This is a genomic window from Streptomyces sp. NPDC020681 (genome assembly GCF_044334895.1).
GTDB lineage: Bacteria > Actinomycetota > Actinomycetes > Streptomycetales > Streptomycetaceae > Streptomyces.
Window position 1 is genome coordinate 571002 of record NZ_JBIRTX010000001.1, and the last position, 55375, is coordinate 626376.

Genomic DNA, 55375 nt, shown 5'->3' on the forward strand with positions numbered 1-55375 from the left:
CTGCTGGGCGTCGAGCAGAGCCCGGAAGCCCGCTCGCACCAGCAGCTGGTCATCGGCGAGCACTACGCGGATCACATCGTCTCCTTCGGCTGCACGGGAAGGTCGGCGCGGACCCGGAAACCACCGTCCGGCCGTGGGCCCGCCTCGATCGTGCCACCCAGGGCGGCGGCCCGCTCCCGCATCCCGGCAAGGCCGTTGCCGCTGCCGCCGGCGTCCGAGCCGGTGGCCGGTCCTTCGTCGTCGATCCGCAGATCGAGCCGGCCGGGCCGGTAGGCGATCCGCACCTGAGCGGTGCGCGAACCCGAGTGCCGCACCACATTCGTGAGGGCCTCCTGGACGATCCGGAAGGCAGCGAGGTCGGTGCCGGGCGGCAGCGCGCGGCGCTCGCCGTCCGTCTCGATCTCGACGCGCAGACCGGCGCTCGCGGCCTGCTCGACGAGTTCCGGCAGCCGGTCGAGGCCCGGGGCCGGCGCGCGCGGCGCGTCGCCGGGCGCACGGAGCGTGTCGAGGACTTGGCGCACCTCGCCAAGCGCCTCCTTGCTCGCCGCCTTGATGGTGGTGAGCGCGGTGCGGGCCTGCTCCGGGTTGCTGTCGAGGAGCGCGAGGCCCACGCCCGCCTGGACGTTGATGACGGAGATGGAGTGCGCGAGTACGTCGTGGAGTTCGCGGGCGATCCGCAGCCGCTCCTCGTCGGCGCGGCGCTTCTCGGCGGCGGCTCGCTCCATGCGCTCGCGGGCCCACACCTCGCGCCGCGTGCGGACGAGCTCGGAGGCCGCAAGGATGGCCACCACCCAGGCGGCGATGACCAGTTCCTGCCCCCAGGGTGCGGCATCGTCGCCGCCCGGTGGCAGATGTGCGTACAGCCAGTGTGCGATCAGCAGATGGCCGGCCCACAGCCCGCCGACGGCCCACCAGGCGGCGAACCGGTGCCCGGAGACGACCGCGGCGAACGCGCCCACGGCGACGGTGAGGAAGATCGGCCCGTACGGATAGCCCGCGCCGAAGTAGACGAGCGCCGTCGCGCAGACGCCGAAGACGGAGACCACCGGCCACCTGTTGCGCAGCAGCAGAAAGGCCGGGCCGATGACCAGCAGCACCCGTGCGAAGGCATCGAGCGCCTCGCGTTCCGGCTGGCCTTCGGCAGCGAAGCGCGAGCCCACCATCACGAACACGGCCACCGCGATCGTCGACGGCCACGGCACCCTGCCGGCGCTGCGCCGTGCCTCCCAAAGACGCAACGGCGGCGGTGGTCCGCCGGCCCGTGACCAGGGGGGACCACCGCAGAAGCGGGTGTGCTGCTCATCCATACGGCCACGCTAGACCGGGCGGGGCGGCCCGGGCGTCCGCCGGGCGTGGCGATCACACGTACTCCCTGTGCAGTACGGGACCGGAGGCCGGGGCCTTCGTGCGCGGCGTGCCGCTGTGGAACGGGGGCTGCGTCAGGAACCGGCCCTGGTGCCGGGATGCGTGCCTGCGGCATCCGGGTCTGCGGCATGCGGGCCACACAGTCCGACCTCATGCGCGAGGCGGGCCGCGGCCTGCGCGAAGAACAGGTCCCGCTCCTCCACGATCCGGTTGAACTGGCCGAAGAGCTCGAACGAGATCAGGCCGAAGAGCTGCGACCAGGCGGCCACCAGCGCGACGACCACGGCAGGAGGCAGATCGGGTGCGACGTCGGCGGTGAGCCGGTGGGCCTCCGGGCGAAGCTCCTCGGCGAGCGGCGGAAGCGCGATGCCATGGGCGCGGTGGGCGTCACGCGCGACGGAGATCAGCGCCCGGCCGACCCGGGAGGCGGGCTCGACAGTGTCCATCGGCGCGGTGTAGCCGGGGACCGGGGAGCCGAAGATAAGGGCGTACTCGTGCGGGTGGGCGAGGGCCCACGCGCGCACGGCCGAGCAGATCGCGGTCCAGCGGGCCGGATGGTCATCGGGGTCGGGGGCCGCGGCGAGTGCGGACTCGGCGGCGGCGCCGACGGCGTCGTAGGCGTCGACGATCAGCGCAGTCAGCAGATCGTCGCGGCTGGGGAAATAGCGGTAGAGGGCGGAGGAGACCATGCCGAGCTCGCGGGCGACAGCGCGCAGCGAGAGCTTGGCGGCGCCTTCGGCCGCGAGCTGTTGTCGAGCCTCGTCCTTGATGGCTGCGGTGACTTCGATACGGGCCCGTTCCCTGGCCCCACGGAGCTTGGTCATGGAGCGCAGTCTTCCACGTTTCGGAGCACTGACCAATAACGAGAGCGGTGCTCTTGCTTTGGATCACCAATCCGGTGCACACTGCTCATAAGCGAGAGCACTGCTCTCTCAACCAGTGGAGATCACCATGTCGCAGGCGCATTACGTCAAGCCCGGCCGCTTCGACAACATCGTCAACGGCACCGTCGCCTGGCTGGCCCGGCACGGCATCAGCCTGATGGGCACGGCCGAGCTGTCCGTCCGCGGCCGCACCAGCGGCGAATGGCGGCGCCTCCCCGTCAATCCGCTCCCGTACGAGGGCGGCCCGTATCTGGTCTCCGCCCGCGGCCACTCCCAGTGGGTCCGCAATATGCGCGCCGCCGGCGGCGGACGGCTCCAAGTCGGCCGCAAGACCAAGGAGTTCACCGCAGTCGAGCTGACGGACGCGGAGAAGCCCGTAGTGCTGCGCACCTACCTCGAGCGCTGGGGCTGGGAGGTCGGACGGTTCTTCGGCGACGTCAACGCCAAGTCCACGGACGAGGAGCTGCTCGCCGCGGCGCACAAGCACCCGGTCTTCCGCATCACCGTCAAGTGAGCCGCGGGCCCGCAAGACCGGGCCGGTCCACCCGCCGAAGTCCGGGCCGGGCCACCCGTCCAGGCCAGGCGCGCACAGGCCACGGCACGCTCGGCCCGCTCGACCCGGCTGCGCGCAGGCCCCGGCCTCAGCCCGCCCCGGTCCGGTCCGCTCAGGCGCGCCGGTCCATCGCCTCCAGCGCGCGCCGCGCCATACCGTGCGTCCGCACCAGCCCCGCCAGCGTCGTCGAACCGCGGGCGATGTCGGCGAACGCCTTCCACGCGGGCCTGAAACCGGTGATCGCCGCGTGGAGCAGCCCCGGACGGCGCTCGAAGATGGCGAGCATCCGCCGCCCGACGCCCATCTCGACGCCCAGCCCCGCCTTGATCGCGAACGCGTAGTTCAGCGCCTGACGGCGCGCGTCCACGGCGTCGTGGGCCTCCGAGATCCGGACCGCCCACTCCCCCGCCAGCCGGCCCGAGCGCAGGGCGAAGGAGATCCCCTCCCGGGTCCACGGCTCCAGGAGCCCGGCCGCGTCCCCGCACACCAGGACCCGGCCGCGCGACAGCGGTGAGTCGTCGCTGCGGCACCGGGTCAGATGCCCCGACGAGATCGCCGGCTCGAACCCGGCGAGCCCGAGGCGCGCGATGAAGTCCTCCAGATACCGCTTGGTCGCGGCCCCCTCGCCGCGCGCCGAGATCACTCCGACCGTCAGCGTCTGCCCCTTGGGGAAGACCCAGCCGTAACTGCCCGGCATCGGGCCCCAGTCGATGAGCACCCGGCCCGCCCAGTCCTCCGCCACCGTTTCCGGCACCGGGATCTCGGCCTCGAGACCGAGATCCACCTGGTCGAGCTTCACGCCGACATGTGCCCCTATCCGGCTCGCGCTGCCGTCCGCGCCGACGACGGCACGGGCCAGCACGGTCTCGCCGTCGGCCAGCACCACGGCGACCGTGCGCCGGTCCGGCACGGCGGGTCCGTGCTGCTCCACCCGGGAGACGGTCACGCCGGTACGCAGCACGGCGCCGGCCTTCTGCGCCTGCTCGACCAGTCCGGCGTCGAACTCCGGCCGGTTGATCAGCCCGAAGAGCATCCGCTTGGAGCGGCGCGTACGCGCCAGCTTTCCGTTCAGCGAGAAGGTGACCGCGTGCACCCGGTCGCGCAGCGGCAGCTCGAAGCCCGGTGGAAGGCTGTCGCGCGAGGGCCCGATGATGCCTCCGCCACAGGTTTTGTAGCGCGGCAGTTCGGCCTTCTCCAGCAGCAGCACCTGACGGCCCGCCACCGCCGCCGCATAGGCCGCCGAGGCTCCCGCGGGCCCGGCGCCGACCACGACGACGTCCCACACCGGCTCGCCGTGCTCACCTACGGCGTCTGCGTTCTCGCTGCTCACGATGTGCTTCTGCTCCCGATTTGACGCGTGACCCATGCTCTCGACGGCATCCTACGGCGCGGTCACTTCCTGCCCGTGGCAGGATCAACCGCACATTCGCCGTGCACACAATGCACAACGTCGCACCCACAAGGAGCGTGCCCATGACCGCCCGTCCGATCACCGAGACCATTGGTTCCCTGATGCCCCGCGCCCAGGCGGAGCTGGCGGAACTGGTGGCCTTCCAGTCGGTCGCGGACGAGGCGGTGGCACCGAGGAGCGAGTGCGAGGCCGCGGCGAACTGGGTGGCCGACGCCCTGCGCGCCGAGGGATTCGAGGATGTCGCGCTGCTGGACACCCCGGACGGTTCCCAGTCGGTGTACGGCCTGCTGCCCGGCCCTGAAGGTGCGCGGACCGTCCTGCTGTACGCGCACTACGACGTGCAGCCGAAGCTGGACGAGTCCGCGTGGATCAGCCCGCCGTTCGAGCTGACCGAGCGGGACGGCCGCTGGTACGGGCGCGGTGCGGCCGACTGCAAGGGCGGCTTCATCATGCATCTGCTGGCTCTGCGCGCCCTCAAGGCGAACGGCGGCGTCCCCGTCTCCGTGAAGGTGATCGTCGAGGGCTCCGAGGAGCAGGGCACGGGCGGTCTCGAGCAGTACGCCGAGGCGCACCCGGAGCTGCTGACTGCCGACGCGATCGTGATCGGCGACACCGGGAACTTCCGCGTGGGCCTGCCGACGGTGACCGCAACCCTGCGCGGCATGACCATGATCCGCGTCCAGGTCGACACCCTCGAGGGCAATCTCCACTCGGGCCAGTTCGGCGGCGCCGCACCCGACGCGCTGGCCGCGCTCATCCGCGTACTCGACTCGCTGCGCGCCGAGGACGGCTCGACGGTGATCGACGGGCTCCCGACGCAGGCGCAGTGGGACGGTCTGCAGTACCCGGAGGACGACTTCCGCAAGGACGCCAAGGTGCTCACGGGTGTCGGCCTGACCGGCAACGGCACGGTGGCCGACCGGATCTGGGCGCGCCCCTCCGTCACCGTCGTCGGCATCGACTGCCACCCGGTGGCGGGAGCGACTCCGTCCATCCCGGCGAGCGCCCGGGCGCAGATCAGCCTGCGGGTGCCGCCGGGCCAGGACGCGGCCGAGGCGACGAAGCTGCTGTTCGCGCACATCGAGAAGCACACTCCGTGGAACGCCCGGGTCACCCTGGAGCAGGTCGGCCAGGGCCAGCCCTTCAAGGCGGACATCACCAGCCCCGCGTACACCTCGATGGCCGAGGCGATGCGTCTCGCCTACCCGGGCGAGGAGATGCAGGCGTCCGGCATGGGCGGCTCGATCCCGCTGTGCAACACGCTCGCGGCGCTCTACCCCGACGCGGAGATCCTGCTGATCGGCCTGAGTGAGCCCGAGGCACAGATCCACGCGGTGAACGAGTCGGTCTCGCCCGAGGAACTGGAACGGCTGTCGGTCGCGGAGGCGCTGTTCCTGCGGAACTACGCCGCGAGCTGATCCTCGTTCGCCCGCGCTGAGGGCCCTCGCCGGACGGCGAGGGCCCTTTCCAGTCCGCTTCCTGTCCGCTGTACCCGCGCCATGTCGGCACCCTGGCACGCCCGGCCGAGGCACACGGTCCTCAGACCGGGACGCCCGCCTCCAGATTGAGCACCGCTCCCCGCTCCCGCGCCCGAAGCGCCCACCGCAGGCGCTCGTACCGCACCGGCGGCAGCAGTTCCGCCGCCTCCTCCTCGGCGACGAAACGCCAGGCCCGCAGTTCCGGGCCCGGCAGCTGCACGCGGCCGGCCTCGCGGCTGTGCAGGCGGCCGCCGTCGAAGAGCAGTCGCAGGCCGCCGAATCTCGGCGGCAGTGGCGGCTCCCAGTCGACGACCAGCAGCCTCGGCACCTGGTCGAGCTCCAGGCCGAGTTCCTCCGCGACCTCGCGCATCCCGGCCCGCGCCGGAGGCTCGCCGCGCTCCACCACCCCGCCGGGGAACTCCCAGCCCGGCTTGTAGGTCGGGTCGACGAGCAGCACCCGGTCTTCCTCGTCGAAGAGCAGCACTCCCGCGGCCAGGGTCTCGGCGGTCGGCTCGGGGGTCTGCACGATCTCGCAGACGGTGGCCTCGCCTGTCCGCACCGCCGCGGCGATCCGCCGCGCCGCCTCCAGGGGGTCGATCCGGCTGGTGTCGACGACATGCGCGTCCGTGGTGAGCCAGTCCAGCGCCGCGAGGTACGGATCGAAGTGGTCGGACGCCCACTGCCGGGCGCGCTGGTCGGCATCGGATGTCTCCGGCTCCCCGCGGGCGGCTATTCGCTCGCGCAGGATCGTTTCGTCCGGGCGAAGCAGCACATGCCGTACGGGAATCCGGCGGGCGGCGAGACCACCGAAGATCTCGTCGCGGTACTCCTGGCGCAGCAAGGTCATGGGGACCACCAGCACCCCGCCGAGTTCGGCGAGCAGTGCCGCCGCCGTGTCCACCACGAGCCGTCGCCAGATCGGCAGATCCTGGTAGTCGGTGACCTCGGCGAGCCGCTTGGGCGGCAGCAGGCGGCGCAGTTCGCCACCGATGAGTTCGGGGTCGTACAGCGTGCAGTTCGGGATCAGATCGATCAGTTCGCGCGCGGTGGTTGTCTTGCCCGCTCCGAACGCACCGTTGATCCAGACGATCACGGTTCCCCCTCTTCCGTAGCCCTCAGTGGATTGCCCGCAACACCCTGCCACGGAAACCCGTGACGGCAACCGGCCGATTGATCGCGGAGCCGGTCGCGGACTCAACTGTGTCCGTGCTGTTGCCGGTTCGCGGCCACCACGTGTCGGCGCGCGGCGTCTCACCGTACGTACCGGCCGCTCCGCCCGAGCCGTGACACCCGTGGGCGGAGCGTCGTTGGAGCTCGAAAGACATGAGGGGGTGCGGGATGCGCCGTACGGTTTTGGAGAGGTTTCCCGCCGGGGGCCCGCGCGGCAGCTGGCCTGCCGAGGAGTTCGCGCGGGCGCGCCGCGACGAGGGTCTGGCAGCGGAGGTCGTGATGGACCTCGAGTCGGACGCGTTCCTGGTCGTCGTGTCGCTGCGGACGGTGGACGCGGTCGGTTGACCGCGCTCGTGCCCCGTCCCGGGCGGGACGGGGCACGACGGATCGGGCACGACGTTTCGTGCACGACGCACGGGCACGGGCGGGCCCGGTGGCTCAGCCCTTGGTGGAGCCGAGCGTGAGGCCCGCGATGAAGTGCCGCTGCAGCAGCAGGAAGACGATCAGCGTCGGCAGCGCCACGATCACCGAGCCGGCGGCCAGCAGGTTGTAGTCGGTGAAGAACTGACCGCGCAGATTGTTCAGCGCCGAGGTGACCGGGAGTTTGTCGCCGTCGGAGATGAAGACCAGGGCCCAGAGGAAGTCGTTGTACATCCAGGTGAACTGGAGCGTGCCGAGCGCCGCGAGAGCCGGCCGGCACAACGGCAGCGTGATCCGCCAGTACTGCGTCCACACGCCCGCGCCGTCCACGATCGCCGCCTCGAGGATCTCCACCGGCAGCGTGCGCATGAAGTTGGCGAGCACGAAGACGCAGAAGCCGATCTGGAAGCCGACCTGCACGGAGATGACGGCCCAGAACGAGTCGAACATCGTCATCGAGTCGGACATCCAGTACGGCAGCGGGATGCGGTTGAACAGGACGTACAGCGGAGTGACGATCACCTGCTGAGGCAGCAGATTGCCGGCCGTGAACAGCATCAGCAGCAGGATCGAGCCGCGCATCTTCAGCCGCGCCACGGCGAAGGCCACGAACGAGGCGAAGAAGAGCGTGATCAGCACCCCGGGAACGGCGATGATCATCGTGTTGACGAAGTACTTCGTCATGCCCGAGTCGGTGAAGGCCTGCCGGTAGTAGTCGAAGGAGAGATTCCGCGGCAGCGAGAAGTACCCGTGCTCGGAGGTCTCGTCGTACGGCCTGAGCGAGGCGTACACCGCGAGCAGCAGCGGGGCGAGGAAGGCCAGCGAGACGGTCATCAGGAAGGCGTGGACGCCGAGCCGTCCGGGGCGGACACGGCGCTTGCGGGGCGGCGCGGGCGCCGGCGGAGCAACGCTGGGCGGGGGCGCGGTGTCGAGCGTCATCGGTTCTTCTCCCCACGGATCTCCTGGACCAGATACGTCACGACGAATCCCATGGAGACGGCGAGCAGGACCACGGCGATGGCCGAGCCGAATCCGATCCGGCTGGCCTCGCCGATGATGTTGTCGGTGACGAGTACCGAGAGCAGCTCCAGGCCGTTTCTGCCCTTGTTGACGGCGTAGACGATGTCGAAGGCGCGCAGCGCCTCGATCACGGTGATCACGCCGACGATGACATTGACCGGCCGCAGGGTCGGGAAGACGACGCGGAAGAACGTCTGCGCCTCGCTCGCCCCGTCGATGGCCGCGGCTTCCTTCAGCGAGGTGTCGACGGCCTTGAGCCCGGCCAAGTAGAGGATCATCACATAGCCGGTGTGCCGCCAGGCCGCGGCCAGCAGGATCATCCAGAGGTTCAGATCGGGGTCGCCGAGCCAGTCGGTGGGGTTGTCGGTGTTGCCGAGGATCGCGTTGAGCGCGCCCTGGTCGCGGGAGAAGATCAGCTGCGCGATGAAGCCGACGACCGCGAGCGAGAGCACGACCGGCATGTACAGCGTGGACTGGTAGAAGCGGCTGAACCGCACGCCCCGGTCGATCAGTACGGCCAGCAGCAGCCCGAACGGTGTGGCGACCAGACCGAGGAAGGCCAGCCAGAGCAGGTTGTGGCGGGCGGCGGGCCAGAACGTCGGGTAATTCGTGAAGAGGTTCTTGTAGTTCTCCGTGCCGACCCAGGAAATGTCTCCGATGCCGTCCCAACTGGTGAAGGAGAGCACGACGGAGGCGAGGGTCGGTCCCCACACGATGAATATGTCGAGCAGGATCGGTATGCCGAGAAACACGCCGATGACGGCGAGGTCGCGGCGGGTGAACCGCCGTGGACCTCGCCGTGCGGCGCGCCGCGGGATGCCCACTTTCGATCGCCCCCCGGAGTCGTTCACGGTGCCCCGGGCGGCGGCCTTCGGCTTTGGCCCGGGGTCCGGGGGTTGTCCCCCGGGAGATTGCAGCAGCGGCACGGCTGGTGGCTCCAAGTCGATGTCGTACGAGGTCGGTTCAGCCTTCGGAGGCGAAGATGGTCTTCTTCTGCCTCTCGATGCTGTTGACCAATCCGTCCACGTCCTTCGGCTTGTTGATGAAGGTCTGAATGGCCGGGATCATCACCGTCGACGAGAAGTCGGGCCTGGTGTCACGGTCGAGGAACTGCGAGATCTGCTTGGCGCCGGAGACGAGTTCGACGGCCTTCTTCTGCAGTTCGGTGTACTTCGAGGTGTCGGCCTGGTCGCTGACGGCGATGTTGTTGGGGTCGCTGGCCAGATAGATGTCCTCGGCCTTGCCCGTGGCGAGCCACTTGAGCAGGTCCTTGGCGCTCTCCATGTTCGCGTCCTGCTTCAGGGACTTCGACTTCTTCGCCAGCAGGAAGCCGTCGATGGGCGCTTCGACGGCGTCCTGGCCGTGCTCCGGGTTGATCTCCGGGAACGGGAAGAAATCGATGTCGGCCTGCTCGCCCTTGGGGAACTGGGCGCCGGGGTGCGGGAGTCCGAAGACCGCCATGCCGGCCTGCTTCTTCTGCAGGCTGGTCGCGGCCTCCTGCCAGGTGCGGCCGTTGGCCCCGGGCTGGCAGTACGGGAGAAGGCTGCGCCAGGTGTCGAAGACGTCCTTGACGCGCTTGTCGGTCCAGGCCTCCTGGCCGGCCATGAGGTTCTTGTGGAACTCGTAGCCGTTCGTCCGCATGTTGATGTAGTCGAAGGTGCCCATCGCGGGCCAGCCGTCCTTGTCGCAGAACGCGATCGGGACGAGCTTGTCCTTCTGCATCTGCTTGGCGAGGGCTATGTACTCGTCGAGCGTCTTCGGCGCCTGGTAGCCGAACTGCTGGAAGACGCTCTTCCGGTGGAAGACGGCCCACGGGTAGTAGTAATACGGCGTGAGGTACTGCTTGCCGTCCTCACCGGTCGACTGGGCCTTCAGCGCGGCGGAGAAGCCCTGGTAGCCCTGCCAGTTGTCGCTGACGTCGTGCAGCAGGCCCTTCTTCGCGAAGAACTGCATGCGGTAGCCCGCGAACCACATGAAGACATCGTCCGGCTTGCCCTGCAGATACCGGTTGATGTTCTCCTGGAAGGTGTTGTGGTCAACGGTGTTGACCTTGACCTTCCGGCCGTCCTTGGACTGCTTCTCGTACGCGGCGAACGCGTCGGCGAACGCCTTCTTCGGCACCGGGTCGGACGAGTTGGAGCCCATCGTGATGGTCTTGCCGTCCCCGCCGGGGCCGCTGCCGCAGGCCGCGAGCAGCGAGGGAAGCGCGATCGCACCCGCACCCGCCGCCGCGCCGCGCAGCAGATTTCGCCGGGACATCCGATGTCCTGCCACGCTCCCGGGCGCTGCAGAACCGTTGAACGATGACTGCGCCATGTCCCCTCCTCCGAGGTGCAACCCAACATAACCCAACGCGAGGATTGGATCTCACCGCCAGAAAGGGGTGCCGTCAAGGGTTTTGGCGAGACATCGAACAACCGTTACCGCATCTCTTCCAACAGACTCCAACACGGCCTACCGTAAACGCTCGTCACTGACGCGTACATGACGTCGTACAAAATAGGCGCGAGTATGGAGGAACGTTACGATGCGTCACCTTCCCACCCGCAATACCCGCCGAAGAGTCGTCGGAGCGCTGACCGCCGCGCTGCTCTGTGCCTTCGGGCTCGGAGCTCCGGCCTTCGCCGCCGGCGAGCCGTCCGGAGCGACCGAACCCGCATCGGCCGCTCCACAGCTCGACGACGGACTCGCACTCACCCCGCCCATGGGGTTCAACAACTGGAACACCACCCATTGCAGAGCCGAGTTCAACGAGGCGATGGTCAAGGGAATCGCCGACATCTTCGTCGAACGAGGCCTCAAGGACGCCGGATACCGCTACGTCAACCTCGACGACTGCTGGGCCCTTCCGCAGCGCGACGCCGACGGCAAGCTGGTGCCCGACCCGGTGCGCTTCCCGAACGGCATCAAGGCCGTTGCCGACTATATCCACTCCAAGGGGCTGAAGTTCGGCATCTACACCAGCGCCGGAACCAAGACCTGCGACAGCGCGGGCTTCCCCGGCGGTCTGGGCCATGAGTACAGCGACGCGCGGCAGTTCGCGGACTGGGGCGTCGACTACCTCAAGTACGACAACTGCAACAACCAGGGCGTGGACGCCAAGCTCCGCTACAACACCATGCGTGACGCGCTCCGGGCGACCGGCCGGCCCATCGTCTACAGCATCTGCGAATGGGGCCAGAACAAGCCGTGGGAGTGGGCCGCGGACGTCGGCCATCTGTGGCGTACGACGGGAGACATCAGCGACAACTGGGGCTCCATGGTGTCGATCATGAAGCGGAACCTGCCGCTCGCCCAGCACGCCGGCCCGGGCCGCTGGAACGACCCCGACATGCTGGAGGTCGGCAACGGCGGGATGACGGACACGGAGTACCGCACCCACTTCTCCATGTGGTCGATCATGGCGGCCCCGCTGCTGATCGGCTCGGACCTGCGCAAGGCGCCCCCGTCGGCCTTCGAGATCCTCGGCAACCGCGAGGTCATCGCCGTCGACCAGGACCCGCTGGGCAAGCAGGGCACGGTGGTCAGCTCCGAGGCCGGCCGCTGGGTGGTCGCCAAGGAGATGGCGGACGGCAGCCGCGCGGTCGCGCTGTTCAACGAGAGCGGCAGTCCGCAGCGGATCTCCACGACCGCAGAGGCCGTCGGCCTGCCGAAGGCCGACGCGTACACCCAGCGCGACCTGTGGCAGCACAGGTCCTACAACACGGCGGGCACCGTCTCGGCAACCGTCCCGGCGCACGGCACCGTGCTGCTGCGCATCACGGCGGACCACAACTGGCCCCTGCACCCGCCCGCCGTCGAACTCGGCCTGGAGGGCGGCCTGTTCACCGAGGCCGGACAGACCGGCAAGCTGACGACCAAGGTGACCAACCTCGGCCGTACGCCGGCGATCGCGGTCTCCGCGGCGCTGACCGGACCGGCCGGCTGGACGGTGAAGGCCACCTCTCCGACGAAGGCTCTCGTGCTGCCGCCGGGCCGTTCCCTGTCCACCGTCTGGTCGGTGGCCGCGCCCGCCGGAACCCCGCCCGGCGCGCACGACCTCACGCTCAGGACGGCCCACCGAGCACCCCAGGGCACGCGGGCCGACTCCGCTCTGCCGTTCCAGGCGCGCGTCGCGGTGGCGCCGCCGGCCGGGGTCTCGTACGCCAGCGATCTGACCTGGCTGTCGGCGAGCAACGGCTGGGGCCCGGTGGAGAAGGACACCAGCAACGGTGAGAGCCGGGCGGGCGACGGCAATCCGCTCACCATCAACGGGACCGTGTTCGCGAAGGGACTCGGCGTCCACGCGGACAGCACGGTCGAGTACTACGCGGGCGGCCGGTGCACGGCCGTCACGGCGCAGGTCGGCGTGGACGACGAAGAAGGCGCGGAGGGATCGGTCGCCTTCGAGATCTGGGCCGACGCCAAGAAGGCTGCCTCCACCGGCACGCTCACCAACGCCGGTGCCGCGCAGGCGGTCTCGGCGGATGTGACGGGGGCGCAGGTGGTCCGGCTGGTGGTCACGGACGGCGGTGACGGGGTCACCTCCGACCACGGCGACTGGGCGGACATCAAGCTCAGCTGCGGCACCTGATGCTCGCCGGGCAGGCCCCGGCCCCCCAGCGGCCGGGGCCTGCCCGGGCACTTGAGCAGGGACCGGCCTGCTCAACGGCTGACCGGCAGCACCGTCCCGCTCGGCTCCACGAGCGGGGCGGCGGCCGCCGCCGCTCCCAGCAGACCCGCGTCCGTGCCCGTGAGCGCGGGAGCGACCGTCAGCCGCTGGACGAAAGAGAGCGTCGCGTAGTCCTTGAGCGAGCGCCGCAGCGGCGCGAACAGCACCTCGCCGGCGCCCGCGACTCCCCCGCCGATCACGGCTATCTCGATCTCGACGAGCGTCGCGGTCGCCGCGATCCCAGCGGCGAGGGCCTGCGCGGCCCGCTCGAAGGAGGCGACGGCGACCGGATCTCCCGCGCGGGCCGCCGCGGACACGGCCGCGGCCGAGGTGTCGCCGTCGGGGCCCGGCTGCCAGCCGCCCTCCAGCGCCCGCCGCGCGATGTTCGGGCCGCTGGCGATCCGCTCGACACAGCCGCGCGCGCCGCAGGGGCAGAGGTCGCCGTCCAGGTCGACGCTGATGTGGCCGATGTGCCCGGCGTTGCCGGTCGGTCCGGGATGGAGCTTGCCGCCGAGTACGAGCCCGCCGCCGACACCGGTCGAGACGACCATGCACAGCGCGTTGTCATAGCCGCGGGCCGCGCCCTGCCAGTGCTCGGCGGCCGTCATCGCGACACCGTCGCCGACCAGCTCGACGGGCAGCCCGCCGGCCGACCGGCGGACCCGGGAGACCAGCGGGAAGGCACGCCATCCGGGCACGTTCACCGGGCTGACCGTGCCGGCGGAGGCGTCCACGGGACCCGCGCTGCCGATGCCGACGGCCGCCGCGCGTGACCAGAGCGGAGAGAGCGCCAGCTCGGCGAGGACGGCGTCGACGGCGGCCATCACCGTCTCGGCGTCCTCCTTGGCGGGTGTGGGACGCTGGGCCCGCTGCAGAATTCTGCCGCTGCCGTCCACCAACGCGCCGGCGATCTTGGTGCCGCCGATGTCGAGCGCGGCGACGAGGTCGGTATGCATCGGTGTGGGTTCCCCCGGGGACTGTTCGGACCTGCGGATTCGGTACTAGTCTCCATTCCCCTGACAACGTTGTCCAGGCCCTATGCTCAAGGCTGAAGCTTCGCATACACCGTACGACGACAGGACACCGCACTGTGGCCGAAACCGACCGCCCCTCGCAGTCGCCCGGGCGCCCCCGCCGCCCCGAGCCCCGCTACGGCAATCGGCCCACCATGAAAGACGTCGCAGCGCGGGCAGGAGTGGGCCTCAAGACCGTCTCCCGCGTGGTCAACGGCGAGGCCGGAGTCACACCCGACACCGAGCGCCGGGTGCAGGAGGCCATCGAACACCTGGGCTTCCGGCGCAACGACAGCGCGCGGGTGCTGCGCAAGGGACGTACGGCCTCCATCGGGCTGGTGCTCGAGGATCTCGCCGACCCCTTCTACGGCCCGCTGAGCCGTGCCGTGGAGGAGGTCGCCCGCGCCCACGGCGCACTGCTCATCAACGGTTCGAGCGCCGAGGACCCGGAGCGCGAGCAGGAGCTGGCCCTTGCGCTGTGCGCCCGCCGGGTCGACGGTCTGATCGTGATCCCGGCCGGTCACGACCACCGCTATCTGGAGCCGGAGATCAAGGCCGGCATCGCCACGGTGTTCGTGGACCGTCCGGCCGGCCAGATCGAAGCGGACGTGGTGCTCTCGGACAGCTTCGGCGGTGCCCGCGCGGGCGTGGCCCATCTGATCGCGCACGGCCACCGCCGTATCGGCTTCATCGGCGACCAGCCGCGGATCCACACGGCCGTCGAGCGACTGCGCGGCTACCGCGCCGCCATGGAGGACGCCGGGCTCGACGTCGACGACTCCTGGGTGTCGCTCGGCTCGACCGCACCCGAGCGGGTGCGGGCCGCCGTCGTCGAGATGCTGGCGCGGCCGGAGCCGATCACGGCGCTGTTCGCGGGCAACAACCGCGTGACGGTGACGGCCGTACGGGTCCTTGCGGAGCACGAGCGGCAGGTGGCGCTGGTCGGCTTCGACGACATCGAACTCGCCGACCTGCTCGGCATCACGGTCATAGCTCAGGACGCCGCGACACTCGGGCGGACCGCGGCCGAGCGGCTGTTCCGCCGCCTCGACGGAGCGGACGACGAGCCCGCGCAGGTGGCGCTGAAGACGACGCTGATCCCGCGCGGCTCGGGCGAACTGCCGCCGTCAGCAGACCGGTAGTCCGGGCACCGGCTGGTCGTTGTCGCCGCCCTTGATGTACACGTCGCTGAACCAGACATTGGTGTTGCCGCTGTCGTCGTCGGTCTTGGCCCACCAGACGTTGGTCCACTGACCGGAGGTCTCGCGGCGGCCGAGGTTCGACTGGCAGTAGAAGTAATTGGTGCCCGCGTTGAGCACACCGACCTGTGTGCCGGACGCGGTGTAGGAGTTGGCGGTCTTCCAGACCGTGCAGTTGTACTTTCCGCCGCCGATCGCGTGGCACACGGGCTCAGGGACCGGATCCGAGCCGCCGCCGGTGGTGTTGGTGGAGCCGCCACCTGTAGTGGTGGAACCGCCCGTGGTGCTGGAGCCGCCGGTCGAGCCGCCGCCGGTGGTGGTCGTGGAGCCGCCGCCCGTCGAGCTTTCGCCCGTGCTGCCGCCGGTGTCAGAACCGCCGGTGCCCGCGCCGTTCGCGGGCGGTTCGGACACCGGCGGAGGCGACTTGGTGGCGTCCTTCCCGCTGGGCTTGGTGCTCGGGCTCTGCTTGCCGCCCGACAGGCTCGCGCCCGGCTCCTTCGTGGCGCTCGATTTCGCCGCCGGGCTGTTGGCCTCGTCGCCCGCCAGCCCCGTGTTCGACGACGGGCCGCGGTCGACGAGGAGGTAGGTGACACCGCCGCCGGCGATCAGCACGGCTGCGACGGCCGCCGCGATCAGCATCCGGCCGCTGCCACGTCCGCCGGACGCCGCAGCGGGAGTTGGAACGGGAACGTGAGCCGGCGCCTGCGAAGCCATCGGCTCAGGCACCGGGTTGTGCGGCACCGCGGGACCGAAGCCCTCGGGCCGGTGCGGTGCGGCGTTCAGTACCGTCGGCACCCGGGTCGCCGGATCCGGCGCGGGCGGCTGGGGCGTCTGGGCCGGCTGGACCGGACCGAGCGGCACGGTGCCCGTGTCCTCGCCCGCGGCCACGGTCGCGAGCAGCCTGGCCGCGGTGTCCGCGTCGGGACGCTGCGCCGGGTCCTTGTGCATCAGCAGTTGCAGTACCGGTGCGAGCGGGCCGGCCAACCGGGGCTCGGGCAGCGGCTCCACGACGATCGCGTTCAGCGTCGACCAGGTGGAGGTACGGCGGAACGGCGCGGCACCCTCGACCGCGGCGTACAGCGTGGCGCCGAGCGCCCAGATGTCGGATGCGGGCCCGGGCTCCTGGCCCTGGGCGCGTTCCGGCGCCAAGTAGTCCAGCGAGCCGACCAGTTCGCCGCTGCGGGTCAGATGTGTGGTGGAGCCGTCGCCGGGGTCGTCCATCGCGGCGATGCCGAAGTCGGTGAGAACGACGCGTCCGCCGCGGTCGAGCAGCACATTGCCGGGCTTGACGTCGCGGTGCAGGACTCCGACGCGGTGGGCGGCGCCGAGCGCCTCCATCACCTTGGATCCGATCGAGGCGGCCTCGCGGGGGTCCAACGTGCCGCGCTCGCCGAGCACATCGTCCAGCGAGGGGCCGTCGATGAGCTCCATCACGATGACCGGGCGGCCCTGGTGCTCGGTGACGTCGTGCACGGCGATGACCGAGGGATGGCGTACCCGGGCGGCGGCGCGCGCCTCGCGCTGCATCCGCACGCGCAGATCGGCCAGTTCGGGCCCTGACGAGTCGGAGTACGTCCGCAGTTCCTTCACGGCGACTTCGCGGCCGAGCACCTCGTCGACGGCGCGCCAGACGACGCCCATGCCGCCGCGGCCCAGCTGTTCGATCACCCGGTAACGGCCGGCCAGCCGTTCGCTCTCCCCCGAAGTCACGCTGCCCCGATCCCTTGTTGCGACTGTGGACGCGTAACAGACTAAGGGGCAGCGGTGACGGGGCCGATGACTGTTACTTCGCTGTGGCGGTGAGGTCTCCGCGGCGCGGCGACGCGAACCCGTCCAGATCGGCACGGGTCAGACCGGTCAGCCGCGCGACCTCGTCGGTGTCGAGTGCGCCGCAGTCGATGCCGCGCAGCAGATAGCCGCTGAGCGCCTTGGCGGTGGCGGGCTCGTCCATCACGTCGCCGCCCGCGTGGTTGGCGTACGCGGCGAGCCGCGCTGCGGCCTGCTCGAACCCCTCGCGGTAGAAGGAGAATACGGCGGCGTAGCGCGTCGGAAGATGGCCCGGGTGCATGTCCCAGCCCTGGTAGTAGGCGCGGGCGAGTGCGCGGCGGGTGAGACCGTAGTGCAGCCGCCATGCGTCGTGGACCTTCTCGGTCGTGCCGACCGGGAGGACGTTGGTGGAGCCGTCGGAGACCCGTACGCCGGTACCGGCGGCCGCCACCTGCATGATCGCCTTGGCGTGGTCGGCGGCTGGGTGGTCGCTGGCCTGGTAGGCGGCGCTGACGCCGAGACAGGCGCTGTAGTCGAAGGTGCCGTAGTGCAGTCCGGTGGCGCGGCCCTCGGCGGCCCCGATCATCCGGGCGACCGTGGCGGTGCCGTCGGCGGCGAGGATGGACTGGCTGGTCTCGATCTGGATCTCGAAACCGATCCGGCCGGCTTCCAGGCCGCGCGCCTTCTCGAACTCCTCCAGCAGCCGGACCATCGCGGTGACCTGCTCGGCGTAGGTGACCTTGGGCAGCGTCAGCACGAGTCCGTCCGGGAGGCTGCCGTGCTCCAGGAGGCCGGTGAGGAAGACGTCCAGGGTGCGGATGCCGCGGTCGCGTACGGCGGCCTCCATGCACTTCATCCGGATGCCCATGTACGGCGCGGCCGTGCCGTTCGCGTACGCCTCGGAGATCAGGCGTGCCGCGCGTACGGCGTGCGCGTCCTCGTCGGCGTCGCCGCGGCCGCCGTAGCCGTCCTCGAAGTCGACCCGCAGATCCTCGATGGGCTCGCGTTCCAGCTTGGCCCGTACGCGGTCGTACACCGGGGCCGCGAGCTCGTCGGACAGCCCGAGTACGGCGGCGAGAGAGGCGGCGTCCGGAGCGTGCTCGTCGAGCGCGGCCAGCGCCTGGTCGCCCCAGGAGCGGATGGTTTCGGCGGCGAACATGTCGCCGGGTACGTAGACGGTGTGGACGGGCTGGCGGGTGCCGGGGTCTCCGGGGTAGCGGCGGGCGAGTTCGGCGTCCACCGGCGCGAGGGAGGCGCTGATCCCGTCGCTGACCGCACCGGCGAGGCTCGTTGCCGCCTTCTCCTGCTGACCCATCCCTGCACCCTCCTGTTTTCCGCTTCACGGAATCAACAATCCGTAGAGCGAAGTTAATAGGCAGCTACGACCTGCGTCAATGGTCGCCCGAATGACGGCGGGGGGGGGGGGGGGGGGGGGGGGGGGGGGGGCCGCGCCCCCCCCCCCCCCGGGCGCCGCCCCCCCCCCCCCCCCCCCCCCCCCCCCCCCCCGGCCGTATCGAACCGTGCAGCTCAGCCCTTGCGGGTCTGGACCTCCTGGGTCAGCTGCGGGACGACGTCGAAGAGGTCGCCGACGACGCCGTAGTCGACGAGGTCGAAGATCGGGGCCTCGGCGTCCTTGTTGATGGCCACGATGGTCTTCGAGGTCTGCATGCCGGCCCGGTGCTGGATCGCGCCGGAGATGCCGGAGGCGATGTACAGCTGCGGGGAGACCGACTTTCCGGTCTGGCCGACCTGGTTGGAGTGCGGGTACCAGCCGGCGTCCACGGCGGCGCGGGAAGCGCCGACGGCCGCGCCGAGGGAGTCGGCGAGCGCCTCGATGATCGCGAAGTTCTCGGCACCGTTGACGCCACGGCCGCCGGAGACCACGATCGCGGCCTCGGTCAGCTCCGGACGGCCGGTCGACTCGCGCGGGGTGCGGGCGACGACCTTGGTGCCGGTGGCCTGCTCCGAGAAGGAGACCGCGAGGGCCTCGACCGCGCCGGCGGCCGGAGAGGCCTCCACGGCGGCCGAGTTCGGCTTGACCGTGATGACCGGGGTGCCCTTGGAGATACGGGACTTGGTGGTGAAGGAGGCGGCGAACGCGGACTGCGTGGCCACCGGGCCCTCGTCGCCGGCCTCGAGGTCGACGGCGTCGGTGATGATGCCGGAGCCGATGCGGACCGCGAGGCGGGCCGCGATCTCCTTGCCCTCGGCGGAGGACGGCACGAGCACGGCGGCCGGCGAGACGGCCTCGTACGCGGCCTGGAGCGCGTCCACCTTCGGTACGACGAGGTAGTCGGCGAACTCGGGGGCGTCGGCGGTCAGTACCTTCACCGCGCCGTGCTCGGCGAGCGCCGGAGCGGTGGCCTCGGCGCCGGAGCCCAGCGCGACGGCGACCGGCTCGCCGATTCGGCGGGCCAGGGTCAGCAGCTCGAGGGTGGGCTTGCGGACGGCGCCGTCCACGTGGTCGACATAGACGAGAACTTCAGCCATGGGATTGCTCTCCTGCGAATGCGAAGTATCTGGGGGCAGTTGGGGGCAGTGAGCCTTAGATGAACTTCTGGCTCGCGAGGAACTCCGCGAGCTGCTTGCCGCCCTCGCCCTCGTCCTTGACGATCGTGCCCGCGGTACGGGCCGGACGCTCGGCCGCCGAGTCCACCGCGGTCCAGGCGCCCTCGAGGCCGACCTCGTCGGCGTCGATCTCGAGGTCCTCCAGGTCCAGGGACTCAACCGGCTTCTTCTTGGCGGCCATGATGCCCTTGAAGGACGGGTAGCGGGCCTCGCCCGACTGGTCCGTCACGGACACGACGGCCGGCAGGGACGCCTCGAGCTGCTCGGACGCGGTGTCGCCGTCACGGCGGCCCTTGACGGTGCCGTCCTCGACGGAGACCTCGGAGAGCAGCGTGACCTGCGGGACGCCCAGGCGCTCGGCGAGGATCGCCGGCAGCACGCCCATGGTGCCGTCGGTCGACGCCATGCCGCAGATGACCAGGTCGTAGCCGGTCTTCTCGATGGCCTTGGCGAGCACCAGCGAGGTGCCGATGACGTCGGTGCCGTGCAGATCGTCGTCCTCGACGTGGACGGCCTTGTCGGCGCCCATGGACAGCGCCTTGCGCAGCGCGTCCTTGGCGTCCTCGGGGCCGACGGTGAGCACGGTGATCTCCGCGTCGTCCGCCTCGTCGGCGATCTGCAGCGCCTGCTCGACCGCGTACTCGTCGAGCTCGGACAGCAGTCCGTCCACGTCGTCCCGGTCGACGGTCAGGTCATCGGCGAAGTGCCGGTCGCCGGTGGCGTCGGGCACGTACTTCACACAGACAACGATCCTCAAGCTCACGCCGGCTCTCCTACTGCATCGTCATTTGAGCTGCCTTTGCAGGCAGCATAGGCGCCTGAAGGCGGGGTTTCCGGTCGGGGCGACCGGCGCTCCGAACGAAATATTACTCGTCAGTACACCCAAAGCATTCCCGCTGAGCAAGCGCTTTGAACTGTGACGTTGGCAACGCTGTGTAATCAGGGACTCTCAGTCCCCGGGGTCAGTCTCTCAGCCCGTTGAAGCGACCCTGGTGATAGACGAGCGGGCGGCCGGCTCCGGCCGGATCGCCGACGACGGCTTCGGCGATCACGAGGCGGTGGTCGGCCGCGGGAACCCGGGCGACAACGCGGCACACCAGCCACGCCAGTACGCCGTCGAGCAGCGGGACTCCTTCGGGGCCGGTGCGCCAATCGGTGGGCGGCGCGAAGCGGTCGGCGCCGCTGCGGGCGAAGGTGGCGGCGAGTTCCTGCTGGTGCTCGCCGAGTACGTGCACGCCGATGTGGTCAGCCCGGGCGATGACCGGCCAGCTGGACGACGAGGTACCGACTCCGAAGGAGATCAGCGGAGGTTCGGCAGCCACCGAGGTGAGCGAGGTGGCGGTGAATCCGACGGGCCGCTCACCCTGGGCGGTGATCACGGCGACGCCCGCGGCGTGCTGGCGGAAGACGGAGCGCAGCAGGTCGGGAGAGGCCAGCTGAGGAGTGCCGAGTTCGGGCGAAGCCGTCATGGAGTCGTCCTTCTGCGGGAGGTGCGAACGGGGCGGCCGGGACTGCTCAGACAGCCGGACAGCGTGCGCTCGCGGTGCGGGCCAGGTCGGCATGAACCCGCCCGTGGAGAAGGAGTTCTTCGGACACAGCGTCAGAGTGCAGATGCATGGCGGGTGCAGTCAAGCGGGTCCGGCGATGTGCGACACGCGTCACGGGCCGTCACACCGCCTGGCCGAGCGCGGCGATCACGTCCGCCTTGCGCGGCTGGCCGGACGCCCTGGTGACGATGCGTCCGCCCGCGTCCAGCACGAGAACGGTGGGCGTCTTGAGAATGCCGAGCTCCCGCACGAGCTCCAGCCGCTCCTCCGCGTCGATCTCGACATGGACGACGCCGGCGACCATCTCCGCGACATCCGTGAGCGTGCGGCGTGTCGCGCGGCACGGCTGGCAGAAGGCGCTGGAGAACTGCACGAGCGTCGCCCGCTCGCCGAGCTCCGCCCCGATCTCGCCCGCGCCGAGTTGCCTCCCCGCATCACGACCGCGCACCTTCAGCCTCCCGCCGTTCTTCCGCTGCCACAGCCCGAACACGCTCGCCGCCGCGAGCACCACCGCAACCACCAAGAGTCCGCTCATCCCAAGCTGCAGCGTTCACAGGACTGCAAAGATTCCCGAGGTCACACGGCGGGCGGGCTGCGTGATGCTGAGGGAATGGACATCGACGTCAGGGGGCCTCGTTTCGGGGCCGCCGTCACCACGGTCGTACTCGCCGTCGTTCTCGTCACGGGCAGCGGCGCGCTGCTCGCCTGGCAGGCGCTGGCCTTTGCCGCCGGAGCCGCACTGGGCGTGCAGCGCTCTCCGTACGGATGGCTCTTCCGCACCGCGGTACGGCCCAGGATCGGACCGGCAACCGAGCTGGAGTCGCCACAGCCACCGCAGTTCGCGCAGGCCGTCGGGCTCGGCTTCGCCGCGCTCGGTCTGATCGGCTACTTCGCCGGGCCCGAGTGGCTGGGTGTCGCCGCGACCGCCTGCGCCCTCGCCGCCGCGTTCCTCAACGCCGCTTTCGGCTACTGCCTGGGCTGCGAGATGTACCTGCTCGTACGCCGGGTTACGGCCGCACGACGATGATGTGACGAAAAGGACGTGACAAGAATCTCGCCCGGCACGGCCGCCAGGACTGGCCAGCACGCCCTGTATGGGGCACGATCGGCCCAATGCCGAAAACCTACGGCTGCGTAACTTCCGCCGGGAGAACCCTCCCCGGGTACAACAGAAGGGTCCTCCCCAGATGGCAGAGCTCGTCTATCGGCCGGTCATCGGCGCCGCTCTCACCCTGTTCAAGGCGCTGGACCTGAAGATCGACACTCAGGGCTCGGAGAACATCCCGCGCTCCGGCGGCGCTGTGCTGGTCAGCAACCACATCAGCTATCTGGACTTCATCTTCACCGGGCTCGCGGCGCTGCCGCAGAAGCGCCTGGTGCGCTTCATGGCCAAGGACTCGGTGTTCCGGCACAAGATCTCCGGCCCGCTGATGCGCGGAATGAAGCACATTCCGGTGGACCGTACGCAGGGCGAGCAGGCTTATGCGCACGCGCTGGACTCGCTGCGCTCCGGCGAGATCATCGGCGTCTTTCCCGAGGCCACGATCTCGCAGTCGTTCACGCTCAAGTCGTTCAAGTCCGGCGCGGCCCGCCTGGCCCAGGAGGCCGGCGTGCCGCTGATCCCGATGGCGCTGTGGGGCACCCAGCGACTGTGGACCAAGGGCCGCCCGCGCAACTTCAAGCGCAGCCACATCCCGGTGACCATACGGGTCGGCGAGCCGGTCGAGGCGCCGGCCGACCAGTACGCGGGCGCGATCACCCGGCGGCTGCGCGAGCGGGTGCAGGAGCTGCTCGAGGCCGCTCAGCGCGCCTATCCCGTACGCCCCAAGGACGCCAGTGACACGTGGTGGGTGCCGGCGCACCTCGGCGGTACGGCACCCACTCCGGCCGAGGTCCGCGAGTTCGGCTGAAACGTCACGCCCGGCCTCGGGGTTCGTGGACAGTGATCCGCGCCCCGGGGCTCAACTTCTCCAGAGATTCGGCGAGTTCGGCGGCTGCGGCCTCGAGCTCGCCGTTTGTCATGGGGGCCATGCCCTCCAGCAGGAAGAGCGCGTTCACGGACTCCTCGGTGAGCCGGGTGCGCACGCCCTGACGCCAGTTCCAGCGGCGGCAGGTGACGCCTTCGTCGTCGCACCAGACGACTTCGCCCGCTTCCGGATGCTCGACGGTCTCCTCGCCGCCCGCGACGGTGACGAACGGCTCCGCCCCGGTCGCCCTGATCAGCCGCATGCCGCCCGTGATGTGGTCGGTGTCCTCGCCGCCGACCGGGACGAGATGCGCCACGCTGATCGCGTTGTAGAGGTCGACCAGCACGTTGATGCGCGGCAGTCCGCCGTCCGCGAGCGCGCGCCGGGCGAGCGCCTCGGCGGAGTTCCGAGTGCGGGACGGCTTCGCGCCGAAGGCGGTGTACGCCTCGCGCCAGGCGGCCATGTGCGGGTCCTCGTGCGGGGCGCTTCCGGCGAGCCGCTCGGCGAGCCTGCGGGCGGCGTCGTCCAGCAGGGCCGAACTGTCCGCGTTGCTGGGGCCGTTGACCAGGCCGTGCGCCTCGACGGCGAGATGGGCGAAGCCGGGGGCGAGGGCGCCGACCTCGTCGGAGACGGTGAGCGAGAGCGTCATGGAGGGGTGCCTCACAGTTCGGTGGGGAGCCGGGTCCAGAGGGACTCCCGGTCGGGTGCGGCCCGGAGCGCGCCGAGCACCGCCGGATGCGGTACAGCATAGAGTACCGGATAGTCCATCTCGCTAGACCCGGGCTGAACCGGAAACGCCAGTCGCTCATGCTCGAGCGAGAACTGCGCGTCCACGCCGGGCTTGTTGCCCCGCGGATCCTGCCGCGCCCACTTCTCCCGCCCCGGCAGTCTGACCGCGACCAGCCCGTGGACCACGTCCAGCCGCTGGTAGCACAGCGCGGCCGGGATGCCCGCCGCACGCAGCAGAGCGGCCAGGGCGTGGGACTTGGCGTAACAGATGCCGGTCCGCTGCTCGATCACGTCCGAGGCGCGCCAGGTGACGCGCGGATCGCCGGCGTCATACGAGTGCGGAATGCCGTCGCGGACGAACTCGAAAGCGGCCTTGGCGTATGCGTATGCATCGCCACCTTCGACTCGCAGGCCCGCAGCGGTCTCCCGTACGGTCGGGTGCTCGTGGTTGATGGTCTCGTCGGCGGCCAGATACGCGGCCAGTTCAGGCGCCTGCTGGATCAGCTCCATGCCGGACGACCTTATGGATGTGGCCGATCGGAGTCAATCAATTTCCGATCGGCCACATACCTATGCAGATGCAGAGCGTGCGGTGAGGCGGCTACTTGGCCATCTCTTCCTTGAGCGCCTGGACGAAGGAGTCGACGTCTTCCTCCGTGGTGTCGAAGGAGCACATCCAGCGGACCACTCCGGCCGCCTCGTCCCAGAAGTAGAAGCGGAAGCGCTTCTGCAGCCGCGCCCCCGCATCGTGCGGAAGGCGCGCGAAGACCGCGTTGGCCTGCACGGGATGGAGGATCTCCACACCGTCGACGGCGCGCACGCCGGCCGCCAGGCGCTGTGCCATGGCGTTGGAGTGCTGGGCGTTGCGCAGCCACAGGTCACGCGCCAGCAGCGCCTCCAACTGCACTGACACAAAGCGCATCTTGGAGGCGAGCTGCATCGACAGCTTGCGCAGGTGCTTCATGTGGCTGACGGCGTCCGGGTTCAGGACGACGACGGCTTCGCCGAACAGCATGCCGTTCTTCGTGCCGCCGAAGGTGAGCACATCGACGCCGACGGCGTTGGTGAAGGCCCGCATCGGGACGTTCAGCGACGCCGCCGCGTTGGCTATCCGGGCCCCGTCGAGGTGCACCTTCATGCCGAGGCCGTGCGCGTGGTCGACGATCGCGCGGATCTCGTCGACCGTGTAGACCGTGCCCAGTTCGGTGTTCTGGGTGATCGAGACGACCTGCGGCATGGCACGGTGCTCGTCGTCCCAGCCGAAGGCCTGCCGGTCGATGAGCTCGGGCGTGAGCTTGCCGTCCGGCGTCGGCACGGTCAGCAGCTTCAGCCCGCCCATCCGCTCCGGCGCGCCGCCCTCGTCGACGTTGATGTGCGCGGACTCGGCGCAGATCACCGCACCCCAGCGGTCGGTCAGCGCCTGAAGCGCGGTGACATTGCCACCGGTGCCGTTGAAGACCGGGAAGGCCTCGGCGGTCGGGCCGAAGTGGCTGTGGATAATCCGCTGGAGGTGCTCGGTGTACACGTCCTCGCCGTAGGCGATCTGGTGACCGCCGTTGGCGAGCGCGAGCGCGGCCAGGACCTCGGGGTGCGCGCCCGCGTAGTTGTCGCTGGCGAAGCCGCGCACCTCGGGGTCGTGATGACGCCGGGCGTCGGTCTTCACGGTTTGGGGGTCAGCCACAGACGCTGTCCATTCGCTTCCTGCGCGGGCCGGTCCCAGACTCCGGCGATGGCCTCGGCCAGTTCCGTCACGTCGGTGAAGCCCGCGAACTTCGCATTCGGGCGCTCGGCGCGCATCGCGTCGTGCACCAGTGCCTTGATGACCAGGATCGCAGCCGCGGCCTTCGGCCCCTCCTCGCCCCCCGCCTTGCGGAAGGCGTCGGCGAGCGCGAGCGTCCAGGCCTCGGCGGCGGCCTTGGACGCCGCGTACGCCGCGTTGCCCGCGGTCGGCTTGCTCGCTCCGGCCGCGCTGACCAGCACATAGCGTCCGCGGTCGCTGCGCAGCAGCCCGTCGTGGAAGGCCAGTGAGGTGTGCTGCACGGTACGGATCAGCAGCTTCTCCAGCAGTTCCCAGTCGGCGAGATCCGTCTCGGGGAAGGTGGCGCTGCCGCGCCAGCCGCCGACGAGATGGACAAGACCGTCGATCCGGCCGAACTCCTTCTCGGTCTGGTTCGCCCACTCACGGGCCGCGTCGAGGTCCAGAAGGTCGACCGTGTCCCCGGTGACCGTCGCACCGCCGTGCGCGTACCGGGCGGCGTCCACCGCCTCGGCCAGGCGCTCGGTGTCCGCGTCCGAGGCCACGACGATCGCTCCGGCCTCGGCGAGCCGCAGCAGCGTGGCCCGGCCCGCCGGACCCGCCGCACCGGCAACCGCGATCACGGCGCCGTCCAGCACCCCGCTGGCGTTTGAGTTCATGCTCGTAGCCTCCTCCTCGCGAGTGCTCACGCGGCTGCTCCCAGGGCCTTCTCCGCGGTGATCCCCTTGGTGGAGGCGATCACGGCCTTCAGCTTCTTGGAGAGCGCCTCATAGAACATGCTGAGCGGAAACTCGTCGGGAAGCACGTCATCGACGAGTTTCCGCGGCGGCTGCGTCAGATCGAGGGCGTCGGGGCCCTTGGCCCAGCGGGAGCCGGGGTGCGGCGCGAGATAGGTGGAGACCAGGTCGTACGCGGCGAACCAGTGGACGAGCTTGGGACGGTCGATGCCGTCGCGGTAGAGCTTCTCGATCTCGGCGCAGAGCTCGTTGGTGACCTGCGGAGCGCGCTTCCAGTCGATCTTCAGAGTGTTGTCCGTCCAGCGCACCACATCGTGCTTGTGGAGGTAGGCGAAGAGCAGCTGGCCGCCGAGTCCGTCGTAGTTGCGCACCCGCTCGCCAGTGACCGGGAAGCGGAACATCCGGTCGAACAGCACCGCGAACTGCACATCACGGCCGTGCCGGTTGCCCTCGGCCTCCAGCTTCACGGCCTCCTTGAAGGCGGTGAGGTCGCAGCGCAGCTCCTCCAGGCCGTACATCCAGAACGGCTGGCGCTGCTTGATCATGAAGGGGTCGAAGGGCAGGTCGCCATGGCTGTGGGTGCGGTCGTGGACCATGTCCCAGAGCACGAAGGCCTGCTGGCAGCGCTCCTGGTCGCCGATCATCTCCCGGATGTCGTCGGGCAGCTCCAGGCCGAGGATGCGTACGGCCTCGCTCGTGACGGTACGGAAGCGGGCGGCCTCGCGGTCGCAGAAGATGCCGCCCCAGGTGAAGCGCTCGGGGGCCTCGCGCACGGCGATCGTCTCCGGGAAGAGCACCGCGGAGTTGGTGTCGTATCCGGCGGTGAAGCCCTCGAACGTGATGCCGCAGAAGAGCGGGTTGTCGTAGCGCGTGCGCTCCAGCTCGGCGAGCCACTCGGGCCAGACCATGCGCAGTACGACCGCTTCGAGGTTGCGGTCCGGGTTGCCGTTCTGCGTGTACATCGGGAAGACGACCAGGTGCTGCAGTCCGTCGGCCCGTCCGGCCGCGGGGTGGAACGCGAGCAGCGAGTCCAGGAAGTCCGGGACGCCGAAGCCGCCGTCGGCCCACTTGTGCAGGTCGGCGACGAGCGCGCGGTGGTACGCGGCGTCGTGCGGGAGGAGCGGGGAGAGATCGTCCACGGCGTCCAGCACGCGGTCGAGAACGGCCTGGACGGCGACACGGGCGGGCGCCCCGTCGGCGTCGAAGTCGATCGAACCGTCCTTCGACTGCCAGGGGCGGATCTCCTCGACGGCATCCCTGAGCCTCGGCCAGGCCGGGTGCTCGACCACCCGGGCGCTGGAAGTTATTGCCCCTGCGGCAATGTCCTGCACAAGAATTTCCGTCATGTCACTTCCTCCACGGGAGAACCTCGCGTCAAGACACCGTATCTATGCCCGGTTCTCCTGTACAAGTGAACGCTGAAGGAATTATTTTGCTCCGCCGCCATGATCACCGGAAGTCTTGCGGTTTCCGACGGTCCGAGTGATCGCTTCCACGACCCCCGCCATCGCCTGCTTCGCCTCGTCCACCGTGCCGCTCAGCGCCAGAAAACCGTGGAACATCCGCGGGAAGTGCGCCTCGGTGACCGGGACTCCGGCCGCGGCGAGCTTCGCGGCGTACGCCCGTCCCTCGTCGCACACCGGGTCGCAGCCGGCCGTGACCACATGCGCGGGCGGCAACCCGGAGAGGTCCGCGCGCAGCGGTGAGGCCAGCGGGTGGTCTTCGTCACCATCAGGCCCGAGGTACTGCTCGCGGAACCAGCGGACGTGGGCGGCCGTGAGGTAGTAGCCGTCCGCGTACTCCCGGTGCGACGGCTGGTCCAGGCCCGCGTCGGTGGCCGGATAGACCAGCACCTGCAGCGCGAGCTCCGGGCCGCCGCGATCCCGCGCCATCAGGGCCGCCGCGGTCGCGAGATTGCCGCCCGCGCTGTCCCCGGCCACCACCAGCGCGCCCGGATCGCCGCCCAGCTCCTCGATGTGGTCCGCCGCCCAGCAGACGGCGGCGTACGCGTCATGGATGGGCGCCGGGAAGCGCACCTCGGGCGCGAGCCGGTAGTCGACGGCGACGACGACGGCGTCCCCGTCACGGCAGAGCTGGCGGCAGATGCGGTCATGACTGTCCAGGCCGCCGAGCACCCAGCCGCCGCCGTGGAAGAAGACCACCGTCGGACACGGCTCGCCGGCGTCCTCGGCGTCGTCGGCGCGCGGGCGGTAGATCCGTACGCGGAGCTCGGGGGCGTCCACCGGGCCGGGGATCGTGCGATCGGCCACCGACCCCACACGTCCACGGCCGAAGGGCATCAGCGTGGCGTCGAGAATCCGCCGTGCCTCCACCGGGTCCGTGACCGTCCTCCCGACATCCGGGAAGACGGCGGTCATCACGTCGACGTACTCCCTCACCTCGGGCGTCAGCCGGTCGGTCCAGCCGGTCATGCGGGCTCCCCCTCCAGTACGGAATCGGTGTTCGAGCGCCATGATCCCGTCGGCGCTCGGCGTCCCGCAGCCGATCGCGCACAGCTGACCGCACGTCAAGGCCGTGTCAGGCCCCTGCCGACGGGCCCTGGGACCGTTCGTCAAGCCGCGGAGGACGCGCCCACGTGCGGGTGCGAGAGCGGTTCCAACTCGGGGCCCGGCCACTAGGCTGCGAGCTTGCCGTGTGGTTGCCGGGACGCGCCGCGCGGGAGCCGCCGTCGACGGAAGCGAGAGAATCTTGACTTTCCTCACCATCGGTCATCGCGGGGTCATGGGCGTCGAGCCGGAGAACACCCTGCGCTCCTTCGTCCGCGCCGAACGGGCCGGCATGGACGCCATCGAACTGGATCTCCATCTCACCAAGGACGGCGCGCTCGCCGTCATGCACGACGCCGACGTGGACCGCACGACCGACGGCAAGGGTCCGATCGCCGAGAAGACCCTGGCCGAGCTGCGGGAGCTCGACGCGGGCGCCGGCGAGCGCGTGCCGGTCTTCGACGAGGTGCTCGACGCCGTCCAGGCGCCGCTGCAGGCGGAGATCAAGGACGTGGCCGCCGCGCAGGCGCTCGCCGACGTGATGCTGCGCCGCGATCTCGTCCACCGGGTCACGGTCTCGTCCTTCCACGACGACGCGGTCGCCGAGATCGCCTCACTGGTGCCGGGCGTACGGACGGTGCTCATCGCGAGCCGCTGGGGCGCCGACATCGTGGACCGGGCCAAGGCCGTCGGCGCGACCTCGCTCGCGCTGAACATCCGCAGACTGACCCTGGAGACCGTGGAACACGCGCACGGCGAGAACCTTCAGGTGATCGGCTGGGTGGTGAACACGCTGGAGCATCTGCGTCTGGTGCGCGCGCTCGAACTCGACGGAGCGACCACCGACTTCCCGGAGATCCGGCTCACCGGCCGCTTCACGGCCTAGGAACCGTCCGGCCGGACAGGGGCGGGCTCGCCCAGCTCCTTCACCAGCAGCTCGAAAGCCAGATCGGCGCGCTGCGGGATCCCGAAGCGCTCGTCGCCGTACGGGAAAGGGGTCAGCTTTCCCGTACGGCGGTAGCCGCGGCGCTCGTACCAGGCGATCAGCTCGTCCCGCACCGAGATCACCGTCATGTGCATCTCGCGCACGCCCCAGGTCTCGCGTGCGCTGCGCTCCGCCTCGGCGATGATCCGGCGGCCGAGGCCCTCGCCCTGAAGCTCGGGACGGACCGCGAACATGCCGAAGTAGGCCGCCTCGCCCCGGTGTTCGAGCTGGCAGCAGGCGATTGTCTCGCCGTCGCGCTCCACGAGCAGAAGACGGCTGCTCGGCGCGTCTATGACCTCGCGGACGCCTTTCGGATCGGTGCGCTGTCCGTCCAGGATGTCCGCCTCGGTGGTCCACCCGGCGCGGCTCTTGTCACCGCGATACGCGGATTCGATCAGCCCGACCAGCACTGGTACGTCCGACTGGACGGCGTCGCGGTAGGTGAGCTCGGCGGAGTCGCGGGGCGGTGCGCTGTCCATGGGGCGGCTCTCTCTTCTCTCTCGACGGTCTTGTCCGGAGGCTCCGCGGACCGGAATCTTCTCGCCGGCGCGCGGGTGTCCCGAGGCTACCTCGGGCCCCGGGCACTACGGTTTTGGCCATGGTGCATGTGCTGAGCAGCCGGATCCTCCTTCGACCGACCGACCCGGAGCGCTCCCGCCGGTTCTACGGACAGGTGCTGGGCCTGCCGGTCTACCGCGAGTTCGGCACCGGCCTGGAGCGCGGCACGGTCTACTTCCTCGGCGGCGGCTTTCTCGAGGTCTCCGGGCGCGCGTACGCACCCGCTTCGACCGACATCAAGCTGTGGCTCCAGGTCGAGGACGTGGCCGCGGTCCACGCCGAGTTGTCGGAACGGAACGTCGAGGTGCTGCAGCCGCCCCAGCAGGAGCCGTGGGGGCTGATCGAGATGTGGATCGCGGATCCGGACGGCCACCGGATCGCTCTCGTCGAGGTGCCGGCCGACCATCCGCTGCGTTACCGGCCCTGAGCCGTCGGGGGCGGCCGAGGGGCGGGCCCGCCGCCGCGGCCGCGCTCCCCCTGCACCCCAGTGCGCTCGCCTACGCCCCGCGCGGGCCGGGCATCGACCTCTCGACACCGTCGAAGGGGAGGTGCGCCGTGCACGGACCCGCGATGTCCGGCTGGCTGCTCGTGGCGCTGTGCGGGGCCACCGGCGCGTACTGCCTTGCAAGGACGCGCAGTTGCTCCGGCGAGGCCCGCAGTACGGCAGGCGGCGAGGCCCTGATGGGTCTGGGCATGGCGGCGATGGCGGTGCCCGCCGCCGTGCTCGCGCTGCCGCGGTGGGCGTGGCTCGGTTACGCCGTGGTCTTCGGCGCCGCGGCGCTGTTCGCTCTGCGGGGCGCCGTCCGCAGCAGCCACCACCGGCACCATCTCGTCGGCTCGCTCGCGATGGTCTACATGGCCGTGGCGATGACATCCGGCGGTGGCCAAGGCGGGCACGCGGCGGCCGGGGTGCCCCTGCTGACCGGCGCGCTGCTGGTGTACTACGGCGCCTATGTGCTGCGCTCGGGCGCCCGGCTGCTGCCGCAGGCCGCCGTCGCCGGCACGCCTGCCACCGTCGCCCGGCAGCCCGAGCTGGCTCCGGCCTGCAGGCTTGCGATGGGCATCGGCATGCTGGCAATGCTGCTCACGCTCTGAGCGGCCCGCCCGGACGATCTTCCGCTGCGCGGCCGTGAAGCCGTGTCGTACATCACTTGCCGCGCGAGGCCATACCCGCAAGTAGCACCGCGCTCATAGGCTGACGGCATGTTGGTCTCCCTCGTGCTGCTGCTGCTCGGCGCACTGGCCGCCGTCGTGGCTCCGCGGCTGGTGTCGCGTGCCGAGTGGCCGGAGCGCGAGCCGGTGGTGGCGCTGTGGGTGTGGCAGTGCGTGGTGGCGGCCGTGCTGCTGTCGTTCGCGCTCTCCATGACGTTCAGCGCGGCGGCCGCCTGGCAGTTCGTACGAGGCCATGTCTTCGCAACCGCACCGCATGGTGTCGTGGAGGCGTACGCCCTGGGCGCGGGCGAACCGTGGCCCGCCGTTCTCGCCGTCGTGCTGGCCTGCGGCGGACTGTGGACGGCGGCGATGCTCACCCGGGAGATCCGCCGGGCGCGGCTGCGGCGCAGGAAGCGGCGTACGGAGCTGCTGGTGCGCTCTCCGCGGCTGCCGGGCGAGGAGCCGGGCAGCGAGCGCCTCGTCGTCCTGGAGGGCGAGCGGCCGGACGCCTGGTGGCTGCCCGGCGCGGCACCCCAACTGGTCATCACCACGGCCGCGCTGCGCAGGCTGAAGGGCCGTCAGCTCGATGCCGTGCTGGCGCACGAACAGGGCCATGCTCGGGCGCGGCACGACTGGCTGCTGCACTGTTCCTCCGCGCTGGCCAACGGCTTTCCGCAGATTCCGGTGTTCGCCGCGTTCCGCGACGAGATGCACCGGCTGGTCGAACTGGCCGCCGACGATGTCGCGTCCCGGCGCTTCGGCCGGATCACGATCGCGCTCGCGCTGGTCGAACTGAACGAGGACCGCGGGGTGTTCGGCCCCTGCCCCACCCCGGACGCCCAGCTGCCGCAGCGGGTGAACCGGCTGCTGGCACCCGTGCCGCGGCTCACCGCGGGCCGCCGGCTGCGGCTGACGGCGGCCGCCGCGCTCGTGCCGGTGGTCCCGCTGCTGGTGGCCTTCGTGCCGGGGCTTCGCGCGCTGGGATAGCCGGATGCGCGGGTCAGCCGCGAAGATCTCCACCATGCACTCCCCGCGCCCGGCGCCCGGCACTCCCCCGGCCCGCCGCCTCACACCTGTCCGTACGTGCGCGGCCCTGGCCGTGCTTTCGGCCGTTCTGCTGGTGCTGGTCGCGGTCTCCTGGTCACCGCTGATGTCCCTCGACCGGACGGTGGCGAACGGGCTGCACGACTGGGCGGTGGACGAGCCGGGGCTGGTGCGGCTGAACAGGCTGCTCACCGACTGGGTCTGGGACCCGTGGACGATGCGTGCGCTGCTCGCGGTGGCGGTCGTGTGGCTGCTGGTCCGGCGGGAGTGGTTGCTCGCCACGTGGGTCGCGGTGACGAGCGCGGTCGGCACGTTCGTGCAGCAGGGGCTGAAGGCGGCGGTGGGACGGGAGCGGCCGCAGTGGCCGGATCCGGTGGACTCCGCCCACTACGCGGCCTTCCCCTCCGGCCATTCGATGACGGCCACCGTCAGCCTGATCCTGCTGCTGTGGCTGCTCGGACGGCACCTGGCCGAGGGTCGGTGGTGGCGCTGGGGTCTGGCGGCCGCCGTTGTCTCCGTCGTCGGAGTGGGCTTCACCCGGCTCTTCCTCGGCGTGCACTGGCTGTCGGACGTGGTCGGCGGCACGCTGATCGGCGCGTGCTGGGCAGCCGTCTCGATCATCGCGTACGAGCGTGTGGTCTTGAACCGAAAGCGCTGACCCGGGAAGGATCGCGGGCATGGCGATCAAGGGTGTGCTCTTCGACTTCTCCGGAACGCTCTTCCGCATCGAGTCGGTGGACAGTTGGCTGCGCGCGGCGCTGGACGCGCGCGGCACCGAGCTTGCTGAGGACGAATTCTCCCGTCTGGCCCAGGAGTTGGCGGCCGCCGGAGCTCTGCCGGGCGGTTCGTCGCCGGGCACGGTGCCGGCGCATCTCGCGGAACTGTGGGCGACCCGCGACGTGGCGACGGACCGGCACCGGGCCGCGTACACCGGTCTGGCCCGGCGGGTGGAGCTGCCGGACGAGGGTCTGTACGACGCGCTGTACGAGCGCCATATGACGCCGGCGGCCTGGCGGCCGTATCCCGACGCCGCCGAGGTGCTCGGGGCGCTGCGGGAGCGGGGCGTGCGGATCGGCGTGGTGAGCAACATCGGCTGGGATCTGCGGCCCGTCTTCCGCATCCACGGCCTGGACGCGCTGGTGGACGCCTATGTGCTGTCGTACGAGCACGGAGTGCAGAAACCCGATGTGCGGCTCTTCCGGACGGCGTGCGAGGCGCTCGGCCTCGATCCCCGCGACGTCCTGATGGTCGGCGACCATCCGGGCGCGGACGGCGGCGCCGCGGATCTCGGGTGTGCGGTCCACTTCGTGGACCATCTGCCGGCCGACGAGCGTCCGGACGGGCTGCGGCCGGTGCTGGATCTCATCGACTGAGACGGGCGCAGGGGCCCTGCCCCGAATGCCGGGAGGAAGCCGGAGGCAGCGCAGAACTACCCGGACCGGACGATCCCCCGCGTCGCCCGGTCCGGGCAGCAGTACCCCCGCTGACCAGGCCCTGAAGGTCTCGCAGCGGGACGCCCTGAGTATATTGGCTCGTAGCCAGTCAACGCAGGAGTCAAGCATGTCCCCGCGGAGCGCATCGGTCAATGAAGAGCTCCGTCGGCGTTCCCGCGAGCGGCTCCTGCAGGCGACGGTGGACCTTGTCGGGGAGCGCGGATACGAGGCCACGACGCTGGGCGACATCGCCGACAGGGCGGGCTCGGCGCGCGGTCTGATCTCGTACTACTTCCCGGGAAAACGGCAGCTCCTGCAGTCCGCAGTGCATCGCCTGATGCACATGACGCTGGAGGCGGCCTTGGAGCGCGAGCCGCGTACGGAGGACGGGGAGGAGCGGCTTGCGCGGGCCATCGACGCCGTCCTCGGGCTCGCCGTCGACCATCCGGTGCTGATGCGGACGCACATGTCCGGCGTCCTGCAGGCCGAGGGTTTTGTGCAGTGTCCGGAACAGCAACGGCTGGCCGCGCTGCTGCGCGACACCGTCGAGCGGTACGGATCGCAGAAGGCCGACGTCGACTATCCGCTGCTGCGGGCGCTGCTGATGGGCGCGGTTTTCGCGATTCTGCTGCCGGGCGCCCCGATGCCGCTGCCGCGGCTGCGTGCGGAGCTGTTCCAGCGGTACGGGCTGGCCTGGGAGTTGGGTGTTCCGCCGGGCGAGAAGCCGCCCGGCGGAACGAGTTACGACGCCAGGGGTGTCCTGGATCAGTCGCGGTCGAAGTAGTCGGGCTGGGTCTGCACGTTGAGTTCGGGCAGCCGCACCCACTTCGCCGGGTCTGTACGCCTGTCGTTGATCTTCAGGACGTCCAGGCCCTTGGCGATGTCGTTGGAGTAGACATAGCCGTTGTAGTAGTACGCCGACCAGGGGCCGGCCGTGGTGACCTGGTCGAGGTTGACGGGACCGCGCTCGAAGAACCCGATCTCCTTGGGCCTGGCCGAGTCGGTGAAGTCCCAGACCGAGACACCGCCCTGGTACCAGGCCTGGACCATGAGGTCACGGCCCTTCACCGGGATGATCGAACCGTTGTGGGCCACGCAGACCTCGACATCGGCCTGGTGACGCTCGATCTTGAAGTAGCTGCGGAAGACCAGCTTGCGACGGTCGCCCTTGCCGACGATGTCGTAGATGCCGTCGGCGCCGCGGTTCGGGCCGATCTCGGCGTTGCAGGTGGCCGCGCCGCCGCCGCCCAGCTCGTCGGTGAAGACGACCTTGTTGGCCTTCTGGTTGAACGTCGCCGAGTGCCAGAACGCGAAGTTCACGTTGTCCTGGACACGGTCGATGACCCTCGGGCGCTCAGGGTCCTCGATGGAGAACAGGATGCCGTCGCCCATGCAGGCGCCGGCGGCCAGGTCCTTCGAGGGGAGCACAGTGATGTCGTGGCAGCCCGTGGTCTTGGAGACGCCCGGGTTGGTGGGCGAACCGGGGTTGCCGCCGCCGTCCGGTCCCTCACCCGGGAAGAGCACCGGGAAGTTCACGATCCGGGACTGCTCAGGGGCCTTGCGCGGCACCTTGATGACCGAGATGCCGTCGTGCGGCGGCTGGCAGTCGGGGAAGGTGGCGTTCGGCGAGTACGAGGAGACGTAGACATAGACGTTGCGACGCTCCGGCACCAGCGTGTGGGTGTGCGAGCCGCATGCGGTCTCGACAGCGGCGACGTACTTCGGGTTGCGGATGTCGCTGATGTCGAAGATCTTCATGCCCTCCCAGGACGACTTCTCCGTGGCGGGCTGCGACGTGCTGTTGCACGAGTTGTCGCTGCGCGAGGAGTCGGTGGAGAGGAAGACCAGGTTTCCGGAGACCGAGATGTCGTTCTGGCTGCCCGGGCAGAGCACCTGGGCCACGGTCTTGGGAGCCTTCGGGTTGCTGATGTCGAAGATCCGGAAGCCGTCGTAGTTGCCCGCGAAGGCGTACTTCCCCTGGAACGCAAGGTCCGAGTTGGTTCCCTTGAGCGCGTCCTTGGGGATGTTGGCGAGATGCTCGATGTTGTCGCTGTGGACGATCTCGTCCACGCCGGGTATCTCGCCGCTCTCGATGGCGGACCTGTCCTCGGCCGCCTGACCCGAGGACACCCTCTTTTGGGCGGGTGTGTCGCCGGGGTCGGGTGTGGCGACCGCGGGTCCGGCCGCCAGCAGCGTGGCGAGTAGCCCGGCCGCGGCTGTCGCCACGCCCAGACGTCTGCGCCGCACTCGGGTGGTGTGCAACAGGGTCACTGCGTCCTCCCTTGTAGCCGTTCCTAGTTGAACGGTTCACGGACCCCGGCAGTATCTTCCTTTGCATGCACATCTCAACAGATGGCAACACAGACGTAATGAAAGTTTTTGATCAACGGCGTACGCAAGCGTGCTAGGAACAGTCATCAAACACCCCAAGTGCCTCAGGAGGTCTCCGTGTTGAACCGCCGTTGGACCGCAGGTGTCCGCAGGCCGGTCCTTGCGGCAGCGGTCATGGCCGCCGTACTCGCCCTGGGCGCCTGCGAGTCGGGCTCCGACGCTCCCGCCAAGGCCAAGGGGGATACCGGACCGTCGGTGGTGGCTCCGGGCAAACCGGGCGAGCCGGCGAAGACGCTCTCCGCCGAGGACGCCGCGAAGGCTCTTCCGGACGACTCGCCCAACTCCGCCGACTTCAACTACGCGCACATGATGATCAAGCACCACGGCCAGGCACTGCAGATAACCGCACTCGTGCCGGACCGCGCGGAGTCGACGCAGGTCAAGCGGCTGGCGGAGCGGATATCCGCGTCCCAGAAGCCGGAGATCGGCGCCATGGAAGGCTGGCTGAAAATCAACGGCGCAAAGGACAAGGACAAGGACGGTCACGACCACAGCGATGCGTCCATGCCGGGAATGGCGACCCAGGCCCAGCTGACACAGCTGCGCGGCGCGAAGGGCAAGGCCTTCGACGAGCTCTTCCTGAAACTGATGATCACCCACCACCAGGGAGCGATCACCATGGCCACGGAGGTCCTCTCGGAGGGCAACAACGTGGTGGTCGAGGAGATGGCGAACGACGTGGTCGCGCAGCAGACCATCGAGATCAGCCGGATGCGCTCCATGTGACGGGCACCCGCGCGCTCCAGGACCGGCGGCGGTTGTGGCGCGGCGCGAGATACCCGTCGTCGCGGGCGCCGGCGATGAGCCGGAGCGACTTGCGGCGGCTGCGCCCGGTCGCGTTCATCACGGCGAGCACGGGGTCGAGGCCGCTCTGCTGTGCGGCCCGGTAGGCGTCGGCCGCGATCCGGCGACCCGCCCGGCCGCGCGGCACGACGGCACGGGCCCGGCGGTGGCCCGGCCGCGGCGCCTCGTCCTCGGCCTCCGCCTCCGCCTGGGCCGCGACGACGGGCTCGGCCTGCCCCTCCTTCAGGCAGGCGTCTTCCAGCGGGTCCTCGATCCGGTCGGCGAGCACCGTGAACCCCTCGAGCGGCAGCGGCGGGTCGGCACGCAGGTCCTCGATCGCGATCCGGCCGCCCTCGACAACGGCGAGGACGTCGACCCTGGCCCCGTCGGCGAAGGTCAGCCGGACGTCGAACCAGGATGAGGAGATCTCGTACGCGGGAGAAGGCTCCACGGTCACCGTGCCGCGGCTCTGCACCTCCCACACAGGCGGGCAGGGCAGCCATCCGCCCAGGTCATACAGATCATTAGCGTTAAGAAACGTAGTTTCTTGCACAATTAGCACGTAACCAGTCAAATCATGACTATCTGCGGCGGCGCGCTGATCACTCCGCCGCAAGGCACCCCGTCAGGCCACCTCCCCAGCCCCGCACCCTGGTGCGATGCTGTAATCCCCCTGCGGGAAGGAGCGCAGCTGTGCTTCGCGTCGCCGTCGTCGGATCGGGACCCAGCGGGGTCTATGCCGCGCAGGATCTCGTCCAGCAGAGCCTGGTCCCGGACGTGCGGGTGCACGTACTGGACAGACTCCCCTGCCCCTACGGACTCGTGCGCTACGGGGTCGCGCCCGACCACGAGAAGATCAAGTCCCTGCAGAACAATCTGCGGACCGTGCTGGAGCACGAGCGGATCGACTTCGTCGGCAATGTCGAGGTGGGCACACACGGCCTCGGTCCCGAGCGCCTGCTGGAGCTGTACCACGCGGTCGTCTACTGCGTGGGCGCCGCCAGGGACCGCCGGCTCGGCATCCCGGGCGAGGAGCTGCCCGGCAGCCGCTCGGCCACCGACTTCGTCTCCTGGTACAGCGCGCACCCCGACGCGGCCGGCAACGGCTTTGCGCTCGGTGCCCGTTCGGCCGTGGTGATCGGCGTCGGCAACGTGGCCGTCGATGTGGCCCGCATCCTCGCCCGGGCGGCGGACGAGCTGCGTCCCACCGATGTGCCCGAGAGTGCGCTCGGCGCGCTCGCGCTCAGCCAGGTGCGCGATGTGCACATGGTCGGCCGGCGCGGTCCCGCGCAGGCCAAGTTCACCACCAAGGAGCTCCGGGAGCTCGGCGCGCTGCCGACGGCGGGGGTGGCGGTCGACCCCGCCGACCTGGAGCTGGACCCGGCCTACACGGACGCCGCGGCCGCTGCGGCGCTGCCCGCGGTCAACCGCCGCAACCTCGATGTCGTACGGAAGTGGGCCGCCGAGCCCGTGCAGGGCCGGGACCGCCTGATCCATCTGCGGTTCTTCCTGCGCCCGGTGGAGCTGCTGGAGCAGGGCGGGCGGGTCGCGGGCGTACGGTTCGAGCGCACCGTCCCGGACGGCGACGGCGGTGTCCGGGGCACCGGCACGTACGAGGACATCGAGGCGCAGCTGGTGCTGCGGGCGGTCGGCTACCGCGGTGTGCCGCTGCCCGGGCTGCCGTTCGACGAGCGGCACGGAACGGTGCCGCACGCGGCGGGCCGGGTGCTGCGGGACGGGGTGCCGTCGCCCGGAGAGTATGTGGCGGGCTGGATCAAGCGCGGCCCGACCGGCGTGATCGGCACCAACCGGCCGTGCGCCAAGGAGACGGTGGCCTCGCTGCTCGAGGACGCGGCGGCGCTGGCGGCGCGCTCGGTCGCGGCGGATCCGCTGGCGGCACTGCGGGAGTCGGGGCACCGGCCGGTGCTGTGGCCGGGGTGGCTGTCGATCGAGGAGGCGGAGTCGGCACTGGGCCTCTCGCTCGGGCGGCGGTCCGTCAAAATCCCTGACTGGCAGGGGTTGTTGGGCGCGGCAATGCAGTAGCGAGGGTCCTAGGGCCTTTCGATTGGATCAGGCCCTAGCGGTCGCGCTGCTCCTGATGCGCGGCCGCGGCGAGCACGCTGTCCAGCAGCCCGGGGAACTGGGCGTCGAGATCGCCCCGGCGCAGCCCGTTCATCTTCGCCGTACCGCGGTAGACCTGGCGGATCACACCGCTCTCCCGCAGCACGCGGAAGTGGTGCGTGGTGGTCGACTTGGTGACCGGCAGATCGAAGTACGAGCACGACAGGTCGTCCTGCGCCGTGGCCAGCTCGCACACGACGCGCAGCCGCATCGGGTCCGAGAGTGCGTGCAGCACGCCTTCGAGGCGGATCGCGTCGCGCGGAGGATGAGCCAGCTCGCGGGGGCTTGTCTCGGTGGTCACGGCGACTCCACTCCGTCGGGGTTCGTTTCATTGTACGAGACTCATCGTAGTTTGACTATTCACGTACTACGATGGGTATCGTACGAGTCGTACACCGGCCCCGCCCGAATGGAGTCCGCCGTGAGCGCGCTGTTCCAGCCCTACACCCTGCGATCGCTGACCATCCCGAATCGCGCCTGGATGGCGCCGATGTGCCAGTACTCGGCTGAGGTGTTCGGCCCGAACGCCGGCGTCGCCAATGACTGGCACTTCACGCACTACGCCGCCCGCGCCACCGGCGGCACGGGCCTGATCCTGGTCGAGGCGACCGCGATCAGCCCGGAGGGCCGGATCAGCCCCGCCGACCTCGGCATCTGGAACGACACACAGGTCGAGGCGTTCCGCCGGATCACCCGCTTCCTCAAGGACCAGGACACCGTCCCCGGGATCCAGCTGGCGCATGCCGGGCGGAAGGCGTCGACCGACCGGCCCTGGAAGGGCGGTGCACCGGTCGGTGCCGACGACCACGGCTGGCAGCCGCTCGGGCCCAGCCCGGTCGCCTTCGACACCGGCCACCCCGTTCCCGACGAGCTGACGACAGCTCAGATACGGGACATCGTCGGGCAGTTCACAGACGCAGCCCTGCGTGCACTGGACGCCGGGTTCGAGATCGCCGAGATCCACGGTGCGCACGGCTATCTGATCGGTGAGTTCCTCTCCCCGCACAGCAACCACCGCGAGGACGAGTACGGCGGCTCGTTCGAGAACCGCGCCCGCTTCCCGCTCGAGGTCGTGGAGGCGGTGCGCGCCGTCTGGCCCGAGGAACTGCCGCTCTTCTTCCGGATCTCCGCCACCGACTGGCTGGACGACGCGGGCTGGACCGCCGACGACACCGTGCGGTTCGCGGCGCTGCTCAAGGAGCACGGCGTCGATCTGCTGGACGTCTCGTCCGGCGGCAATGCCGCGCGGGTCCGCATCCCGACCGGTCCCGGCTACCAGGTGCCGTTCGCGGCTCGGGTGAAGGCCGAGACGGGCCTGCCGGTCGCCGCGGTCGGCCTGATCACCGAGGCGGAGCAGGCCGAGAAGATCGTGGCGAACGAGGAGGCCGACGCGGTGCTGCTCGGGCGCGAGCTGCTGCGCAACCCGTCCTGGGCCCGGTCCGCCGCGCGTGAGCTCGGTGCCGAGATCCGCGTGCCGCAGCAGTACCACCGGTCCGTCTGACCGCTCCCGCATCGGTCGGGTGCCGCGGGACCGATGAGTTTCGGGCACGGACCCGGTCTCCTTGAGTACGTACGTACTGAGGAGGCACATCGTGCTGCTCCACAACAAGAACGCCGTCATCTACGGAGGGGGCGGCGCGATCGGCGCAGCGGTCGCGCGCGCCTTCGCCCGGGAGGGCGCGCGCGTGTATCTCGCCGGCCGCACCCGGCAGACCCTGGAGAAGGCGGCAGAGTCGATCAGGGCCGACGGGGGCGAGGTCGAGACCGAGGAGGTCGACGCGCTCGACGAGGCCGCGGTGGACCGGTTCACCGACGACGTGGCCGCGCGGGCAGGCAGCGTCGACATCGCCTTCAATCTCATCTCGTACGGCGAAGTCTTCGGGACTCCGCTCGTCGACATGCCGCTGGCGGACTTCGAGCGGCCGGTGCACAACGCCGTGCGCTCGATGTTCCTGACCTCCAGGGCCGCCGCGCGGCACATGGTCAAGCAGCGGTCCGGCGTGATCCTCGCGTTCGGCGGCTACGGGGATCCGCCGCACGAGTACCGGCTGGGCGGGTTCCAGGTGGCCTTCGGCGCCATGGAGTCGCTGCGCCGGAATCTGGCCGCCGAACTCGGCCCGTACGGCGTCCGCGTCCTCACGATCCAGACAGCCGGCGTGCCGGAGTCCCTTCCGGAAGGCGTGGCGGGGGCCAAGGCCATCGTCGAGAGCATCGAGGAACTCACCATGCTCGGGCGGGCCGCATCGCTGGCGGACGTCGGCAACGTGGCGGCGTTCGCCGCGTCCGACATGGCCCGTTCCATGACGGCGACGGCGCTCAACATCACCTGCGGCACCGTCGTCGACTGAACCGTCCCCAGCCCTTCCAACCCGGCTGAGCTGCGACGACTCCCGCCCACGGGCCACTGTCAGTGGGTGGGTGCAGACTGGCCCTCATCCCAGACAACGGCGTCCGGAGGATAAAGACGATGACCGATGTACTTCTGACCGTGGGCACACGCAAAGGGCTCTTCATCGGCCGCAGGAGCGGCGGTTCATGGGAGTGGGACGGCCCGCACTTCAATGCGCAGGCCGTGTACTCGATCGGGATCGACACCCGCAGGTCCGTGCCGCGACTGCTCGTCGGCGGCGACAGCGCGCACTGGGGCCCCTCGGTGTTCCACTCCGACGACTTCGGCAAGAGCTGGGTCGAACCGCCGAAGCCGGCGGTGAAGTTCCCGAAGGACACCGGTGCGTCCCTGGAGCGCGTCTGGCAGCTCCATCCGGCCGGTCCCGCCGCGCCGGACGTGGTGTACGCGGGGACGGAACCGGCCGCGCTGTTCCGCTCCGAGGACGGCGGAGAGACCTTCGAGCTCGTACGGCCGCTCTGGGAGCACCCGACCCGCTCGAAGTGGGTGCCGGGCGGCGGCGGTGAAGCGGTGCACACGGTGGTCACCGACCGCCGAGACCCGCAGGCGGTGACGGTCGCGGTGTCGACGGCCGGGGTGTTCCGGTCCCGCGACGGCGGCGAGAGCTGGGCGCCGTCCAACCAGGGCGTGTCGGCGGTCTTCCTGCCCGATCCGAACCCGGAGTTCGGCCAGTGCGTCCACAAGATCGCGCAGGACTCGGGCGACCTGGACCGGCTGTATCTGCAGAACCACTGGGGCGTGTACCGCAGCGACGACGCGGGCGCCAAGTGGACGGACATCGGCGAGGGCCTGCCGTCGGACTTCGGCTTCGCGGTCGCCGCGCATCCGCACCGCCCCGACACCGCCTATGTCTTCCCGATCACCGCCGACGCGGACCGGGTGCCCGCCGGGCGTCGCTGCCGTGTCTACCGTACGAGTGACGCGGGTTCGAGCTGGGAGGCGCTGTCGGCGGGGCTGCCGGAGGGCGACCACTTCGGCACGGTGCTGCGGGACGCGCTGTGCACTGACGACGCTGATCCGGCCGGTGTGTACTTCGGAAACCGCAACGGCGAGGTGTACGCGAGCGCGGACGACGGCGACAGCTGGCAGCTGCTCGCCTCGCATCTGCCGGACGTGCTCTGTGTGCGGGCGGCGGCCATGAGGTGACAGGCCGTGTCGTGACACCAGTAGAGTGACGCTCCGTGGCAGCACGACCGTTGAACGAAATCGTCGAGCCGGGCTGGGCGAAAGCTCTTGAGCCCGTGGCCGAACGCATCGCCGGGATGGGCGACTTCCTGCGCGCGGAGATCGCCGCGGGACGCACCTATCTGCCGGCCGGACCGAATGTCCTGCGCGCCTTTCAGCAGCCCTTCGACGAGGTACGCGTCCTGATCGTCGGTCAGGATCCGTATCCCACGCCCGGGCATGCCGTGGGGCTCAGCTTCTCGGTGGCGCCCGAGGTGCAGCCGGTGCCGGGCAGTCTGGACAACATCTTCCGGGAGATGCACGCGGACCTGGGCCATCACCGCCCGGCCAACGGCGATCTCACGCCGTGGACCCGGCAGGGCGTGCTGCTGCTCAACAGAGCGCTCACCACAGCTCCCCGCAAACCGGCCGCGCACCCCGGCAAGGGCTGGGAGGAGGTGACCGAACAGGCCATCCGGGCGCTCGCCGCACGCGGCAAGCCGCTGGTGTCGGTGCTGTGGGGACGCGATGCACGCAATCTGCGACCACTGCTCGGCGACCTTCCGGCGATCGAGTCCTCGCATCCTTCTCCCATGTCCGCGGACCGGGGCTTCTTCGGCTCCCGCCCGTTCAGCCGGAGCAATGAACTTCTCGAACGCCAAGGAGCGCAGCCGGTCGACTGGCGGCTTCCGTGAGCGTGACCTGGGTGCTCGGCGTGGACTCCGGAGGCTCGGGGCTGCGTGCGGCGCTTGCGCCCGCGTCCGATCCCGCGCGCGCCGACACCCTTGAGTCCCGGGAGCCGGTACGCACCGGCGACGGCGGCATCGACGCCCGGCATCTGCTGGACCAACTGCTGCCGATGGCACACGCATTGCTGGACAAGGCCGGCGGCAGCTCGGTGTCCGCGGTCGCGATCGGCGCCGCCGGCATGGCGACGCTCGGCGGACGGCTGCGCGCGGAACTCCCGGCCGCGCTGGCCGAGGCGCTGGGCGTACGGAGCCTCGCGCTCGCCGCGGACGCGGTCACCGCCTATGCGGGCGCGCTGGGCCAGCGCCCGGGTGCCGTGGTGGCTGCCGGCACCGGCATGATCGCGATGGGCACGGATCTGTCCAACTGGCACCGGGCCGACGGCTGGGGCCATCTGCTGGGCGACTGCGGCGGCGGAGCCTGGATCGGCCGGGCGGGTCTCGAAGCTGCGCTGCGCGCGCACGACGGACGGCGCGGTGGATCGGCGGCGCTGCTGGCCCGGATGGAGTTGGAGTTCGGTCCGGCGCAGGCCCTGCCGGGCCAGTTGTATCCGCGACCCGACCGGCCCGCGGTGCTCGGCTCGTTCGCACCGGAGGTCGCGCGCTGCGCGGCGGCCGGCGACGAGGTGTCGCTCGCCATCCTCGCCGCTGGCGCACGCCATATCGCGGAGGCCGCCGCGGCCGTGTGCCCGCCCGCGGCCGATACGGACGAGGAACGCCAAGTCGCCCTGACGGGTGGCCTGTTCAAGATGGGCGACCCCCTTCTCGTACCGCTGCGGGCCGAGCTCGCCGGACAGCTGCCGCACGCACGGCCGGTGCCCGCGGCGGGCGATCCGCTCGCCGGTTCGCTGCTTCTCGCGTCCGCGCTCGCGACGGGTTCGCTGCGTCTGCCGCTGCATCCGACATTGCTGTATGTGCCAACAGAACATGACAGATGAGACGCAACAAACTCATCGGATAAATACGGGCAGAAAACGCTTGAGCGCCCCCTCCCCGAACCCTCCGGCCTGCAAAGCCAGTAGCATGCGACGCCATGAGCTCCCCCACTGGGCCCGCCTCCGGCCTGCCTGTACGAATGCCGCGACCCCGCCAGTCCGGTCGGCACCGCCGCCCGGAACCGGTGGCCGCTCCTGAGGGCGCGCCCGCGCTGGTGCTCGCCGTACCCGGCGCTCCCGCGCCCGCCACGCGCAGCCTCGCCGAAGAGGTCATAAGCATCGCTCGTTCCGAGCTGCCCGGCCTCGACGTCGCCATCGGCTACCTCGAGGGTGACGACGCCGAGTACCCCACGCTCGGGAGCGTCCTCGCCCATACCGCCGCCCGGCGCACCGAGCGGTACGAGATCGCGAGGGCCGCCGGCCGCGAGGTGGCCGCGCCCGAGGGGCCCGCCGCCGTCGTGGTGCCGCTCCTCGCCGGGCCGGACAACGCCCTGATGCGCCGGATCCGCCAGGCGGTCATGGACAGCCGCGCCGCCGCCGAGCTGACCGACGTCCTCGGCCCGCACCCGCTGCTCGCCGAGGCCATGCACGTACGGCTCTCGGAGGCCGGTCTGGCGCGCGCCGACCGCGCCCGGCTGTTCACCGTGGCCACCGCGGCCGACGGCATCATCCTGGCCACGGTCGGCGGCGACGAGGCCGTTCAGGCCGCCGGGATCACCGGCATGCTGCTGGCCGCGCGTCTCGCGGTGCCGGTGATGGCCGCGGCGCTCGACCAGGAAGGCGCGGTCGGCGCGATCGCCGAGCAGCTGCGCGGCTCCGGCTCGATGCAGCTCGCGCTCGCCCCGTACCTGATCGGTCCCGAGCTGCCGGAAGGCCTGCTCGACGCCGCGGTCAAGGAGGCCGGCTGCGCCGCTTCCGAGGCGCTCGGCGCGTACCCGGCCATCGGCAAGCTGGTGCTGTCGCAGTACACGTCGGCGCTGGGAATCAGCACGCAGCAGTCGGCGACGCACTGAGGCGTCGCGTGAGGCGCGGAGCCCGGGGCCGAGCCCCGGCTACGCAAAGATCACGCACGCGGCCGCCGGGGCGGTCAGGGAGCCCGCTCTGCGCGGCACACCGGTCTCCGGGTCGATGTCGAACCAGGTGACGTCCCCGGAGCGCTCATTGGCGGCGTAGAGCCTGCGGCCCGTCGGGTCCAGCGCAAGATCCCGCGGCCAGTGACCGCCACACGGCACCGTCGTGATCAGCTCCGCCCGTTCGCCGGTCTCGTCGAGCGCGAGGACGGCAATGTGGTCGGGCCCGCGGTTGGCGGCCCACAGATGGCGGCCGTCGTGCGAGACGACCAGCTCCGACGGATAGGCGGGCCCGTCCGTGCCGTCCGGCACCACGGACGTCTCGCCGACCGGTTCGAGCACACCCGTGGCCGCGTCCCAGCGGCAGACGGTGACCGTCGGCTCCAGCTCGCCCAGCACATAGGCGTGGCCGCCCGCGGGGTGGAACGCGAGATGGCGCGGTCCCGTGCCGGGACGCAGCGCGGTCTCACCGTGCTGGGCCAGCTCTCCGGTCTCGCCGTCCAGTGAGCAGATCCGTACGGAGTCGGTGCCGAGGTCGACACCGAGCACCCAGCGGCCGCTGGGATCGGGCAGCACCTGGTGGGCGTGCGGGCCGCGCTGCCGCTCCGGATCCGGGCCCGCGCCCTCGTGCTGCAGCACGCCGCTGGCGGCGGCCGGCTCTCCGCCGTTCCTTATGGGGAGCACGCTGACGCTGCCGGAGCCGTAGTTGGCGGTGAGCAGATGACCGGCGGCGAAGGCGAGATGGGTCGGGCCCGCACCGCACACCGCCACCTGCGCGCCGATCGGCTCGGGCGCGGCTCCTCGCACGTCGAAGGCCGCGACCGCTCCTTCCGGGGTCTCGGAGACGGCGTAGAGGACCGGCCCGCCGGAGGCTATCGCGAGCGCGAGGTAGGAGGGGTCGGCGACGATGTCGCTGGCTCCCGTCTCGGTCAGCGCTCCGGTAGCCGCGTCCACATCGGCGGCGATGATCCCGCGACCGCCCGCCGAGGTGAACGACCCGATGTATGCCCGTCCGCTGCCCTTGTCGCCCACGGTGTGCCCTCTCTGCGGCCGCTGATCACTTTGTGTCCGGGCCGACGGTAGCAGCGGTCTAGACCAAGTGTCCCCGGGTCCCCGCACCGCGCCCTGTCCCCAACTCCCTTCGCCGGGTGCTGCCCTCAGGTCCATTCGCCCCGGGCGCGTACCTGAGCCTCCGGGTGGTGCACATACGCGGGCCGCCACTGGGTGGCGTCGTATGTCCGGTGGAAGACGGGAGTGGCGGATCCGGAGATCGGCGGCACGATCCACGACCAGTCGGCGCCGACGCCCCGTCCCTGGCTCTCCTCCCGGTCGATATGGGTGAGGAAGCGGCGGGACTCGGTGTGGTGGTCGGTGACCGTGACGCCCGCCCGGTCGAAGGAGTGCAGTACGGCGCGGTTCAGCTCGACCAGCGCGCGGTCCTTCCACAGCGAGCGGTCGCTGGTGGTGTCGAGGCCCAGCCGCTCGGCGACGCGGGGCAGCAGGTCGTAGCGGTCGGTGTCGGCGAGGTTGCGGGCGCCTATCTCGGTGCCCATGTACCAGCCGTTGAAGGGAGCCGCCGGGTAGCAGATGCCGCCGATCTCCAGGCACATGTTGGCGATCGCGGGCACGGCGTGCCAGCGCAGTCCCAGGTCCGTGTACCAGCCGTCCTCCGGGTGGTGCAGCTCAACCTCCAGCACGGCGTCCCGCGGCAGTTCGAAGAACCGCGGTTTGCCGTCCGCGTCCTCGACGACCAGCGGGAGCAGGTCGAACGGGGTGCCGGGGCCGCCCTGCCAGCCGAGGGCGAGTGCCAGGTCGGTGAGTCCGGCGTTCCGCGGGTCACCGACGACTGTTCCTTGGACGTCGCGGTAGCCCGCGTACCGTACGAGCTGCTCGTTCCAGATCCGCGGGCCGGGGCGGTCCGGCGCGTCCGGGGCGAAGACGGTGATCAGCGGGCGTATGCGGCCGCCGTTGGTGGCATCACGCAGGTGGACGGCCGACTCGCGGGCCACGGCGTCGGCGTCGGCGATATGGCGGCAGTCGCGGATGCGCAGTGAGCGCCAGTAGAGCCGGCCGATGCAGCGGTTGCTGTTGCGCCAGGCCACGCGTGCGCCGTAGGCGAGTTCGGCGGCGGTGTGACGGTAGGTGCCGGTGCTGTCGATCTCCGCGTGCACGGCGGCGATTCTGGCCGCCGGGTCGCCGGCCCCGGGCTCCTCACGATGATGCAGCCGGATGAAGTCCTCGGCTTCATCGCGCAGTTCACCGCCGTCGGGCGGCGGGGCCGGTCTCTCGTGGGCGACCGGGCAGCCTGCTCCCGTCCCGGCCGCCGGTTCCTGCCGGACCTCCCGTCCGTAGGACTTGCGCAGGGATCTGAACAGTGACGGCCGCATGGTGCGAACTCCCGGGCTCCTGAAGGGACCTACGTGGATGCCGCTGTGGTTACCCCTCGAACACACTGATCTACCCTGTGCGTGCCGAGTGCACATGCCTCAATCAAGGGCGTTGCGTCTATTCCGCAGGTCAGGCAGGCACGAGGGGGGCGCGCGGAGAGGTACTCAGAGGCGTGGCGAGCTCCTCGAGCGCCTGCTCCAGTGCCTGGAGATGCGTGAGTGCCGCATCGGCTCCCGAGTGGTGCCGCGAAACCGGTACGAAGTCGGCGGGAACCTTTGTCCGGCCGGTCGCGGGCGGCACGAGCGCGTGCACGGCGGCCTCAACTCGCAGGCAGGCGGCGGCCAGCCGGGCGTCATGCGTGCGGGTGCGGTCCGGCGAACCGGCGGGGGCGTCCGGTTCGGCGGCGACGGCCGTGAGCCCGCGCACCTCGCGTGCGCAGTCGTCGAGCAGCGCGATCACCTGGCGGGCCCGCGCCTTGCGGGCGCGCAGCGGGCTGAGCGGGTGGACGAGCGGGGCGAGCGAGAGCCGTACGCGGCCGAGCAGCAGCTCCAGTTCGGCGGCGAGCGGCGCGGGGTCGGCCTGCTCGTCGCCGGCCAGTCGGCGAGCGGCCGCGGCGGTGCAGCCGTGGACGCAGGTCAGAGCCCGCCGGATCCAGGCGTCGGTCGCGCCGTGCGTGGTGACGGGAAGGATCAGTGCGACACCGAGTGCCGCGCCGAGCGCGCCGACCGCCGTCTCCTCGAAACGGAGCAGCAGCAGGCCCGGGTGCAGGACGCCGAGCAGCCCGTACAGCAGACCGGCCATGACGGTGACGAAGAACATCATCCAGCTGTACGAAGGTGCGGCCGTGTAGAAGATGCCGAAGACGCAGACGGCGACCAGCGCGGCGGTGGGCGCGGGCGATCCGGCGATGGGGATCGCGATCAGCAGTCCAGCGGCGATGCCGGCGACGGTGCCGAGGACCCGGCGGAAGCCGCGGACCAGGGTCTCGCCGCGCGAGGCGGTGTTGACGAAGATCCACCAGGCGGTGCCCACGGCCCAGTACCAGCGGTCCGGCGAGATCAGCTCGCCCGCGGCGAGCGCGATGGCGCAGGCGAAGGTCGCCTGGAACGCCTGGCGGGTGGTGGGCCGAGCGAGTCCGCGGCCGGGCAGCGGTGCCGGGGCGGCGGGCGGCGGCGTACGCCGCTCGATGCACCACAGGCCGAAGCGGACGCTCGCCGAGGCGGCGAGCGCCAGCGCCACCGCTCCGTACAGCTCCGGCAGTTGGGCCGGGACGGCGTGCAGGAACTGCGTGACGAAGAACATCATGAACGCGAAGATGCCCAGCGCATGGCCGCGCGGGCCCCAGCGCCTGGCGTAGACGCCGAGGAAGACCACGCCGAGCCAGGCTGCGGCGCGCAGCAGCGGCTGTCCGTGCAGCGTGGTCGCGAGGGCCAGTACGGGGAAGCCGACGACGGGCAGCAGGGCGGTGGTGGCCACCTGGCGGCGCACACTCGTGTCGGCGACGGTGAACAGTGCGAGCATCGCGGCGAGGCCGCCGGTGATCGAGGCGACGAGGGAGAGCCCGGCCAGTTCGGCGGCCATGACGGCGAGAGCGACGCCGAGCACGGCGCGCGTGGAGACACGCAGCCGCACCCGTCCCGGATCCGGGGCGGTGAACATCCTCTTCACGCCGGTCACCTTCTTCACGCGGCCGTCCCGCCCCCTTGCTGCTCAGCACCCTTTTCGGACATGGCAAAGGCGCCGCGGGTCCGGTACGGCGTCTTCGCCGGACCGGCGCTGCGCGGCGCCGTCTCTCCCCAGAGGAAAGCATCCCGGTGGCTGATGGCTCAACTCGGCGGCCGTGGGGTGTGCCATTGGTACAGTCGATGCCAGAAGCGAGGGACCAGCAGGAGGCCAACGGACTATGGCGGTGGACACACTCGACACCCGCATCCTGCGGCTGATGATCGAGCAGCCGCGCACCAGCGTGCGGGAGTACGCCAGGATCCTCGGCGTCGCCCGCGGCACGCTCCAGGCCCGGATCGACCGCCTGGAGCGCGACGGCGTGATCACCGGCACCGGGCCCCACCTCTCCCCCGCCGCGCTCGGCCACCCGGTGCTCGCCTTCGTCCATATCGAGGTCACTCAGGGACACCTGGACGAGGTCGGCGACGCGCTCGCGGCCGTGCCCGAGATCATCGAGGCGTTCTCGATCACCGGCGGCGGGGATCTGCTGACCCGGGTCGCGGCCCGGGACAACGGACATCTCGAGGACGTCATCCAGCGGCTGATCCAGCTGCCCGGCGTGGTGCGCACGCGCACGGAGATGGCGCTGCGGGAGCGGGTGCCGCACCGGCTGCTGCCGCTGGTCGAGTCGGTGGGCCGGAGGACCGACGCGTCACGGTGAGCCGTGGCTTGGCATGCTGGAGCACATGAGCACTTCCCGCACCGCTTCGGTCATCTTCGATCTCGACGGCACACTTGTGGACAGCGAGCCGAATTACTACGAGGCGGGACGCAGGCTCCTCGCCGAGTACGGCGTGACGGACTTCAACTGGCAGCGCCACACCGACTTCATCGGCATCGGAACGCGGGAGACGCTTGAGGCACTGAGCGCGGAGTACGGGATCGACGCGCCGATCGACGAACTGCTGGCCGGCAAGAACCGGCACTATCTTCAGCTGGCGCGGGCCTCGACCGAAGTGTTCCCGCAGATGCGGAAGTTCGTCGAGCTGCTGCACACGGACGGCGTCGAGATGGCCGTGGCATCCGGCTCGTCCCGGGCCGCCATCGAGGCCGTACTCAGTGGGACCGGTCTGGACGCCTTCATCCCGACGGTCGTCTCGGCCGAGGAGGTCGCGAAGGGAAAGCCGGAGCCCGATGTCTTCCTCGAGACAGCGCGCCGGCTGGGCGTCGGCCCCGCCGACTGCGTGGTGCTGGAGGACGCGGCGCCGGGCGCGACCGCGGCGCAGGCGGCGGGCATGCGCTGCATCGCCGTGCCCTATGTCGCCGCGACGGCGGGCGATGCCGCGTTCCGGTCGGCGGACCTGCTCTTCGCGGGCGGCCAGAGCGAGTTCACGGCGCGGGCCGCCTACGACTGGCTGTTCCGCTCGACGGCTGCGTAGCTCCCGGTCCGGGCCAGGGCCTGTGGTCCTGGACGCCAACCTCCTGATCCGACGCGGACGCGCAGACCGCCCGGGCGTAGGCTTCGCTCAGCATGGACGCGGCGGGGGGCGGAGCACATGACGGCTGGGTCAACGCAGAGGTTGGGGTCGACCCTCGATTCGGTCGTGGTGTACGCGCAGGGCGCGGTCTGCCGACGCCTGGCCCGGGGCAGCGTGCCGCCCGACGGCCGGGTGCGGGTGACGGGACTGCCCCGTTCGCTGGACCCGGGCTCGCTGCGGGCCCGTGTCCTGGGCGCCTCCGGAGTGCGCGTCACCGAGGCCCGGGTGGAAGTCGAGGCCGAGCCGCTCGGCACCGGCACGCCCGACGAGTTGCGGCGCGAGGTCGAGCGGCTGAGCGACGAGTACGCGGCGGCGCAGGGACGCCGGGACCGACAGCTGAGCCTGATCGAAGAGGTCAGCGCTCTCCACCCGGTCCCGCCTGCCCGCAAGCGCGAGGACCCGCACCGCCGCACCCCGGTCGACGCGTGGCTGGAGCTCGCCGAATTCGTCCACGAGCGGCTGACGGGACTGCACACCCGCCTCTTCGAGCTGGAGGAGGCACTGCGCAACGCCGAGCACGAGCTCACCGTCGCCGCCGACAGGCTCGCCCGCGCCTCCACCGACGCGCCGTCAGCGCACGTGGAGACCACGGTCTGCGCGGTCCTGACCCTCGACGGCACCGGTGATGCGGAGGAGGTGGAACTGGAGCTGGAATACGGGGTGCCGGGCGCCGTCTGGGTGCCGGCCTACCGTCTCACTCACCGTCAGGGCGACGGCAGCGGCCGTCTGGTGCTGCGCGCATCGGTCGCCCAGCGGACCGGCGAGGACTGGACCGGCGTACGCATCGCCCTGGCCACCGCCGATCTTCGGCGCCGCACCGACCTGCCGAGGCTCCGCTCGATCCGGATCGGACGCAGTCAGCCCGCCCCCGCGCCTTCTGGCTGGCGCGAGCCCCCGGCCGGGCTCGTCGACCTGTTCTCCGGCTACGACGCGGCAGGCCCCCGCCCTGCCACGGCCGCCGCACCCGCGGCTGTCGGGGCAGGTGCCGCCACCGGTCCCGTTCCGCCACCGCCGCCCCCACCGCCCGCACCGCAGGGCTACGGCGCTCCCCCGATGCCCGGCGGTGTTTACGGCGCTCCCCCGGAGGACTTCCGCAGCGCAATGCCCGCCCTCGCGCAGCCGGTTGGGGCTCGACCGGGCGCCAGGTCGCGTACCGGCGGCAGGTCCTCCGCAGGTGCCCCAGCCGCCATGGCACCCGCCGCTCCTGGCGCGGTCGCGCCGCCGCCCCCTCCGGCACCGGTATCCGGTCCGCCGCAGCCGAGCGGCGCCGAACTCGACTATGCCGCCCTTGTCCTGTGCGGCCCCGACGAGCAGGGCGGTCGCAGAGGCCGGCTGTTTCCCGACTCTCCGTTCGACCCGGTGGCGGCCGAGTACCGCCGCCGCGCCGAAGCGGTGGCCGCGCTGCCGCTGCCCGGACAGGCCGTGCGGCCCCGCGAGTCGGCGGGTTCCTTCGACCACCGCTTCGATGCCACCGCCCGCGCCGACATTCCGTCGGACGGCACCTGGCACACCGTCACCGTCGGCGAGATCCCGGTCGGCCTGCGTACCGAGTACCTCTGCGTGCCGTCCGTGGAGCAGACCGTGTACGCGACGTTGGTGCTCTCCAACGCCACCGACCAGGCACTGCTGGCCGGCCCGGTGGAGGTCACCGTCGACGACGACTTCCTGCTGACCGCCGCACTGCCCACGCTTGCCCCCGGCGGTGTCCGCCGGGTGGGGCTCGGGCCGGCCGAGGGCATCCGGGTCACCCGCCGTACCAACGTGCACGAGTCGACCTCGGGCCTGCGCAACAACACCACCGTGCTCGACCACCGCGTCCACGTGGAGCTGGCCAACCGGCTCGCGAGGCCCGTCACCGTTGAAGTCCGCGAGCGGGTGCCGGTCACCTCCGAACCGGACGTCCGGATCGAGGAGCGGGCCGACTGGACGGCACCCGAGGACGGCACGGGGCCCGATCGCCATGCGCCGGGCACCCGCGTCTGGCGACTGGACCTGCCCGCGGGCGCCACTGCCGCCCTCGACGGCGGCTACGAGATCCGCATCCCGACCGGCAAGGCCCTGGTCGGCGGCAACCGCAGGAGCTGACGCCATGTCCACGGCCCCGAAGCCGATCGCCCTCCCCGTCACCGCCGTCACGTGCCTCGAGGATCGCGCCCACATCGAGCGCGCCGTCGTGCTCGACCTGGAGGCCGGGGTCCAGCGGCTGCGTCTCGGGCCGGTCAGTGCGCTGGCCGTCGACCGGACCCTCCATGCCGAGCTGACCGCCGATCACCTCGCGACCGTGCTCGACGTGCGGATCGTCCGCAGCTGGACGCCGCGCGGGCCGCTGCCGTCCGCCGACGGCGACTCCGCCCTGCGCAACCGCGTACACACCCTCGAAGAGGAGCGGCTGGCCCTGGGGCAGCGACGCGACCGGCTGCAGGCCCGCCTTGACCTGCTCGGCCGCCTCGCCGCCGATCTGCTGCGGGAGATCGGCGAAGGCGCCGGCTCCGGGGAGACCGAACGGCTCCGTTGGGCCCGCGAACTGGACCGGGTGGACGACGAACGCGACGCGCACGGCGAGCAACTCCGCACCGTGGAGGCCCGGCTGGCCGCCCTCGCTGCCGAACTCGGGGAAGCTCAGCGGGCCATGCACCTCTCCGAGCAGGAGCCCGCCGAGCTGGTCGGCCATATCGAGTTGACCGTCGAGGCCGCGGTCGCCGGGCCGGTCGGGCTGCGCCTGAGCCACCTCACCCCGTGTGCGCTGTGGCGGCCCGCCTACCGGGCCGTGCTCGACGGGGACTCCCTGACGCTGAAGACCGACGCGGTGGTCTGGCAGCGCACCGGTGAGGACTGGTCGGACGTACGGCTGACCTTGTCGACGGCCCGCTCGGCGCTGGCCACCGATCCGCCACGGCTGGGCGAGGACCGGCTGACGCTCAAGGACCGCTCCGCGGCGGAGCGCCGCACGGTCGACGTCGAGCTGCGCGAGGAGGAGATCGGGGACCTCGGCCCGGCCCCGGTGCTCGGTCTGCCGGGGGTGGACGACGGCGGCGAGGCGCGGGTGTTGAGATCCCCCGCGCCGGTCTCGGTGCCCGGTGACGGCCGCGCCCACCGAGTGCTGCTCTCCGCATTCACCACGGCCGCGCCCAGTGAGTACGCGTGCTCACCGGAGTTGTCCTCCCTGGTCACCCAGGTGGTGCGGTTCGACAACCTGTCCGGCCACGCGCTGCTCGCCGGGCCCGTGGACCTGGTCCGCGGCAGCGGATTCAGCGGCCGCGGCACGCTGGACTTCACTGCCCCCGGCGCCCCCGTTGAGCTGGCCTTCGGCAGCTGCGACGACTACCGGGTGGTCCGGCATGCCGAGGAGTCCCGCGACTCCGCCGGAATCACCCAGCGGACCGTGGTCACCCGCACGGTCCGGCTGCACCTGTCCCGGTTCTCCGCCCCCGGGGAGCACGGCGAGCGGGTGGTCGTCCTTCGGGAGCGGATGCCGGTCTCCGAGGTCTCGGCGGTGGAGATACGCCTGCACAAGGATTCCTGCTCCCCGGCGCCCGACGTGGTCGACGCCGAGGGCATCGCCCGCTGGGACGTCACCCTCCCGCCCGGCGGCCGCCGCACGGTCACCCTGGTCTACGAGCTGTCGGCGAGCGCCAAAGTCACCGGGCTCTGAGCTCAGTGGGCCGCTGCACGCCTGCTGGTGCAGGCCTGATCTTGGCTCCAGCCCTCAGCCGGGGGCCGTCTCGCACACCCGAAGGACGTGAGGGCCGGTATCCGCCGGCCGCCGGCATCCCCGGCCCCACCAAGTGGCGTTCTTGTCTGCCGTGCGCAAACCGAGGGAATCACCTTGGCCGGCCGGTCGCGATCGGGCGACAGGCCGCGTACCGGGCCACCAGCAGGCGAAGGGGTACGGTCGCGCTCGCGACCGCTGCCCAAGCAAAGTCAAGGCGCAGCAGCCGTCACGAACTGCCAGAGTCGGGCAGTTCGGCGGGCAGTGCGTCGTGTTCCTGCTCGACGGCGGGCTCGCCGGAGGAGGGGAGCAGTTGCGGGATGCCGTCGACGATCGGATAGCGGCGGCGCAGGCGCGGGTTGTAAAGAGCGCCCCTGGTCTCGTCGAGGATCAGCGGACCCTTGTCGAGCGGGCAGGCGAGGATCTTCAGCAGCGGGTTGTCAGGCTTCATGGCCGGGTTCCTTCGGAGGTGGAGGTGTCCGCGTCGTGTCGCGGCATGGTGAGCAGGACCGTTAGGGCCAACGCGGTGCCGCCGAGGCGCAGC

The 55375-nt window shown here is 70.9% G+C and carries 56 protein-coding genes (2 of these 56 only partly in view); 26 read left to right on the forward strand and 30 right to left on the reverse strand.

What is annotated here, in order from left to right; genetic code table 11:
- The 3 genes from ACH4YL_RS02285 to ACH4YL_RS02295 all read right to left on the reverse strand — a co-directional run.
- On the reverse strand, positions 1-75 hold the 5' portion of the coding sequence (locus ACH4YL_RS02285; protein ID WP_398503929.1) for a response regulator. It extends 591 nt beyond the left edge of the window; the window shows 75 of its 666 coding nt (coding positions 1-75); its start codon is at positions 73-75; the stop codon falls past the left edge of the window.
- Positions 72-1307, reverse strand: coding sequence for a sensor histidine kinase (locus tag ACH4YL_RS02290; protein WP_398503930.1), 1236 nt, complete (start codon positions 1305-1307; stop codon positions 72-74). The genes ACH4YL_RS02285 and ACH4YL_RS02290 overlap by 4 nt, the downstream gene beginning before the upstream one ends.
- A 132-nt stretch (positions 1308-1439) precedes the next feature.
- Entirely contained in the window at positions 1440-2189 is a 750-nt protein-coding gene (locus ACH4YL_RS02295) for a TetR/AcrR family transcriptional regulator (RefSeq protein WP_398503932.1), read from the reverse strand.
- A 127-nt stretch (positions 2190-2316) separates the two neighbouring features.
- Between ACH4YL_RS02295 and ACH4YL_RS02300 the strand changes: the two genes are divergently transcribed.
- Positions 2317-2763, forward strand: a complete 447-nt coding sequence (locus ACH4YL_RS02300) for a nitroreductase family deazaflavin-dependent oxidoreductase (protein WP_398503934.1) — start codon at positions 2317-2319, stop codon at positions 2761-2763.
- A gap of 151 nt (positions 2764-2914) precedes the next feature.
- Here ACH4YL_RS02300 and ACH4YL_RS02305 read toward each other — a convergent pair whose 3' ends face one another.
- Positions 2915-4168 (reverse strand): geranylgeranyl reductase family protein, encoded by a 1254-nt coding sequence (locus ACH4YL_RS02305; protein WP_398503936.1) that lies wholly within the window; start codon positions 4166-4168, stop codon positions 2915-2917.
- 107 nt (positions 4169-4275) lie between these two features.
- On the opposite strand from ACH4YL_RS02305, the gene ACH4YL_RS02310 reads away from it, so the two are divergent.
- Positions 4276-5631 carry a dipeptidase gene (locus ACH4YL_RS02310; RefSeq protein WP_398503938.1) on the forward strand — a complete coding sequence of 452 codons (1356 nt, stop codon included), beginning with the start codon at positions 4276-4278 and terminating at the stop codon, positions 5629-5631.
- Positions 5632-5752: 121 nt separating this feature from the next.
- Here the strand turns inward: ACH4YL_RS02310 and ACH4YL_RS02315 are convergent, their stop codons facing one another.
- A complete protein-coding gene (locus tag ACH4YL_RS02315; protein WP_398503940.1) occupies positions 5753-6784 on the reverse strand; it encodes an NUDIX domain-containing protein in 1032 nt (343 codons plus the stop codon).
- A 245-nt stretch (positions 6785-7029) separates the two neighbouring features.
- Between ACH4YL_RS02315 and ACH4YL_RS02320 the strand changes: the two genes are divergently transcribed.
- Positions 7030-7206 (forward strand): hypothetical protein, encoded by a 177-nt coding sequence (locus tag ACH4YL_RS02320; RefSeq protein ID WP_398503942.1) that lies wholly within the window; start codon positions 7030-7032, stop codon positions 7204-7206.
- Between the two features lie 93 nt (positions 7207-7299).
- Here the strand turns inward: ACH4YL_RS02320 and ACH4YL_RS02325 are convergent, their stop codons facing one another.
- From ACH4YL_RS02325 to ACH4YL_RS02335, 3 genes are all read right to left on the reverse strand, one after another.
- Entirely contained in the window at positions 7300-8220 is a 921-nt protein-coding gene (locus ACH4YL_RS02325) for a carbohydrate ABC transporter permease (protein WP_398503944.1), read from the reverse strand.
- Positions 8217-9125, reverse strand: a complete 909-nt coding sequence (locus tag ACH4YL_RS02330; protein WP_398503946.1) for a carbohydrate ABC transporter permease — start codon at positions 9123-9125, stop codon at positions 8217-8219. Before ACH4YL_RS02330 ends, ACH4YL_RS02325 begins: the two co-directional genes overlap by 4 nt.
- A gap of 139 nt (positions 9126-9264) precedes the next feature.
- Entirely contained in the window at positions 9265-10560 is a 1296-nt protein-coding gene (locus ACH4YL_RS02335; protein ID WP_398503948.1) for an ABC transporter substrate-binding protein, read from the reverse strand.
- A gap of 268 nt (positions 10561-10828) precedes the next feature.
- On the opposite strand from ACH4YL_RS02335, the gene ACH4YL_RS02340 reads away from it, so the two are divergent.
- Complete coding sequence (locus ACH4YL_RS02340; protein ID WP_398503950.1) at positions 10829-12874, forward strand: NPCBM/NEW2 domain-containing protein; 2046 nt, start codon at positions 10829-10831, stop codon at positions 12872-12874.
- A gap of 71 nt (positions 12875-12945) precedes the next feature.
- Here the strand turns inward: ACH4YL_RS02340 and ACH4YL_RS02345 are convergent, their stop codons facing one another.
- Positions 12946-13908: an ROK family protein gene (locus ACH4YL_RS02345; RefSeq protein ID WP_398503952.1), complete on the reverse strand. Its 963-nt coding sequence runs from the start codon at positions 13906-13908 to the stop codon at positions 12946-12948.
- A 212-nt stretch (positions 13909-14120) separates the two neighbouring features.
- On the opposite strand from ACH4YL_RS02345, the gene ACH4YL_RS02350 reads away from it, so the two are divergent.
- Positions 14121-15107, forward strand: coding sequence for a LacI family DNA-binding transcriptional regulator (locus ACH4YL_RS02350; RefSeq protein WP_398503954.1), 987 nt, complete (start codon positions 14121-14123; stop codon positions 15105-15107).
- On the opposite strand, the gene ACH4YL_RS02355 is transcribed toward ACH4YL_RS02350, so the two are convergent.
- From ACH4YL_RS02355 to ACH4YL_RS02380, 6 genes are all read right to left on the reverse strand, one after another.
- The gene (locus ACH4YL_RS02355) at positions 15093-16874 is read right to left on the reverse strand and encodes a serine/threonine-protein kinase (protein ID WP_398503956.1); all 1782 of its coding nucleotides are present in this window, start codon (positions 16872-16874) and stop codon (positions 15093-15095) included. The two genes, ACH4YL_RS02350 and ACH4YL_RS02355, sit on opposite strands and share 15 nt — an antisense overlap.
- 73 nt (positions 16875-16947) lie before the next feature.
- The gene (locus ACH4YL_RS02360) at positions 16948-18246 is read right to left on the reverse strand and encodes a DUF6986 family protein (RefSeq protein ID WP_398503958.1); all 1299 of its coding nucleotides are present in this window, start codon (positions 18244-18246) and stop codon (positions 16948-16950) included.
- Positions 18247-18458: 212 nt separating this feature from the next.
- On the reverse strand, positions 18459-19421 hold the full coding sequence (locus ACH4YL_RS02365; protein WP_398503960.1) for an electron transfer flavoprotein subunit alpha/FixB family protein: 963 nt from the start codon (positions 19419-19421) through the stop codon (positions 18459-18461).
- Positions 19422-19476: 55 nt separating this feature from the next.
- On the reverse strand, positions 19477-20262 hold the full coding sequence (locus tag ACH4YL_RS02370) for an electron transfer flavoprotein subunit beta/FixA family protein (RefSeq protein WP_398503962.1): 786 nt from the start codon (positions 20260-20262) through the stop codon (positions 19477-19479).
- A 199-nt stretch (positions 20263-20461) separates the two neighbouring features.
- Positions 20462-20968: a flavin reductase family protein gene (locus ACH4YL_RS02375; protein ID WP_398503964.1), complete on the reverse strand. Its 507-nt coding sequence runs from the start codon at positions 20966-20968 to the stop codon at positions 20462-20464.
- A 199-nt stretch (positions 20969-21167) separates the two neighbouring features.
- Positions 21168-21581 carry a TlpA family protein disulfide reductase gene (locus tag ACH4YL_RS02380; RefSeq protein ID WP_398503966.1) on the reverse strand — a complete coding sequence of 138 codons (414 nt, stop codon included), beginning with the start codon at positions 21579-21581 and terminating at the stop codon, positions 21168-21170.
- Positions 21582-21656: 75 nt separating this feature from the next.
- Here ACH4YL_RS02380 and ACH4YL_RS02385 point away from each other — a divergent pair, with 75 nt between their 5' ends.
- Together ACH4YL_RS02385 and ACH4YL_RS02390 are read left to right on the forward strand one after the other, a co-directional pair.
- A complete protein-coding gene (locus ACH4YL_RS02385) occupies positions 21657-22073 on the forward strand; it encodes a DUF4395 domain-containing protein (RefSeq protein ID WP_398503968.1) in 417 nt (138 codons plus the stop codon).
- Between the two features lie 160 nt (positions 22074-22233).
- A complete protein-coding gene (locus ACH4YL_RS02390) occupies positions 22234-22956 on the forward strand; it encodes a lysophospholipid acyltransferase family protein (RefSeq protein ID WP_398503969.1) in 723 nt (240 codons plus the stop codon).
- Between the two features lie 4 nt (positions 22957-22960).
- Here ACH4YL_RS02390 and ACH4YL_RS02395 read toward each other — a convergent pair whose 3' ends face one another.
- The 6 genes from ACH4YL_RS02395 to ACH4YL_RS02420 all read right to left on the reverse strand — a co-directional run bounded on the left by ACH4YL_RS02395 (position 22961) and on the right by ACH4YL_RS02420 (position 28667).
- Complete coding sequence (locus ACH4YL_RS02395) at positions 22961-23662, reverse strand: B3/4 domain-containing protein (RefSeq protein WP_398503971.1); 702 nt, start codon at positions 23660-23662, stop codon at positions 22961-22963.
- Between the two features lie 11 nt (positions 23663-23673).
- Complete coding sequence (locus tag ACH4YL_RS02400; RefSeq protein WP_398503973.1) at positions 23674-24252, reverse strand: transglutaminase family protein; 579 nt, start codon at positions 24250-24252, stop codon at positions 23674-23676.
- A 91-nt stretch (positions 24253-24343) separates the two neighbouring features.
- Positions 24344-25423: a threonine aldolase family protein gene (locus ACH4YL_RS02405; protein ID WP_398503975.1), complete on the reverse strand. Its 1080-nt coding sequence runs from the start codon at positions 25421-25423 to the stop codon at positions 24344-24346.
- The gene (locus tag ACH4YL_RS02410) at positions 25402-26157 is read right to left on the reverse strand and encodes an SDR family NAD(P)-dependent oxidoreductase (protein ID WP_398503976.1); all 756 of its coding nucleotides are present in this window, start codon (positions 26155-26157) and stop codon (positions 25402-25404) included. The genes ACH4YL_RS02405 and ACH4YL_RS02410 overlap by 22 nt, the downstream gene beginning before the upstream one ends.
- A gap of 26 nt (positions 26158-26183) precedes the next feature.
- A complete protein-coding gene (locus ACH4YL_RS02415; RefSeq protein ID WP_398503978.1) occupies positions 26184-27581 on the reverse strand; it encodes a DUF6421 family protein in 1398 nt (465 codons plus the stop codon).
- A gap of 81 nt (positions 27582-27662) precedes the next feature.
- The gene (locus ACH4YL_RS02420; RefSeq protein ID WP_398503980.1) at positions 27663-28667 is read right to left on the reverse strand and encodes an alpha/beta hydrolase; all 1005 of its coding nucleotides are present in this window, start codon (positions 28665-28667) and stop codon (positions 27663-27665) included.
- Positions 28668-28944: 277 nt separating this feature from the next.
- Between ACH4YL_RS02420 and ACH4YL_RS02425 the strand changes: the two genes are divergently transcribed.
- Positions 28945-29628 carry a glycerophosphodiester phosphodiesterase gene (locus tag ACH4YL_RS02425; protein ID WP_398503982.1) on the forward strand — a complete coding sequence of 228 codons (684 nt, stop codon included), beginning with the start codon at positions 28945-28947 and terminating at the stop codon, positions 29626-29628.
- On the opposite strand, the gene ACH4YL_RS02430 is transcribed toward ACH4YL_RS02425, so the two are convergent.
- Positions 29625-30206 carry a GNAT family N-acetyltransferase gene (locus ACH4YL_RS02430; protein WP_398503983.1) on the reverse strand — a complete coding sequence of 194 codons (582 nt, stop codon included), beginning with the start codon at positions 30204-30206 and terminating at the stop codon, positions 29625-29627. The two genes, ACH4YL_RS02425 and ACH4YL_RS02430, sit on opposite strands and share 4 nt — an antisense overlap.
- Before the next feature lie 119 nt (positions 30207-30325).
- Between ACH4YL_RS02430 and ACH4YL_RS02435 the strand changes: the two genes are divergently transcribed.
- The 6 genes from ACH4YL_RS02435 to ACH4YL_RS02460 all read left to right on the forward strand — a co-directional run bounded on the left by ACH4YL_RS02435 (position 30326) and on the right by ACH4YL_RS02460 (position 34698).
- A complete protein-coding gene (locus tag ACH4YL_RS02435) occupies positions 30326-30712 on the forward strand; it encodes a VOC family protein (protein WP_398503985.1) in 387 nt (128 codons plus the stop codon).
- A 128-nt stretch (positions 30713-30840) separates the two neighbouring features.
- A complete protein-coding gene (locus tag ACH4YL_RS02440; RefSeq protein ID WP_398503987.1) occupies positions 30841-31380 on the forward strand; it encodes a DUF5134 domain-containing protein in 540 nt (179 codons plus the stop codon).
- Positions 31381-31488: 108 nt separating this feature from the next.
- Positions 31489-32424, forward strand: a complete 936-nt coding sequence (locus tag ACH4YL_RS02445) for a M56 family metallopeptidase (RefSeq protein WP_398503988.1) — start codon at positions 31489-31491, stop codon at positions 32422-32424.
- 4 nt (positions 32425-32428) lie between these two features.
- Complete coding sequence (locus ACH4YL_RS02450; RefSeq protein ID WP_398503990.1) at positions 32429-33139, forward strand: phosphatase PAP2 family protein; 711 nt, start codon at positions 32429-32431, stop codon at positions 33137-33139.
- A gap of 19 nt (positions 33140-33158) precedes the next feature.
- Positions 33159-33854, forward strand: coding sequence for an HAD family hydrolase (locus ACH4YL_RS02455; RefSeq protein ID WP_398503992.1), 696 nt, complete (start codon positions 33159-33161; stop codon positions 33852-33854).
- Positions 33855-34041: 187 nt separating this feature from the next.
- Complete coding sequence (locus tag ACH4YL_RS02460; RefSeq protein WP_398503994.1) at positions 34042-34698, forward strand: TetR/AcrR family transcriptional regulator; 657 nt, start codon at positions 34042-34044, stop codon at positions 34696-34698.
- Here ACH4YL_RS02460 and ACH4YL_RS02465 read toward each other — a convergent pair.
- Positions 34680-36185 (reverse strand): LVIVD repeat-containing protein, encoded by a 1506-nt coding sequence (locus ACH4YL_RS02465; protein WP_398503996.1) that lies wholly within the window; start codon positions 36183-36185, stop codon positions 34680-34682. The two genes, ACH4YL_RS02460 and ACH4YL_RS02465, sit on opposite strands and share 19 nt — an antisense overlap.
- A gap of 159 nt (positions 36186-36344) precedes the next feature.
- Between ACH4YL_RS02465 and ACH4YL_RS02470 the strand changes: the two genes are divergently transcribed.
- Positions 36345-37031 carry a DUF305 domain-containing protein gene (locus ACH4YL_RS02470; protein ID WP_398503998.1) on the forward strand — a complete coding sequence of 229 codons (687 nt, stop codon included), beginning with the start codon at positions 36345-36347 and terminating at the stop codon, positions 37029-37031.
- Here the strand turns inward: ACH4YL_RS02470 and ACH4YL_RS02475 are convergent.
- A complete protein-coding gene (locus tag ACH4YL_RS02475; RefSeq protein ID WP_398504000.1) occupies positions 37009-37572 on the reverse strand; it encodes a DUF6214 family protein in 564 nt (187 codons plus the stop codon). The genes ACH4YL_RS02470 and ACH4YL_RS02475 overlap by 23 nt on opposite strands.
- A gap of 209 nt (positions 37573-37781) precedes the next feature.
- On the opposite strand from ACH4YL_RS02475, the gene ACH4YL_RS02480 reads away from it, so the two are divergent.
- Positions 37782-39131: an FAD-dependent oxidoreductase gene (locus ACH4YL_RS02480; RefSeq protein ID WP_398504002.1), complete on the forward strand. Its 1350-nt coding sequence runs from the start codon at positions 37782-37784 to the stop codon at positions 39129-39131.
- A gap of 34 nt (positions 39132-39165) precedes the next feature.
- Here the strand turns inward: ACH4YL_RS02480 and ACH4YL_RS02485 are convergent, their stop codons facing one another.
- Entirely contained in the window at positions 39166-39510 is a 345-nt protein-coding gene (locus tag ACH4YL_RS02485) for an ArsR/SmtB family transcription factor (protein WP_398504004.1), read from the reverse strand.
- Positions 39511-39630: 120 nt separating this feature from the next.
- Here ACH4YL_RS02485 and ACH4YL_RS02490 point away from each other — a divergent pair, with 120 nt between their 5' ends.
- The 6 genes from ACH4YL_RS02490 (at position 39631) to ACH4YL_RS02515 (ending at position 45474) form a co-directional block, all read left to right on the forward strand.
- On the forward strand, positions 39631-40710 hold the full coding sequence (locus ACH4YL_RS02490; protein ID WP_398504006.1) for an NADH:flavin oxidoreductase/NADH oxidase: 1080 nt from the start codon (positions 39631-39633) through the stop codon (positions 40708-40710).
- 91 nt (positions 40711-40801) lie between these two features.
- Positions 40802-41557: an SDR family NAD(P)-dependent oxidoreductase gene (locus ACH4YL_RS02495; protein WP_398504008.1), complete on the forward strand. Its 756-nt coding sequence runs from the start codon at positions 40802-40804 to the stop codon at positions 41555-41557.
- A 119-nt stretch (positions 41558-41676) separates the two neighbouring features.
- Positions 41677-42762: a WD40/YVTN/BNR-like repeat-containing protein gene (locus ACH4YL_RS02500; RefSeq protein WP_398504010.1), complete on the forward strand. Its 1086-nt coding sequence runs from the start codon at positions 41677-41679 to the stop codon at positions 42760-42762.
- Between the two features lie 35 nt (positions 42763-42797).
- Complete coding sequence (locus tag ACH4YL_RS02505) at positions 42798-43475, forward strand: uracil-DNA glycosylase (RefSeq protein WP_398504011.1); 678 nt, start codon at positions 42798-42800, stop codon at positions 43473-43475.
- Positions 43472-44464 carry an N-acetylglucosamine kinase gene (locus ACH4YL_RS02510; protein WP_398504013.1) on the forward strand — a complete coding sequence of 331 codons (993 nt, stop codon included), beginning with the start codon at positions 43472-43474 and terminating at the stop codon, positions 44462-44464. Before ACH4YL_RS02505 ends, ACH4YL_RS02510 begins: the two co-directional genes overlap by 4 nt.
- A gap of 95 nt (positions 44465-44559) precedes the next feature.
- A complete protein-coding gene (locus ACH4YL_RS02515; RefSeq protein ID WP_398504014.1) occupies positions 44560-45474 on the forward strand; it encodes a sirohydrochlorin chelatase in 915 nt (304 codons plus the stop codon).
- Between the two features lie 39 nt (positions 45475-45513).
- On the opposite strand, the gene ACH4YL_RS02520 is transcribed toward ACH4YL_RS02515, so the two are convergent.
- The 3 genes from ACH4YL_RS02520 to ACH4YL_RS02530 form a co-directional block, all read right to left on the reverse strand.
- Positions 45514-46563 carry a lactonase family protein gene (locus ACH4YL_RS02520; RefSeq protein WP_398504016.1) on the reverse strand — a complete coding sequence of 350 codons (1050 nt, stop codon included), beginning with the start codon at positions 46561-46563 and terminating at the stop codon, positions 45514-45516.
- Positions 46564-46688: 125 nt separating this feature from the next.
- Entirely contained in the window at positions 46689-47918 is a 1230-nt protein-coding gene (locus ACH4YL_RS02525; protein ID WP_398504018.1) for a nitric oxide synthase oxygenase, read from the reverse strand.
- Between the two features lie 130 nt (positions 47919-48048).
- Positions 48049-49578, reverse strand: coding sequence for an FUSC family protein (locus ACH4YL_RS02530; RefSeq protein ID WP_398504375.1), 1530 nt, complete (start codon positions 49576-49578; stop codon positions 48049-48051).
- A 244-nt stretch (positions 49579-49822) separates the two neighbouring features.
- On the opposite strand from ACH4YL_RS02530, the gene ACH4YL_RS02535 reads away from it, so the two are divergent.
- From ACH4YL_RS02535 to ACH4YL_RS02550, 4 genes are all read left to right on the forward strand, one after another.
- Entirely contained in the window at positions 49823-50305 is a 483-nt protein-coding gene (locus ACH4YL_RS02535; RefSeq protein WP_398504020.1) for an Lrp/AsnC family transcriptional regulator, read from the forward strand.
- A 25-nt stretch (positions 50306-50330) separates the two neighbouring features.
- On the forward strand, positions 50331-51023 hold the full coding sequence (locus tag ACH4YL_RS02540) for an HAD family hydrolase (protein WP_398504021.1): 693 nt from the start codon (positions 50331-50333) through the stop codon (positions 51021-51023).
- Between the two features lie 117 nt (positions 51024-51140).
- Complete coding sequence (locus ACH4YL_RS02545) at positions 51141-53207, forward strand: DUF4139 domain-containing protein (protein WP_398504023.1); 2067 nt, start codon at positions 51141-51143, stop codon at positions 53205-53207.
- A 4-nt stretch (positions 53208-53211) separates the two neighbouring features.
- Positions 53212-54774: a mucoidy inhibitor MuiA family protein gene (locus ACH4YL_RS02550; protein WP_398504025.1), complete on the forward strand. Its 1563-nt coding sequence runs from the start codon at positions 53212-53214 to the stop codon at positions 54772-54774.
- A 286-nt stretch (positions 54775-55060) separates the two neighbouring features.
- Here the strand turns inward: ACH4YL_RS02550 and ACH4YL_RS02555 are convergent, their stop codons facing one another.
- Together ACH4YL_RS02555 and ACH4YL_RS02560 are read right to left on the reverse strand one after the other, a co-directional pair.
- Positions 55061-55282, reverse strand: a complete 222-nt coding sequence (locus ACH4YL_RS02555) for a Trm112 family protein (RefSeq protein WP_398504027.1) — start codon at positions 55280-55282, stop codon at positions 55061-55063.
- A protein-coding gene (locus tag ACH4YL_RS02560; RefSeq protein ID WP_398504029.1) for a DMT family transporter crosses the window boundary here: on the reverse strand, positions 55279-55375 show its final stretch. The gene runs 809 nt beyond the window's last position; the window shows 97 of its 906 coding nt (coding positions 810-906); its start codon lies off the right edge, out of view; its stop codon occupies positions 55279-55281. Before ACH4YL_RS02560 ends, ACH4YL_RS02555 begins: the two co-directional genes overlap by 4 nt.

Excerpts from the sequence above, each read along its gene's own strand:
- ACH4YL_RS02290 (WP_398503930.1), bottom strand. The coding sequence starts at position 1,307 with ATGGATGAGCAGCACACCCGCTTCTGCGGTGGTCCCCCCTGGTCACGG.
- ACH4YL_RS02295 (WP_398503932.1), bottom strand. The coding sequence starts at position 2,189 with ATGACCAAGCTCCGTGGGGCCAGGGAACGGGCCCGTATCGAAGTCACC.
- ACH4YL_RS02300 (WP_398503934.1), top strand. The coding sequence starts at position 2,317 with ATGTCGCAGGCGCATTACGTCAAGCCCGGCCGCTTCGACAACATCGTC.
- ACH4YL_RS02305 (WP_398503936.1), bottom strand. The coding sequence starts at position 4,168 with ATGGGTCACGCGTCAAATCGGGAGCAGAAGCACATCGTGAGCAGCGAG.
- ACH4YL_RS02310 (WP_398503938.1), top strand. The coding sequence starts at position 4,276 with ATGACCGCCCGTCCGATCACCGAGACCATTGGTTCCCTGATGCCCCGC.
- ACH4YL_RS02320 (WP_398503942.1), top strand. The coding sequence starts at position 7,030 with ATGCGCCGTACGGTTTTGGAGAGGTTTCCCGCCGGGGGCCCGCGCGGC.
- ACH4YL_RS02325 (WP_398503944.1), bottom strand. The coding sequence starts at position 8,220 with ATGACGCTCGACACCGCGCCCCCGCCCAGCGTTGCTCCGCCGGCGCCC.
- ACH4YL_RS02335 (WP_398503948.1), bottom strand. The coding sequence starts at position 10,560 with ATGTCCCGGCGAAATCTGCTGCGCGGCGCGGCGGCGGGTGCGGGTGCG.
- ACH4YL_RS02340 (WP_398503950.1), top strand. The coding sequence starts at position 10,829 with ATGCGTCACCTTCCCACCCGCAATACCCGCCGAAGAGTCGTCGGAGCG.
- ACH4YL_RS02345 (WP_398503952.1), bottom strand. The coding sequence starts at position 13,908 with ATGCATACCGACCTCGTCGCCGCGCTCGACATCGGCGGCACCAAGATC.
- ACH4YL_RS02350 (WP_398503954.1), top strand. The coding sequence starts at position 14,121 with ATGAAAGACGTCGCAGCGCGGGCAGGAGTGGGCCTCAAGACCGTCTCC.
- ACH4YL_RS02360 (WP_398503958.1), bottom strand. The coding sequence starts at position 18,246 with ATGGGTCAGCAGGAGAAGGCGGCAACGAGCCTCGCCGGTGCGGTCAGC.
- ACH4YL_RS02365 (WP_398503960.1), bottom strand. The coding sequence starts at position 19,421 with ATGGCTGAAGTTCTCGTCTATGTCGACCACGTGGACGGCGCCGTCCGC.
- ACH4YL_RS02375 (WP_398503964.1), bottom strand. The coding sequence starts at position 20,968 with ATGACGGCTTCGCCCGAACTCGGCACTCCTCAGCTGGCCTCTCCCGAC.
- ACH4YL_RS02380 (WP_398503966.1), bottom strand. The coding sequence starts at position 21,581 with ATGAGCGGACTCTTGGTGGTTGCGGTGGTGCTCGCGGCGGCGAGCGTG.
- ACH4YL_RS02385 (WP_398503968.1), top strand. The coding sequence starts at position 21,657 with ATGGACATCGACGTCAGGGGGCCTCGTTTCGGGGCCGCCGTCACCACG.
- ACH4YL_RS02390 (WP_398503969.1), top strand. The coding sequence starts at position 22,234 with ATGGCAGAGCTCGTCTATCGGCCGGTCATCGGCGCCGCTCTCACCCTG.
- ACH4YL_RS02395 (WP_398503971.1), bottom strand. The coding sequence starts at position 23,662 with ATGACGCTCTCGCTCACCGTCTCCGACGAGGTCGGCGCCCTCGCCCCC.
- ACH4YL_RS02400 (WP_398503973.1), bottom strand. The coding sequence starts at position 24,252 with ATGGAGCTGATCCAGCAGGCGCCTGAACTGGCCGCGTATCTGGCCGCC.
- ACH4YL_RS02410 (WP_398503976.1), bottom strand. The coding sequence starts at position 26,157 with ATGAACTCAAACGCCAGCGGGGTGCTGGACGGCGCCGTGATCGCGGTT.
- ACH4YL_RS02415 (WP_398503978.1), bottom strand. The coding sequence starts at position 27,581 with ATGACGGAAATTCTTGTGCAGGACATTGCCGCAGGGGCAATAACTTCC.
- ACH4YL_RS02420 (WP_398503980.1), bottom strand. The coding sequence starts at position 28,667 with ATGACCGGCTGGACCGACCGGCTGACGCCCGAGGTGAGGGAGTACGTC.
- ACH4YL_RS02430 (WP_398503983.1), bottom strand. The coding sequence starts at position 30,206 with ATGGACAGCGCACCGCCCCGCGACTCCGCCGAGCTCACCTACCGCGAC.
- ACH4YL_RS02435 (WP_398503985.1), top strand. The coding sequence starts at position 30,326 with ATGGTGCATGTGCTGAGCAGCCGGATCCTCCTTCGACCGACCGACCCG.
- ACH4YL_RS02445 (WP_398503988.1), top strand. The coding sequence starts at position 31,489 with ATGTTGGTCTCCCTCGTGCTGCTGCTGCTCGGCGCACTGGCCGCCGTC.
- ACH4YL_RS02450 (WP_398503990.1), top strand. The coding sequence starts at position 32,429 with ATGCGCGGGTCAGCCGCGAAGATCTCCACCATGCACTCCCCGCGCCCG.
- ACH4YL_RS02455 (WP_398503992.1), top strand. The coding sequence starts at position 33,159 with ATGGCGATCAAGGGTGTGCTCTTCGACTTCTCCGGAACGCTCTTCCGC.
- ACH4YL_RS02460 (WP_398503994.1), top strand. The coding sequence starts at position 34,042 with ATGTCCCCGCGGAGCGCATCGGTCAATGAAGAGCTCCGTCGGCGTTCC.
- ACH4YL_RS02500 (WP_398504010.1), top strand. The coding sequence starts at position 41,677 with ATGACCGATGTACTTCTGACCGTGGGCACACGCAAAGGGCTCTTCATC.
- ACH4YL_RS02515 (WP_398504014.1), top strand. The coding sequence starts at position 44,560 with ATGAGCTCCCCCACTGGGCCCGCCTCCGGCCTGCCTGTACGAATGCCG.
- ACH4YL_RS02525 (WP_398504018.1), bottom strand. The coding sequence starts at position 47,918 with ATGCGGCCGTCACTGTTCAGATCCCTGCGCAAGTCCTACGGACGGGAG.
- ACH4YL_RS02530 (WP_398504375.1), bottom strand. The coding sequence starts at position 49,578 with ATGTTCACCGCCCCGGATCCGGGACGGGTGCGGCTGCGTGTCTCCACG.
- ACH4YL_RS02535 (WP_398504020.1), top strand. The coding sequence starts at position 49,823 with ATGGCGGTGGACACACTCGACACCCGCATCCTGCGGCTGATGATCGAG.
- ACH4YL_RS02540 (WP_398504021.1), top strand. The coding sequence starts at position 50,331 with ATGAGCACTTCCCGCACCGCTTCGGTCATCTTCGATCTCGACGGCACA.
- ACH4YL_RS02545 (WP_398504023.1), top strand. The coding sequence starts at position 51,141 with ATGACGGCTGGGTCAACGCAGAGGTTGGGGTCGACCCTCGATTCGGTC.
- ACH4YL_RS02550 (WP_398504025.1), top strand. The coding sequence starts at position 53,212 with ATGTCCACGGCCCCGAAGCCGATCGCCCTCCCCGTCACCGCCGTCACG.
- ACH4YL_RS02555 (WP_398504027.1), bottom strand. The coding sequence starts at position 55,282 with ATGAAGCCTGACAACCCGCTGCTGAAGATCCTCGCCTGCCCGCTCGAC.